The organism is Alistipes sp. HGB5 (assembly GCF_000183485.2).
In the GTDB taxonomy this organism is placed as follows: Bacteria; Bacteroidota; Bacteroidia; order Bacteroidales; family Rikenellaceae; genus Alistipes; species Alistipes finegoldii.
Genome location: NZ_AENZ01000023.1, coordinates 1 through 57,373, shown reverse-complemented (window position 1 = coordinate 57,373; position 57,373 = coordinate 1). Strand labels below are relative to the sequence as shown.

The window sequence follows — 57,373 nt, the reverse complement described above, 5'->3', positions numbered from 1 at the left end:
CCACATCCGCCGCGGCGTCATCGCGGCAGGCGGCGACCCCCGGCGCGAAGTGATGACCGTGGTCCCGACCAGAGAGGGCGCGCTGTACCACATCGACGGCGACGGCGAATATTGGGCCGTCTCGGTTTTCATCGACGACACCGTCGCCTACAACAAGGCCGATTCGCCCGAACTGGCCCGCAAGGGCGGCGAGGGAATCGGCAAATTCCAAGCCCAGCTGGCCGACTTCACCGAGCCGCTGGCCGAAACGATCAAGGGATTCCACAACATCCGCCACCGCTTCGTGCAGTGGGACGAGGCGCTGAAGCGCGACGCCGCAGGCCGCAAAAAGGAGCTTTCGGAGGAGATCGGCTGGATCGAATCGCGGCGCGGGGATATGCTCGGCTTCTGGTCCAAGGTCGAGGAGGGCACGATTCCGACGCGTGTGACGCACAACGACACCAAGATCAACAATATTCTCTTCGACAGGCAGGGCGAGGTGCTTTGCGCCATCGACCTCGACACGGTGATGGCCTCCACGTCGCTCAACGACTTCGGCGACGCCATCCGCTCCTACGCCAACACGGGCGACGAGGACGACCGCGACCTTTCGCGCGTCGGGCTGTCGCTCGAAATGTTCCGGGCCTACACAGAGGGCTACCTCTCGCAGCGGGCCAAACAGCTCACCGACTCCGAAATCGACCATCTGGCTTTCTCGACCCGATACATCACCTTCGAACAGGTCCTGCGTTTCCTGATGGACTACATCGACGGCGACACCTATTACAAAGTCAAATACCCCGGTCACAACCTCGTGCGCACCCACGCCCAGTACCGCCTGCTGCAAAGCATGGAGGAACATTACGGCGAAATGTGCCGCATCGTACGGGAAACCGTGGACAAATACCGCAAGGCATGACGGAAATACGCAAAATCACGGGCATCGTCCCCACGAACAAGGCTGCCGTCGAAGCGGCTTTCGCCGGCATCGAACCGCAGGCCATAGCCTGCTGCAACTGGCCGGAACAATTTCCTTACGCGCCGGAGGTTTCGTTCCGCATGTTCCACACGGGCGACTACCTGATGCTGCGCTTCGACGTCGCGGAACGCTGCACGATGGCCCGCGTCACGGAGGACAACGGCGAAGTTTGGACCGATTCGTGCGTGGAGTTCTTCATCACCCCCGACGACAGCGGCTACTACTACAACTTCGAGTGCAGTTGCATCGGACGCCTGCTGCTAGGCTTCCGCAAGGAACGCGAGCACCCGGCGCACGCCGCGCCCAAAGTTATGGCCGCCATCCTGCGGAATCCGAGCCTCGGACTGCGGCCGTTCCCCGAACACGAAGGAGACAACCGCTGGTCGGTCGTGCTGGCCATTCCCCCGCAGGCGCTGTTCATGCACGAACTGACAGACTGGAGCGGTCTGAAGGCATCGGTGAACCTCTACAAATGCGGAGACAAGCTTTCGCAGCCCCATTTTCTTTCGTGGAAGCCGATCGAGACGCCGAAACCCGACTTCCACCGGCCCGATTTTTTCGAACAAATTAAATTTTCAGAGATATGAACAACAAATATTCACTTCCGAAAGACGGCGGCCTGATCGCAGAATCGACGCCGCGCGACATCATCCATCGTTACGAGAAAATTCACACGACGGTCTATGAAAACGAATATCTGGGCGTTCAGTACGTTGCCGACACCATCGTCAAGGCGATCCGCACCTACAACGAACTCCACTGTTCGAACGAAGTCTACGAAGAGCAGCAGCCCTTCGTGCTGGGCCTTACCACGGGCCGCACGCCGCTGGGGCTCTACCGCGAGCTGGTGAAACGCCACAAGGAGGGCCTCGTCAGCTTCCGCAACGTGGCCGTATTCAGTCTCGACGAGTTCTACCCCATCCGCTCGACCGAGCAGCAGAGCCGCAACTTCCGCATCCACGAGGATTTCCTCAACCACATCGACATCCTGCCCGAAAACATCCACATCCCCGACGGCACCATCTCCGAGGACAAGGTTTCGGAGTACTGCGCCTCATACGACCATTCGGTGCGCAAGATCGACCTGATGATTATCGGCGTGGGCGAAGACGGCCAGATCGGATTCAACGAGCCGGGTTCCTACGCCAAGTCGCGCACCCGGCTGGTGCAGCTGACCCACAACACCCGCAAAATCCAGTCAGGCGCATTCTTCGGACTGGACTACACCCCGAAGCTGGCCATCACGATGGGTATCGACACGATCATGCGGGCCGACAAGATCATCCTGATGGCTTGGGGCGAAGAGAAGGCCCAGATCATCCAGAAGGTCGTCGAAGGCGAGATCACGACCCAAGTGCCGGCATCGAACCTGCAGGCCCACCCCAACATCGAAGTCGTAATCGACGAGAACGCCGCCCAGCTGCTCACCCGCGAGCAGACGCCGTGGCTGGTAGGCCCCTGCAAATGGACGCCCAAATTCACCCGCAAGGCCGTGGTGTGGCTCTGCGGCGTGGTGCAGAAACCGATCCTGAAGCTCACCTACAAGGATTACATCGAAAATTCGCTGGGCGAACTGCTCGAACAGGGCCGCGCCTACGACCAGATCAACATCGACGTATTCAATGACCTCCAGCACACCATCACCGGCTGGCCGGGCGGCAAGCCCAACGCCGACGATTCGACGCGCCCCGTGCCGTCGAATCCGTATCCCAAACGCATCGTGATTTTCTCGCCCCACCCCGACGACGACGTGATTTCGATGGGCGGCACGTTCATCCGTCTGGTGCAGCAGGGACACGACGTGCACGTGGCGTATGAAACTTCGGGCAACGTCGCCGTACACGACGACGTAGTGCTCCAGAACATCGACACGGCCCGCGAACTGGGCTACGGCAACCACTACGCCGAAGTCGAGAAGATCATCGCCGGCAAGAAGAAGGGCGAACCCGAACCCCGTCCGCTGCTCGACCTCAAGGGCGCCATCCGCCGTGCGGAGGCCCGCGCCGCCGTGCGCTCGTTCGGGCTGAACCCCGACACCAACGCCCATTTCCTCAACCTGCCGTTCTACGAGACGGGCGGCATCAAGAAGGGACTGCTCACGGAGAAGGACATCGAAATCATCGTCAAACTGCTCCGCGAGGTGAAGCCCCACCAGATTTACGCCGCCGGCGACCTCGCCGACCCCCACGGCACGCACCGTACGGCCATGGAGGCCGTGCTCGGCGCGCTCGACGTGGTGAAGGACGACGAATGGCTCAAGGAGTGCCACCTCTGGCTCTACCGCGGCGCATGGATGGAATGGGATCTCGGCATGGTCGACATGGCGGTGCCCTTGTCGCCCGACGAGCTGATCATGAAGCGTCACGCCATCTACCGCCACCTCTCGCAGAAGGACATCATGCCCTTCCCCGGCAGCGACCCCCGCGAATTCTGGCAGCGCGCCGAAGAGCGCACGCAGAACACCGCCAAGCTTTACGACAAGCTCGGCATGGCGGAGTATCAGGCAATCGAGGTATTCGTGAAGATGTTCTGACGAGCCCCCGCAAATGAAAAAACAATCAATAACCCAATAATTCAACCATTCAATCTATGCGACTGATTATCGAAGACACGCAGGAAAACGCAGGCCGCTGGGCAGCGCGCTACATCGTAGAGCAAATCAACAAGAAACAGGCGGCCGGAGGCACCTTCGTACTGGGACTGCCTACGGGTTCGACCCCGCTGACGACATACAAAGAGCTGATCGCGCTGAACAAGGCCGGAAAGGTCTCCTTCAAGGATGTCGTTACGTTCAACATGGACGAGTACGTCGGGCTTCCCGAAGAGCACCCCGAAAGCTACCATTCGTTCATGTGGAACACCTTCTTCAACCACGTGGACATCAACCCGGCCAACGTCAATATCCTCAACGGCAACGCCCCCGACCTGCAGAAGGAGTGCGACGAATACGAGGAGAAAATCCGCAAGGCGGGCGGCATCGACCTCTTCATGGGCGGTGTCGGCGAAGACGGACACTTGGCGTTCAACGAGCCTTTTTCGTCGCTCAACTCGCGTACGCGCGTCAAGACGCTGACTTACGACACGCTCGTCGTGAATTCGCGCTTCTTCGACAACGACGTGAACAAGGTTCCCAAGCAGGCCATGTCGGTAGGCGTCGCCACGGTGCTCGATTCGAAGCAGGTGCTGATCCTCGCGCTCGGCCACAAGAAAGCCCGCGCCCTGCAGCAGTGCGTCGAAGGTCCCTACTCGCATGTCTGCACGATTTCGGCCATGCAGGTACACCCGCACGGAATCGTCGTATGCGACGAACCCGCGACCGTCGAACTGAAAGTCGGCACGTACCGCTATTTCAAGGACATCGAGAAAGAGAACCTGATCTGATAATGCCGGAGCGGCCCTTCGGACGGTCGTACGACCGTCCGAAACCGTATCCGCACATTTCGGAGGCCCGGATTTCCGGCTGGATTTCGCCCCGGCATCCGGACGCTCCCATACAAATAAAATTCCCCGTACGGCAAGGCAGTCCGTACGGGGAATTCGTTTGAGCTGTACTAATCTCCAAACAGCGCGGCTCAACTTATTTCGTCTGTTTCACCAAAGCGATCTCGTCGATGCAGAAATAGGAGGGGCAATTCAGAAATCCGCCGCTCACATCGTTCGACATCACACCGAAACGCAGTTCATCGACAGCACCGAGCGACGAGCAATCGACCTTCACCCAATCGGAAACGATGGATTTCCCGCTGATAAGCACCTGCTCGATCGTTTTTCCTTTGACACCTCCGCTATATCCGGTCACCGAAACCTTGAACCAGTAATCGCTCAGGGAGGATTGGGACTGTCCCGTTACGGTCGCGTTGGCCATATACAGATGGGCGACTTCCCGCCTCTCGCTGAATTCGATCTTGGGCGTATTGTAATCATAAGCGCCGTAATCGTTGAAATAAGCGAGGGCGAATGTCGCGGTATTGTTGGCTCCCGACTTGGTCCACGCCGAAAAATGGCTCCCTTTGTAATCTGGCGACCCGTCGGCCGTCGGAGTCTGCGAATAGTTCTTCGAAAGCGCAAAACCGCCCCAAGTGTCATAGGCTCCGAACTGGTTTTTCGACATGTCGCAAAAATAGGAGCCGAAACCGATCTTTCGGTCAGCAGTCGTGAAGAGGAGTCCGTCGAAAAAATTACCGTTGGCATCCTCTTCGTTCATGTATTCCCTGCCGCACAACACATCGTCGAAGGAGCCGCCGGCCCATTCTCCGACGATCGTCACGGTCCGGAGCGCAGCGGCGTTGCCTTTGAAGTCGAGCATCCCCTCCGCGGGTTCGAAAGAGATCACATCGTACTCGACGGGCGGCGTCTTGGGGCCGTCATCGTCCGAGCAGGCGGCAAAAATGCAAGCAGCTATAAAAATTCAAACTAAATTTTTCATCACGATTCTATAAATAAAAATTATTCCGAATAAACAAGATCATCGATACAGAAATACGTCGGAGCCATCTTGTCACTACACTCGACAGAAAAAATTATTTTTGTCACCACTCCCAATTTATCCAGTCCCACGGTATTCCAATCTGCAACGATTTTGTTATTCGCAGCAAGGGGGACATCAACTTTTCCGGTCTGGGTTTCACCGTCGAAGCCAATAATCGACACGCTGTAATCACTATAATCACCCTTAAGGTGGAGATAGGTCCACGTATTATTGGCAACACGAACCGAAACAGGAGAAACAGGCGTCGAAAACTCAACTGCAGGATTAAATGTATATCCGGGGCCCATTCCCTTCATATCGTATGCAACCGCAAATTTATTCTGACCGTCATCGACTGTCGTATAAACACTAAATTGATTATCTGTCCCCTCGGTCACCTTATCATGGCAGCCGGATATGGCAAACTTGCACCAAGTATCCCATACGCCGCCGAAATCTGAAAAATAAGACAGGAAGGAAGCCTTGCCTTCTTTATAAATAACCCCTTCGAACACCAACGAGCCATCCTCATCAGTAGCCAGCTTCTTACCCCACAAGTATCCGTCAGCACCAAGTTCGGCATCACTAAAAGTTATTGTTTCAACATGGGGGGGGGTCGGCGTCTTGTCATCGTCCGAGCAGGCCGCGAACGCAAGCGCCGCAAAAGCGATCAGTAAAAGTTTTTTCATCTTTCGTTTGTTTAAGTTATCTGTATAAAATAAAAAAATCCGGTCCCGAACTCCCGGAATCGAATCCCCGTTTTACACAGCCCGGCGCATACCTATTATATATGCCGCCTTCACAACAAACGTCCGACACCCAGTGCCACCGTCCGAAGCGCTCCGTTCTCCGCAGAGCCTGTCCGAAAATCGAGAATTCTCCCACCGGGAGACGCAAGGCAGGTCTTCTGGCTCGTTCCTGCCGCTACGCCTTCCCGGCCGGAGCCAGTGGCTAAAGAGTGTGCGGCAATTGACGGAACTTACAGCAGCGGGAACTGCTGCCGATTTACACGGCATTCCCATTTAATCACACGGGGCCTTGCCCGGCCCTTTGTGAACCATTGCGGTGCAAAGTTAGGAAATAAATTCGTATCTTTGCCGTCGCTAACAAAAAATTTAAGCAAAGATTATGAAACACGCATACGTATTTCCGGGTCAGGGTGCCCAAGCAGTCGGTATGGGCAAAGACCTTTACGACAACGTACCCGAAGCGAAGGAGCTGTTCGAGAAAGCCAACGAGATTCTCGGTTTCCGCATCACGGACATCATGTTCGCAGGTACGGACGAGGAGCTGAAGCAGACGAAGGTAACGCAGCCTGCCGTATTCCTCCACTCGGTAATCATGGCCAAGGCGCTCGGCGTAAAACCCGATGCGGCTGCAGGACACTCGCTGGGCGAATTCTCGGCGCTGGTCGTCGCCGGAGCGCTCTCGTTCGAAGACGGCCTGAAACTCGTATCGAAACGTGCTCTGGCCATGCAGGCCGCCTGCGAGGCACAGCCCGGCACGATGGCCGCCATCCTCGGTCTGGACGACAAGACCGTCGAGGATATCTGCGCGTCGATCGACGGCGTGGTCGTGGCTGCCAATTACAACTGCCCCGGACAGCTCGTCATCTCAGGCGCCGTAGAGGCTGTTGAAGCCGCCTGCGAGAAAGCCAAAGCCGCAGGCGCCCGCCGCGCACTGCGTCTGCCCGTGGGCGGAGCGTTCCACTCGCCGCTGATGGAGCCCGCCAAGCAGGAGCTGGAGAAGGCGATCAACGAAGCGCCGTTCCAAGCACCCGTCTGCCCCGTATACCAGAACGTGGACGCAAAACCCTATACCGATCCCGCCCAGATCAAAGCGAACCTGATCGCACAGCTGACGGCTCCGGTACGCTGGACCTACATCGTGAAGAACATGCTCGCCGACGGCGTGACGGAGTTCACCGAACTCGGCCCCGGCACTGTACTTCAGGGTCTTATCAAGAAAGTAAACCCCGAAGCAACGGTCGAATCGAAATCGACACTATAAAATAAAAAGGCGCAACGGTAAAAGGAACGGTCTGACAATCAGATCGTTCCTTTTCGTTTAAAAACTTTTGAAACAAAATTTATTAAATTTTATTAAAAACATGTTGCGTTTTTTAAATATACTTATTATATTTGCAAAGGTTTAGTTAAAAATGGGATAGCACGGATGACATCACTCACCGAATTTTTCAACAAACACGAAGACGATACCCTGAAGGGTATTTCACACAAGAACAGTATCATCAAGCGCAACATCATCGCCCACATGGCGGTGAACGGCGAATGCACGCTTTCGGAGCTGACCAAAGAGCTGCATATCAGCGTGCCGACAATCACCAAACTCGTGCAGGAGCTGGTCGATGAGAACATCGTCACGGATCTGGGTAAGGTAGAGACCCCCGGCGGACGCCGTCCCAACATCTTCGGTCTCGCCAACTCGGCTATCTATTTCGCGGGCGTGAACGTCGGACGCGACAACATGACGTTCCTGATCACCGACCTGCAGAACAACATCATCAAGGAGGAGTACGACTACACGTTCGAACTGCTCGACCGTCCGCAGTGCATCGAACGTATCTGCACCAACATCGAAAACTTCATCGCCACCTGCGGCATCGACCGCGGCAAGATTCTGGGACTCGGCGTCTGCATGACGGGCCGCGTGAATCCCGACACGGGCCGCAGCTACAAATACTTCACCACCAGCGAACAGTCGCTGCGCGACCTGCTCGAAGAGCGCGTGGGCATCCGCGTCCTGCTCGAAAACGACACCCGCGCCCGCTGCTACGCGGAGTATACCTGCGGCAAGTCGAAGGACGAGAGCAACGTGCTCTACCTCCACATGGGCCGCGGCGTGGCCATCGGCATCGTCGTGGACGGACAGCTGTACTACGGCAAAAGCGGCTTCGCAGGCGAGTTCGGCCATATTCCGTTCTTCGACAACGAAATCATCTGCTCGTGCGGCAAAAAAGGCTGTCTCGAAACCGAGGTTTCGGGCATCGCCATCGAGGACAAGATGAGCCACCTGATCGAAAGAGGCGTGAACACGATCCTCAAGGAGAAGTACGACAAGCAGAAGAGCATCCATATCGATGACATCATCGCCGCGGCGAAGAACGACGACAACCTTTCGATCGAACTGATCGAAGAGGCGGGCGAAAAGGTCGGCAAGGCCGTCGCCTTCCTCATCAACACGTTCAATCCCGAAACGGTCATCGTCGGCGGCAACATGGCCGCGGCCGGCGACTATATCATGCTGCCCCTCAAATCGGCGACCAACAAATACTCGCTCAACCTCGTCTACAAGGATACCAAATTCCGCGTATCGAAGATGACCGAGAATGCCAACGCTTGGGGCGTGGCGATGCTTATCCGCAACAAGATCATCGGCATCTGATGAACCTCGAAGGCCGGACAACGCGGCTGCGAGCCTTGGAACCGGGCGACATCGACCTGATGTACGCTTGGGAGAACGACACGGCGGTATGGAGCGTCAGCGGCACGCTGGCCCCCTTTTCGCGCCACACGCTCGAACGGTTCATTCAGGAACAGCAGTTCGACATCTTTCAGACCCGCCAGCAGCGGCTCGTCATCGAAACCCTCGGCGGCATCCCCGTCGGGGCGCTCGACTTTTTCGAGCTGGACCCGATCAACCGCCGGGCAGGCATCGGAATCCTGATCCACGACGACGCGCTGCGCGGCAAAGGCTATGCGTCGGATGCCGTGGAGACGGCATGCCGTTACGCCCGCGAGGTGCTGAACCTGCACCAGCTCTGGTGCAACGTCGGTTCCGACAACGCCCCCAGCCGGAGACTCTTCGCCAAAGCGGGATTCGCCGAAGTCGGCATCAAACGCGACTGGCTATGGCGGCCGGGCGGCTACGGCGATGAAATTCTGCTGCAAAAAATCCTCGAATAAACGATCGCAATACAATCCGCCCCATAAACGCTCCACCCATGACAAACACCCGCATCCGGATTTCAGCGCTCCTGCTGGCAATATCGGGCCTGCTGACGCCGCACCCGGCCGCATTCGGCGCAGGCAAAGCACCCAAAATCCATGAACTCACCTTCTCAGGCAAGGCTACTCCCGGACAATACTATGTTCCGGTCTACACCTCGTTCACCGTACCCGAAGGCATCGTAAAGATCAGCGTAACCCAGCATCTCGGTTCGGGCGAAGCGCGTCCGGGCAATCTGGACCTCGGCATCTTCGACGAGCGGGGAGCCGGATTCGAAGGTCCGGGATTCCGCGGCTGGTCGGGAGGCGCACGCCGCAGTTTCGAAATCGGCGAAACGGAGGCCACGCCCGGCTATCTCGCCGGACGGATCAATCGGGGCCGGTGGACCGTCATCCAGATGCCCACGACGGCAGGGCGCACCACCGACTGGACGCTGAAAATCACCCTTACGGAAGGTCCGCGGGCAAAAAAACTCCCCGCGCCGTCGTACGCGGCTCCGCAATTGAACGACAAACCCGGCTGGTACCGCATCGCACCCCATGTACATACGGTCCACTCGGACGGACGGCTGACGCCGGCCGAAGTCATCGCGCTCGGCAAGGCTTCGGGACTCGACGGCATCGTTTCGACCGACCACAACACCACCTCGGCCCTCCTGCACTGGGGCGAAGTTCAGGACCCGGAATTCCTCGTGATCAACGGCATGGAAGTCACCTACGGTCAGGGACACTGGAACATCTTCGGTCTCGACCCGCACGCATGGATCGACTTCCGGATTCACCACAACGACACGCTCCGCTACCGCAAGGCCGTGGCCAAAGCCCGAAAGGCCGGACGGCTGCTGGTCGCCAACCACCCCTACAACCTCGACTTCCTGTACGACGTAACCCCGATGGACGGCATCGAGGTCTGGAACAGCGCATGGAGTCCCGCCAACGAACGGGCCGTAGAATTATGGCATACCCTGCTCGTGGGCGGCAACCGCAAATTCGCCGTCGCTTCGACCGACTTCCATCGCGGCGGCAACATCGCCTCGCCCCACACGGTCGTCCGCGCCGAAGCGCTTTCCGCCGAGGCGGTCATCGACGCGATCGCCGCAGGCCGCAGCTACATGGCGCGGGACACCTCGGTCGAGATCGGCATGCAGGTCCGCAATTCGGCGACGCCCGTACAGCATGCCGACATCGGCGACACCCTGCTCCGCAGCGGCAAGATGCAGGCCGAGTTCCGGAGCAACACCGCCGGCCGGCTGCGGCTTACGGACCAGCAGGGATGGTTCTCCGACACTTCGATCGCGCCGGGCACCGTCGTCGTCTCCATTCCAGAGCGTTCGCTCTGGGTCCGGGCCGAACTCCGCGCCGAGGACGGCAGCATGATCGCCCTGACCAACCCCATTTATATCCAGCATCCGCTGACCACGCAGTCCCTGCTGCCCGAATAAAACGATCGTAACGACATAAAAAGGCCCCATCTTCGGATGGGGCCTTTGCTTGATAGGTTTCGGGGAGTTACTCCAACCGACGCGAGCCGTCGGAGATCACCACCTCATAGACTTTGGGTTCATGGCCGTACTTGGCGTTGAACTTCTCTTTGGCCGTAGCGATGAAGTTGTCGTAAAGCCCGTCTTTCACGAGATTGATCGTGCAGCCGCCGAAGCCGCCGCCCATGATACGCGAACCCGTGACGCCGCACGCCTCGGCGACCTCCGCCAAGAAGTCCAGCTCCTCGCACGATACCTCGTAGTCCTTCGACATGCCCCAGTGGGTTTCGTACATGCGTTTGCCGACAGTTTCGTAATCGCCCTTTTCGAGCGCTTCGCAAACGTCGAGCACGCGCTTCTCCTCGCCGATCACATAGCGGGCGCGCTTGTAATCCTCCTCGGAAATCTTATCCTTAATGGCGTCGAGCTGCTCCATCGTAGCACCGCGCAGGAACTCCAGTCCGAGCATCTTGGCGACGCGCTCGCACGACGCGCGGCGGTCGTTGTAGGGCGACCCCACCAGCTCGTGCTTCACGCGCGAATCGAGCAGGACGAGTTTGTAGCCTTTCGGATCGAACGGGAAATAGGCATATTCCAGCGAGCGGCAGTCCAGACGGATCAGGTTGCCCTTCTTGCCGAACACCGAAGCGAACTGGTCCATGATACCGCAGTTCACGCCGCAGTAATTGTGTTCGGTGGACTGACCGATCTTCGCCAGCTCGAATTTGTCGATTCCGCAGCTGTAGAGATCGTTCAGCGCAAAAGCGTAAGTCGATTCGAGCGCCGCCGACGAAGACATGCCGGCACCCAGCGGAACGTCTCCTGCGAATACCGTGTCGAAGCCGCCGATCTTGCCGCCGCGCTTCTGAATCTCGCGGCAGACGCCGAAGATATAGCAGGCCCAGCTCTGGGCGGGTTTGTCCGCCTCGTTCAGTCCGAACTCCGCACTTTCGCCGAGGTCCAGCGCATAGGCGCGTACCTTGTCCGTGCCGTTGAGCTTGATGGCCGCGACGATACCCTTATCGACGGCGCCGGGGAAAACGAAGCCCCCGTTGTAATCCGTGTGTTCGCCGATCAGGTTGATACGACCCGGCGAAGCGAAGAGAATAGCTCCGGAGCCGTAAAGCTCTCCGAACTTCTTACTGACTTTTTCGTTCATTGGTTATTGAAGTTTTTTAAGTTAATAAATCGTCTCTGCATCATACGAAGATAGAAAAAAATCCTGAATTCCCAGCATTTTCCGGCCGAAAAATCCATCTATTCGTCATTTTCACTTTCGTTTCAAAACGCACCGAAAGAGACCAAAGCGGCCGATCATTGCGAAAAATTACGCTTTGCAGGGCTTTCAGCTTGTTATTCCGGAAATGTTTTCTAACTTTGTAAAAGTTTCGTTTTATAAGCACTCAACCAACATTTCAAACGATATGACAAAAAAACTCATCCTTGCTGCCGCCATGCTCCTCACCGGAAGCATCGCGGTCGCCGCACAACCCAAAGTAATTTCGCACCGCGGCTACTGGACCGCCCCCAATTCGGCCCAGAACTCACTGGCTTCGTTCACGAAGGCCGATTCGGTCGGCGTTTTCGGCTCGGAAATCGACATATGGCTCACGGCCGACGACAAGCTGATCGTCAACCACGACCGCGTCTACAAAGGCACCGACATCAATATGGAGAAATCGACGCTCAAGGAGATCACCTCGATCGTGCTCCCCAACGGCGAGAACATTCCGACGCTCGACGCCTACCTGCGTTTGGTAGCCACCAAGCCCAATACGCGCCTGATCCTCGAAATGAAGTCGCTTTCGGACCTCAAGCGCGAGGATCTCGCAGCCGAAAAGATCGTCAAGGCCCTGCGCAAATACAACCTGCTCGACCGCACGGACATCATCGCCTTCTCAATCAATGCCTGTCTTGCGTTCAAGAAGCTGATGCCCGACGGCCGCATCTTCTACCTCAACGGCGATCTGGCTCCCCGCAGCATCAAAAAACTCGGCCTGACCGGTATCGACTACTCGATGAGCGTGCTCCGCAAAAATCCCAAGTGGGTGGAGCAGGCCCACAAAGAGGGCCTCGAAGTCAATGTCTGGACTGTGGACACGGAGGAGGACATGCGCTACTTCATCGACCTCGGCGTGGACTACATCACCACCGACTATCCCGAACGCCTGCAGGCGCTGCTGAAATAACAATTGTGGCCTTATATATAACAGGAGCGGTCCGGGAAAACCGGACCGCTCCTGTTTTACGAGCCAACTTCCAGCCCGTCCGCCTTATTCGGCATTCCGCTTCAACCATTCCATTCGCCGCATATCGGGCAGATGTTTTACAGAAAAGTTTTCGAACTTCGCTTCGAATCCCTCTCCATCGGGACTGGCAGCCATAAGCCCCACCATAACCGGGGTGTTGTCCTGCAGCCATGCATTTCGCATCATCACATACTCCTTATCGTCGAACGAATAGAATATCTCCACGGCATCGAGCCGCCGTACGGCCTTGATCCACACAAACGGAACCGCTCCATCCTGCGGAATGATGCTCCAATCGCTGGTTCCATGAGTCACGACAGTACTGAGGTTGAATTTTCCGTCAACGAATTCGACGCCCGCCTTAATATAATTCCCGGCATCGATGCGCAGCATCAGTCCCGCTTGATCGAAACGGGTTTTGTAATCACCCGTCACTTTCACTTTCGCTTCGAACTCCCCGCCGTAGGTCGCATAACAGAACGGAGCGTCGTCAACCGTGAAACCGTAATGTGAAACCCGCCAGTAGTCGCAATGCGGCGGAACCTGCATCGTAAGAATTCCGTCCTCGGCCGTCCACCGTTCCGGCTCGTTGAACCATTGAATCTTTTCAAGACTCTGGGCGCATGTGACTTCTGCAACCGCCAAAGCCAAGCAAGCCAAAAGTATTTTCCTCATATGTTCGGATTTTTTGATGATTAAATTACCTTTGCAAAGGTACGGCATCCCAACGACCGGAGCAATACTGATTAGTAACCATTCCCAAACTATGAATATCGTAAGCACACTGAACGAAAAACTGCTACGTCAGAATTTCGACGACGAACACTCCGAAGCCCTCCTATGGGAGGAGTGCAGGCAGACGGCACTTGCATACGTGCGGACGGAAAACGCATTGGCCGTGTTGAGTGACCTGCAATCGAATACGAGCCGTATTTACAACGGCAGAACCGCGGTCCGGCTGGGGCTAGCCGAACACACTACCGAAGAAACGATTGCTTCGATCTGGGAAGAAAAAATCTTCGACCGAATACATCCCGACGACCTGCTGGAAAAACACACGCAGGAACTCCGCTTTTTCGGATTCCTGCAAGAAATCCCGATTGCGGAGCGAGTCAACTACTATGTCTCCGGGCAAATTCGCATGCGTGATGCAACAGACATCTACGTCCCGATCCGCCACCGCATGTTCTACATCGGCAGCACCCCGAACGGCAGCCTGCGCATGGCGCTCTGTCTCTACGACTCGGTCTGCACGGTTCAGCCGGATTACACGTTCGTCAATTCTGCCACGGGCGAAATAATATCACCCGAAACACGCCGGTCCGACAACCTGCTGTCGGACCGGGAGAAGGAGGTCCTGCAATTAATCAGTGCCGGCAAAATGAGCAAAGAGATAGCCATACTGCTCTCCATCAGCATCCATACCGTCAACCGCCACCGCCAGAACATCCTGAGCAAACTGAAGGCCGACACTTCGATCGAAGCATGCCGAATCGCCGAATATATGCACCTTATCTCCTGAAACTCCATCAAGCGTTCTTCAAACACAACAAAAAACAACCGTGAAAATCACGGTTGTTTTTTGTTTTAACGAATCATACGATCATGGAAAAGTTGCCGAAAGGCTCGTCACGCATCGACCACGATCACCTCGATTCCGCGCTCGCGGAGCCGTTCGAGGTAAAGGGGCTGAATGCCGCTGTCGGTGATGATGCGATCTACGGCCTCCAGATCGCAGATCTTGCTGAAGCCGCGACGGCCGAACTTCGAACTGTCGGCCAGCACGATCACTTTCTGGGCGGCGTTCATCATCGCCCCGTTGAGCGTCGCTTCGAGCATGTTGGTCGTCGTAAGGCCGAATTCCAGATCGATGCCGTCCACGCCCACGAACAGCTTGCTGCAATTGAAGTGGCGGAGCATCTGCTCGGCGAAAGGCCCTACGACCGACACCGAACTGCTGCGGGTGATGCCGCCGAGCTGAATCACGTCGATGTTGGCGTCCTGCGAAAGGATCGAAGTGACGGGCACCGCCGCCGTAATGACGGTCAGATGGCCTACGGGCTTTATTTCGCGCGCCAGAAACGCCATGGTGGTTCCCGACGCGATGATGATCGAATCGTCCTGCGCGATCAGGCTGGCGGCCTTGGCGCCGATGGCCCGCTTCTCCGCGACGTTCTTTTTTTCCTTCTCATTGACATGGCGGTCGCTAATATAGGGACTGATCAGAATCGCACTGCCGTGAGTTCGGTACAATTTTTTCTGTTGTTCGAGATAGGAGAGGTCTTTGCGGATGGTGACCTCCGAGACCTTGAACAGTTCGGCCAGTTGGGCCACGGAGATGGAGCCGTTCTGCTGAAGCAGCGCAAGAATCCGGTTATGACGTTCCGGAAGGCTCAAAATAGTCTCTTCGCCGGATTTGTTCATGTGAGTAAAGTTTAATCGTTTCGTAATGCAAGATAAGAAAAATAATTCGAAATCCGCCGGAACGGGCAGAAGAAATAACCATTCTTGCGCAAAGGAAGCATATCGAAACGGAATATTATGAAATAAAACATATTTTATTTTGAAATACAAAAAATCATATGTAATTTTGTTGCGAAACGAAATTCACTAACTATGGAAAGACTTGCACAAATCAAAAAACTATCCGAAAAAGACAAAGTTTGGGATATCGTCGTGGTCGGCGGAGGCGCAACGGGTCTCGGCGTCGCCGTCGATGCCGCGACGCGCGGCATGAGCGTGGCGCTGCTCGAAAAAACCGACTTTGCGAAATGCACTTCGAGCCGCAGTACCAAGCTCGTACACGGCGGCGTCCGCTACCTGCAGAAGGGCGACGTCATGCTGGTGCTCGAAGCGCTGCGCGAACGCGGCCGCATGAAGGCGAACGCCCCCCATCTGGTGAAAGACCAAGCCTTCGTGATCTCGAACTACAGGTATTGGGATAATTTTCTTTATTTCTGCGGTCTGACCTTCTACGACATGCTTTCGTTCGGTTTCGGCTACGGACGTTCGAAATACATTTCGGCGAAAAAGGTAATGAAATACATCCCGACTTCGGTCGAGAAGGGACTGAAAGGCGGCGTGGTGTACCACGACGGACAGTTCGACGACTCGCGTATGGCCGTGAACCTCGCGCAGACCTGCGTCGAAAACGGCGGCACGGTCGTCAATCAGGCTACCGTCACGGGCATCGTGCATGACGCGGCGGGCCGCGCCGCAGGCGTGAAGTTCGTGGACAACCTCACCGGCGAGGAGCACACGCTCAAAGCGCGCAGCGTCGTAAACGCCGCCGGCTGCTTCGTGGACGACATCATGCACATGGACAGCCCGACACACCGCAGAATGGTGACGCCGAGTCAGGGCGTGCATATCGTACTCGACATGAAGTTCCTGCAGAGCGACTACGCAATCATGGTTCCCAAGACCTCGGACGGCCGCGTGCTGTTCGCCGTGCCTTGGCACGACAAAGTCGTCGTCGGCACCACGGACATCGTGCGTCCCAAGGCAGAGGAAGACCCGCGCCCGCTCAAGGAGGAGATCGACTTCATCCTCGGCACGGCGGGACTCTACATGAACCCGGCTCCGACCTACAAGGATATTCTTTCGGTCTTCGCGGGCCAGCGTCCGCTGGCGGCGCCCAAGAAGGAGGGCAAGAACACGAAGGAGATTTCGCGCAGCCACAAGATCATCGTATCGGACAACGGTCTGGTTACGATCACGGGCGGCAAGTGGACCTCGTACCGTCTGATGGCCGAGGACACGGTGGACAAGGCGATCGAAGTCGCGAAACTTCCGGCCCGCAAGTGCGTCACCAAGAAACTGCACATCCACGGTTACCGCAAGAATCCCGATCTGACGGACCACATGTACGTATACGGCAGCGACGAGCCGAAGATTCTGGAGCTTATCAAGCAGCAGCCTGAATTGGGCGAAAAACTCTCGCCGAAGTACGGCTACACCTATGCCGAAGTACTCTGGGCCGTGCGCGAAGAGATGGCCATGACGGTCGAAGACGTGCTTTCGCGCCGCGTACGCCTGCTCTTCGTCGACGCCCGCGAAGCGATGGCCGCGGCTCCGAAGGTGGCTCAGCTCATGGCCAAGGAACTCGGACGCGATCAGGCATGGATCGACGGGCAGGTAAAAGATTTCACGGAATTGGCGAAAACTTATATCTTTGCAGGAGAAGCCGAGGCTTAGACCGAACGAACGAAACAACTTTTATAGGGAACAAATCCGAAGAATCCCGAATTTCTCCTCTCCGCGAGGAGGGATTCGGGAGGATTTGGAAAATGACCGGGCGTAGCCGAACGCCCCGACGCGGGTCCGACGCAGGGACGCACGTCGCCATGAATGAACCAATACCAACTTCAACTCAATCGGGTTCCTGCGTCGAGCCCCACGTCAATTATGTGGAAAATTCTTCAACCCCCTGCCTATAAACCGGAAATGGAGGCCGACAAGGTCGATGCGAAATACAAACGCATGCGTCTGCAGGTGTTTCTCGGCATCTTCATCGGGTACGCCGGATTCTACATCGTCCGGAAAAATTTCTCGATGGCGATCCCGGAGCTCGCCCTGCTCGGCTTTGACCAGAGCGAACTGAGCATCGTGCTGGCAATGAACGCCGTGTCCTACGCCCTGTCCAAATTCCTGATGGGAAGTGTCTCCGACCGCAGCAACGCGCGCGTATTCCTGCCGCTGGGACTGGTGCTGGCCGCCCTGTCGATGATGTTCATGATCGTTCCGGTTACGCTGCTCGGCCCGGAGCACAAGCGGCTGGCCATTTTCATCATGGCGGTCCTGAACTTCCTCGTGGGCTGGTTCAACGGAATGGGCTGGCCTCCGTGCGGCCGCGTCATGACCCACTGGTTCTCGATCAAGGAGCGCGGCACGAAGATGTCGATCTGGAACTGCGCCCACAACGTGGGCGGGGCTTTGGTCGGCCCGATGGCCGTCTACGGCGCCATCTGGTTCGGCTCATGGTTCTGCGGCAGCCACACAGAACTCTATTTCCTGATAGGAACCTATCTTTTCCCGGCGGTCGTCGCGATCTTCATCGCCATCCTCGCCTACGTGCTCATCCGCGACACGCCGCAGTCGTGCAGCCTTCCCTCGGTGGAGAAATGGCGCAACGACTACCCGAAAAATTACAGCGCCAAGCAGGAGGAAGTGCTCACGACCCGCGAAATCTTCTTCAAATACGTCCTGAACAACAAACTGCTGTGGTTCATCGCCATCGCCAACGCTTTCGTCTACATGGTACGCTACGGATGTCTCGACTGGGCCCCGACCTACCTCCGCGACGCGCAGGGTTACGACATCAAGCAGGCCGGCTGGGCCTACTTCGCCTACGAGTTCGCCGCCATTCCCGGCACGCTGATCTGCGGCTGGCTGAGCGACAAGGTATTCCACGGACGGCGCGCCGTTCCCACGATCCTCTTCATGGCGATCGTCGCGGTATTCATCTTCCTCTACTGGCAGTTCTCGTCGAACTATTTCATCGTCACCATGTCGCTGATCGCCATCGGATTTTTCATCTACGGTCCGGTAATGCTCATCGGCGTGCAGGCGCTCGACCTCGCTCCGAAAAACGCGGCGGGAACGGCCGCCGGACTGACCGGATTCTTCGGTTACTTCCTCGGCACGGCCATTCTGGCCAATATCGTGATCGGCTCCGTGGCCGAAGCCGCAGGCTGGGACTGGACGTTTATCCTGCTCATCGCGGCCTGCTTCCTCTCGATCGTATTCATGGCGTTCACCTACAAGGGTGAAAAGGAGATACTCGGCCAGAAATAGGACTGCCGAGGCTCAACGGATTGCGAAAGCCCTTAACTCACGGTTAAGGGCTTTTTCATTGCCCCCGACCATGCGGTCCACGAGCGCATGGAAACGCGGCGAATGGTTGTGGTGGACGGTATGGCAGAGTTCGTGGACGATCACGTAATCGCGCAGGTGTTCGGGCAGGGTCATCAGAAAAAGGCTCAGCGAAATGGTATTACGCCCCGAACAACTCCCCCACTTGGTACGCGAAGCCCGAATCGTGAGTTTGGCGTATTTCAGCCCCGTCAGCTGCGACAGCCGCTCGATACGCGCCGGGAGATCGGCTTTGGCGGCGCGGCGCAGCTCTTCGATGCGGGCTTTGGCCTCGGCGGGCGGAAGCGGGGGTTCCACAGGCATCCGGGCCGCCATACGCACGCGGGCCTGCTCGACCCAGTCGGCCTTCAGGTCGAGGAACTCCATGGCCCTGCGGACCGAAACGCCGTACGGAAAAGAGACCCGCACGGCCCCCGTACCGCGCACGCTGATCGAGATACGGCGTGCGCGCCGCGTCCGGGAAAGAGTCACCTCGCCCAGCCGGGGATGCGTCACGGTCGAAATCATCGCATCAGCACGGCATTGATCGACAGTCCCTGTATTACAACGGCCGAATCCGTACGTTCCAACTTGATATTCTCGAACAGAATCCGGCAACGGTCGTCGCGGTAGTCCAGCAGCCGCAACAGTTGATCGGACGTCGGCTCACACCCTTCGGAGGGTTCGAATCCGCTCTCTTTCAGCTGGCGTTCGAGCAGTTCCCGGCAGGGAATCCGGTGCACGGCACGCTCCTCGCCCAGAAACAGCCGGAGCGTATCACCACCGAAATGATAGCTGCTGTCACTCCAGCCCCGGAGATTCATATAGTAATGCGGATATTCGGCATTTACCTCGAACCGGGCATTGACGGGCGCTTCCAGTTCGATGATATTATTGACGCAATATGAATTGCAGTAATCGCAACCCCACCTCACGTAGCTGCGCATCCGCTCCGGGAATATTGCGGCAAACTCGTCAAGTTCGGTCCCGAACCGGGCAAAGACCGCAGTATCGCGCCTCTCGACGAACTTCAGCGATTCATAAAGTCCGTGATACGCCTCCCGATATACGCTGTCGGCCGGCGGCACGGGGGTCAGGATCAAACGCCCGTCGTTGCCGAGCCGTCCGAGGGATTCGGCGATGCGGACGGCGCGGCCGACCTGCGAGCGCACGGCCAGCCGTTCGGGTTCGAGCGACGGCACGTAAGCGAACGCCGCGAAGACCGCGAAAGCCGTCAGGCAGACATACATATAGCGTCCCGCGCGCCGGGAGAGGAACAGCACCACGCAAAGGGTCATCAGACCGCCGCAGACAAGCAGGTAGATACGCGGCGAGGTAAGCCCGTATTCGCTCGTACGGCGAATCGCACCGACCCAGAACAGAAGCTGCGTCGGCAGCGAGATCAGGCTGAACCGGTCGAAAAACCAGTCGTAAAGCCGCTTCCGCATCAGGAACTGCAGCGCCTTCACGGCCAGCGCGAAAAGCGTGAATCCGAACACGAGATAGGCGACGCCCCCTTCGGGCAGCGACCACGTAACGAGGATTTTGGCCATGTAGAGGTAGAGAATGGCCGTATAGATCAGCAGCGCCGGAGCGACGATGTAGTTGAGCAGGATTTCGAGAATGCGGTTGCTCTCATACCCGGCTTCCCGCCAGCGGTCCGCCATCATCAGGAAGAGTACCGGCACGGCGAAGGTCTCGAAAACGATCAGCGCATAGGTCCACACATGGTCGATCCACGCCCCCTCCAGCCCGAAGATATAGGTCGTGGAGAAGAGAATCGCCCCGAACAGTCCGAGGGCGACATTGGCGAAGAACACCGCCAGCACGCCCGACCGCAGCCACAAAAGCGCGTCGCAGACGAAACGTTCGTTGTGCACGGCGCGGCGGCACATCAGCAGCGCCAGCGGGACCAGTATGCCGAAGGTCAGGAAAGCCGGCTCCGAGACTATCCACGCTTCGAGTCCTCCCCAGAGCGACAGCGGGACGATCGGCGTCCAGCTTACCCAGTAGACGCGCCGCCACGGGCCGCGGCCCGCAAGGTTATTGACGACCAGCGCGACGGCGAAAAACAACGCCGCGAGGGCCAGTTTCGGAAGGGAGTGGTCCCAATCCAACTCATAGGTGAGCAGGCATCCGGCGCAGGCGTATACAGTAAGCGCACTCTCGACGGGATGCAGGCGCAGCATCTGCAGAAACCCCTCGCGGAGCCAGCGCAGGTAACGTTCCAGTTTCGCTTTCATGGTCTTCGGTCAATTATACGGTTCGATGAATTATTCGGCGATTCGCTGGCGCACCGCTTCGAACAGCATCACGGCGGCGGCCGCCGAGACGTTCAGCGACTCGATATGTCCGATCAGCGGAATCGCCAGCTGCTCGTCGCAGAGTTTCAGCACCTCTTTCGAGATGCCCGTATCCTCGGCGCCCATCACCAAAGCCGTCGGCTTGCGGAAATCGGCGTCGTAAAGCAGTTTGCGGCTCTTCTCGGTCGCGGCGACGATCTGGAATCCCTCGGTTTGCAGCAGTTTGACCGTATTGCGGATCGAACCCACGCGACAGACCGGAATCGCCGTCAGCGCCCCCGCCGACGAGCGGATCGCCTCGGCGTTCACCGGCGCCGAATTCTTCAGCGGCGTAATCAGCCCGTGCGCCCCGGCGCACTCGGCCGAGCGGGCGATGGCTCCGAAGTTGCGGACGTCGGTCACCCCGTCGAAAATCACCACCAGCGGCGTTTCGTCTTCGGGCACGCGCTCCAGAATATCGGCCAGCCCGACATATTCGATGGCCGAGATCTGCGCCACGACGCCCTGATGGTTGCCGCGCGTCAGGCGGTTGAGTTTCTCGACCGGCACCTCCTGCACACGCACCTTATGCCGGAAGCAGAGGTCTCTCAACTCCGACATCAACTGCCCCTCGGCGCCCTTGCGGATGTAGAGCTTTTCGATCTGTTTTCCGGCCTCGATCGCTTCGGCCACGGGACGTATCCCGAAAATGATATTGTCCATATCCGTATGATTTACTGTTTTCCAATCGCCTATCCCGCACACCGGAGATGCGGCCGAGCAGGCTATCCCTGCTCTTCGACTATTTCAAGTTCGTACGACGCCTTCTCCCACTCGTGCATCTGGTGGTCGTAGCGGGCTTTCAGGTCGTTGTAAGCCTTGTAGTCGGCTTCGTTGTATTCGGTCGCGGCGGCGAATTTCGCATCATACGCCGCGATCTGCTTCTCGATTTCGGCCAGCTCCGCTTCGACCGTCTCGACCGCCCGGCGCAGTTTGCGGAGCTGCTTCTCCTGCTCCTTGCGCTGCTCGTAGGTCAGTTTCCCCGACGCCGCGGCGTCCCTGTTCGCAGCGGGCTGCGCGGCGGATTTCGCCGCGGGATTCGCCGCGGGATTCGCCGCCGGTTTTGCCGGAGCGTCGCGGCGTTCGATCTCCTGCAGGGATTCCAGCTTGCGCTTTTCAAGGAAGTAATAGATACCGCCGAGGTACTCCTTCACCCCGCCGTCGCGGAACTCGTAGACCTTCTGCACCATGCCATCCAGAAATTCACGGTCGTGCGAAACGACCACGACCGTGCCGTCGTACTTCATGATGGCACTCTTCAGGATGTCCTTCGAACGCATGTCCATATGGTTCGTCGGCTCGTCGAGAATCAGCAGGTTGCGCGGTTCGAGCATCATGCGGGCCATCGCCAGACGCGCCCGCTCGCCGCCCGACAGAACCTTGACCTTCTTGTCGATGTCTTCGCCGCGGAACAGGAACGCACCCAGAATATCGCGCAGGCGGGTGCGGATATCCCCCACCGCCACCCGGTCGAGCGTATCGTACACCGTGAATTCGCCGTCCATCAGGTCGTCCTGATTCTGGGCGTAGTAACCGATATTGACGTTGGCGCCGAGCCGCACCGAACCCTCGGTCGGCGTCAGCTGGCCGATCAGCATGCGCGCCAGCGTGGTCTTGCCCTCGCCGTTGCGCCCTACCAGCGCGATCTTGTCGCCCTTTTCGATGATGAAATTCGCACCGCTGAAGACATGCTTCGTCCCGAACGACATGCCGGCCTCGTTGATCTCGGCCACGATCTGTCCCGAACGGGGCGCAGGCGGGAATTTGATGTTGAGCGTCGAAAGATCCTCCTCCTCGATTTCGAGCCGCTCCAGCCGCTCCAGCTGCTTGATGCGCGACTGCACCTGATTCGATTTGGTGGGTTTATAGCGGAACTTCTCGATGAACTCTTCGGTCTTCTCGATCATCCGCTGCTGGTTTTCGTAAGCGGCCATCTGCTGCGCCCGGCGTTCGGCGCGCAGCACGACGTATTTCGAATAGGAGACCTTGTAATCGGTCACCTTGCCCAGCGACAGCTCGACCGTGCGGTTGGTCACGTTGTCCAGAAAAGCGCGGTCGTGCGAGATGAGCAGCACCGCCCCGTTGTAGTTTTTCAGGTACTCCTCCAGCCATTGGATCGACTCGATGTCAAGGTGGTTGGTCGGCTCGTCCAGCAGAAAGATCGAAGGACGGCGCAGCAGCAGTTTCGCCAGCTCGATACGCATGCGCCAGCCGCCCGAAAACTCGCTCGTGGCGCGGCCGAAATCCGTGCGCTTGAATCCGAGGCCCAGCAGCGTCTTTTCGATGTCGGCTTCGCGGGTGTCGCCTCCGAGGATATGGTAGTGGTCCTGCGCGTCGTTCAGACGATGCAGAAGCTGTTCGTATCCGGCGCTTTCGTAATCGGTGCGTTCGGCGATCTCGCGCGTCAGAGAGGCGATTTCCGCCTCCAGCCGCAGCACCTCATCGAAGGCTTTGGCCGTCTCTTCGGCCAGCGTCGTGGTGTCGGCCACGCGCATCGTCTGCGGCAGATAGCCGATCGTACATTCGCCGTTCAGGGTCACATGGCCCGACGTGGGCTGCTGTTCGCCCGTGATGATGCGCAGCAGCGTGGTTTTTCCCGCACCGTTGCGGCCCACCAGACCGATGCGGTCCTTCGGGTTGATCAGAAATGAGATATTGTCGAAGAGGGTCCAGCCCCCGTAGCTTACAGTAAGGTTGTCTAACGAAATCATGGCATCTGTAAAATCACCGCAAAGTTAATGATTTAATCCGACATATCGCTATCTTTGCAAGTCCTAAGATAGGATACTCCCCGGAGAAGCCCGAAATAAATTCCGCCTTGTCTCCCGGTTTTCGCTATCTTTGAAATCCGAAACGAAGTCTGTCATGGAAAAATTGATCCGATACCTGCGCTTCATCCGCGAAGCCGAGCGGCTGAAAAACGTACTGCGCACCGCCTACACCTCGGAAGGACGGCACGAAAGCACCGCCGAACACTCGTGGCGGCTGGCGCTGCTGGCCGCCGTGCTGACCGGCGAGCGGCCCGAACTGGACATGCAACGGGTGGTGCTGATGTGTCTGATTCACGATCTGGGCGAAGCCTTCGACGGCGACGTTCCGGCCATTGCGCAGACCGCGCCCGGAGTCAAAGCCGCCTCGGAGCTGGCGGCCATGGAGCGGCTGACACGACTGCTCCCGCCGGAAGCGGGAGCCACGATACGGGAAATATGGGAAGAGTACGAAGCCTGCCAGACGCCGGAGGCACGCTGGGTGAAGGCCCTCGACAAGGCCGAAACGATCATCCAGCACAATCAGGGCGCCAATCCCGCCGGATTCGATTACGCATTCAACCTCACCTACGGAAGCGAATACTTCGACGACGGAGCGCTGCTAAGCGATCTGCGGCTGCTACTCGACGAAGAGACCGGACGGCACGTCAGGCGTTGAGCATCTTCACGATCTCGGCCTGCGGGTCCTCGGCCCCGAACACGGCGTTGCCGGCCACCAGCACGTCGGCGCCCGCTCCGAAAACCTCGTGCGCGTTGTGCGACGAAATGCCGCCGTCCACCTCGATGATCGTCTCCGTCCCCAGCTCGTCGGCCAATGCGCGCAGCTGCGCGATCTTTTCGAGCGACGCGGGAATGAACGCCTGCCCGCCGAAACCGGGTTCGACGCTCATGATCAGCACCAGATCGATCTGCGGCAGAATGTCGCGCAACACCTCGACCGAAGTGGCCGGCTTGATCGACACCCCCACCTTTGCACCCGCGTTGCGGATCATTTCGATACATCCCTTGGGGTTGTAGGTGGCTTCGTAATGGAACGTCACCACGTCGGCGCCCGCCTCGGCGAAGCGCGCCACGTAACGTTCCGGCTCGACGATCATCAGATGCACGTCGAGACACTTCGCCGTCGCCTTGCGAATGGCTTTCAGCACGGGAAATCCGAAAGAGATATTCGGCACGAAAACACCGTCCATCACGTCTATATGGACCCATTCGGCCGCACTGCGGTCGATCATCTGCGTATCGCGCTCCAAATGGCCGAAATCGGCCGACAGCATCGAAGGTGCTACTATTCTGTTCATTGCTCGGTTAATATCGTGTTCTACAGACAAAGATAGTCATTTTTCGCGGATTCCCGCACTCCGGAGCGGGATTGCGCCGCGGAATATACAATTCGGCAGGCTCTGCGGCCATGCGTTTCCGGACAAACCGCCCGGACTGCCGCGCCTCAGCGCCTCACCCGATTCAGGCCGTCGATTTTCCGGCGGATCGCCGCCCCGTTGAACAACGAAAGCAACAGCGCAAGCGCAACGCCGCACAAAACCGTAAGCCCCAATCCCGCAGGCCGGTAATCCTCCTGCAGGGCGGCCAGCGAGGGCAAATAGCAGAGACGCACCAGCCACACCGCCAGCAGAGCCACGCACAGCACGCCCAGATTCAATCCGAGCGTCAGCAGCTGATAGGGCCGCGCCACACGGGAGGGGGCATATCCCAGCAGGAGCAGGTTCTCCATTTTGCCGCTGTTCTTCTGCAACAGCAGGAAGATACTCAGCATCAGGATATAGAACGACATCGCACTGAACACCAGTCCCACGCCGGCCACGCCGCCCGCGGCGATCCGCAGGAAGCGGGCCGCCCTGCCGTCGTCCCGGCGGTCCCCCTCGGCTTCATAGCCCTTGCGGGCGAGGTAATCCGTCACGGCCGCATCGACCGGACGGTCGGTCTCGACGATAATCCGCGCCGGCTGTTTCGCGGCTCCGCTCCCGAAGCGCCCGTTCGACCAGCGGATGAACGCATCGGGCACCAGAATCGTATTCAAACGGTTGGACAACCCGACGATCCGCCCGCGGAACTGCTCCCGATGTCCGTTACCCGCAATCTCGATGCCGAGTGAGACCCGGCGGAAGATGCCTTCCGATATCTGCGGCAGTCCCTGCGACCGGGCGAATCCGTAATTATAGAGGTTCAGGTAGTTGCGCGGAATGATGATGGGGATGTCCCTGTCCCCGGCCTTGTAATCCCAATTTTCGGCCCCGACGTCGAGGAAGCGGTCGGGCACCGACTCGAAAAACAGGTAGGTCGAAAGCTCCACGCCGCCCATGCCGACCGTTCCCTTTATCCGGTAATCGGCAGGCGTGAAGGCCCCGGCTTCGCGCACGAAGGGCTGCGCCCGCAGGTCGGCCAGCTCTTCGGCCGTAAAGTCGCTGCTGCCCAGTCCGATCGCCTGAAGCGCCCCGACCTGCTTCGACAGCACCAGATAATCGCCCCGCATGAACGAATCGGGCCGGTCGAAAACCGGCAGGACGTCGCGGTATGCCTGCAAAGCCGTCAGCACGATCGCCATGCCGACCAATCCGGCGAGAGTGAATCCGACGGTCTGGGCCATGCTCAGATGACAGCGCAGCAATTTCCAAAGCAACCTCATAACGTAAAGATTTTATGGTACGGCAGCCGGAGCCGACTGCCGACCGAGGTGACGATCACTCCCGCTCCCTGCGCCTGCGCGCCCTCCAGCAGCAACGCCGAGAGCACCTCCCCGTTGGCGGCGTCGAGATGGCTCACCGGCTCGTCGAGCAGGATGAAATCGAAGGGCTGGCACAAACAGCGGATGAATGCGACGCGCTGCTGCTGCCCGAACGAGAGCTTCCCGGCCGGAGTATCCCGCTTGCCGGCGATCCCCGCAGCTTCGAGCAGGCGCTCGATCCGGTCCGGTGTCAAAAAGTGGGTAAGTTCGTTCTTCAGCGCGAGATTCTCCGCCACGGTCAGCTCCCCGAACAGACGCAGGTCCTGAAAGAGCATGCTCAGCGACCGGCGGCGCAGTTCGCCCCACTGCGCCACGGAAAGCGTCCGGCAGTCCGCAGCGTCGAACAGGATGCGGCCCGCATAGTCGGTTCTGGCCCCGTACAGAAAACTGCACAACGAAGACTTTCCGGTTCCCGAAGCGGCTTCGACCAGATAATACTCCCCCTTGCGGAATGTCACGTCATGCAGCCACAAGTCCGATTTCGGCGGCTCCGGATTGCCCGCAAAGGCGTCAGGCAGCACCTGCTGCAAAGTAATCGACTCCATACATCATCTGTTTCAGGAAAAGCGGCCGTTCTTCGAGGACGGCCGCTTTTCTCTGTTTCCACGGATATTACAAATTCGCTTCCGGCACGTACTGACGAATCAGCTCGCCGGTCTTGCCGCAAATGGTCTTGAACGAGTTCTGCTCCTTGTCCACCATGTTTACGATCATCGTGCCGCCCTTCATCGTACCATAGGCTTCCATGTCGTCGAACATGCCGAGCACGGAGAGCGCCGCTTCCGCCTGCGGAGTGACATTGCCGCCGAGCAGTTGGGCGATCATCGCGTTCAGCCCCTCGAAATCGAGGTAGAAGGTCGAGGACTGACCTTTGAAAATCTTATCCATCGACTCCATCGACGCGATTTCGCCGCCGTCGAGCGCCATCTTCACGACCGCGTCGGTCGTGCAGTAGAGCACGTCGCCCTTCACGCCGAACAGGATCGTCACGCCGCCCATGTTCAACGTGTATTCACCCTCGGCGGTCTGCTGAACCGGCATGCCGGCCAAGTTGGTGACGATCGTCTGCAGCACGGCAGGATCTTTCACCTGCGCCAGCATCGACGCCACGGGATATTTGCCGTCGATGCCCATTCCTGAGAAGGAAAGCAGGAAGTCGCCGTCGAAGGGTTCCATCACCTGCTTGACCATCGGATTTGCCATCAGCATGCCGTAACCGGGCATCGCCGAAAGCATCGAATAGAGCTTTTCGCCGTTGAGTCCCAGCGACATCGCGCCGATCGAAGCGGCCGGCACATAGCGCAGCAGCGCTCCGGTCTGGGGCTTGACATAGGCATAGAAATCCATCATCTTGGCTTCGCTCTCCTTGTCCTTGTACGACACGGCGGCCTCCGTAACGATCCGGCCCTTCTCGAAATTGACCGAACCGACCATCGTCGCCCCCTTCAGCGCATCCATCATGGGCATCGAGCTGAGCATCGGATTGTTCATCATGGGGAGTATCTCACCGTACGAAAGCACCATGTTGACGTCGTTCTTCCGGGCGAGCTGCTCCGCAACGGCCTTGTCGCCCATCAGGCTCTCGCCGCTCTTCTGGGCGAACAGCTTGCGCACGTCGCCGGCCAGATCGTCAACGCCGTTCTGCACGAAATAGACCATGAACGCGATGTCGTTGTAGGCGCACAAAACGCCGGCATCGCCCTCTTTACCCAGATCGACGACCGAAACGCCGCCCTTGGTTTCGGGCGTGACACCGCTCTTTTCGTTGATCCGCGCAAGCAGAGCGTCGAATTTGGCCTTGTCGCCGATCGGCAGCAGCAGACCGCCCCGCATAACGGGAGCATCGACAGTGCCTTCCATCGCCGCAAAGAAGAAAAAATCCTTTTTCACGTCGATACCCGATTCGCCCGGATTCTTCAGCAAGGCGAGCAGGTACTCCTTCTCCTCGGCGGAGAGGTTCTGGTCTTTATCCAGTTCGGCCTTGATCCGGACATAAAGCGGATGCTGGTCCAAATCGCCGGCTTCGCACTTCTGCATCAGCGATGCGGGATTGACCGACACGGTCATAAACGAGTCTGCGGGCAGGATGCTGCGGTAATCCGCGCTGCCGCCGCAGGAAACAATCAGCATGGACGCCGCCGCAAGGCAGGCCAGCTTCAAAGGTCGTAAGAAATTCTTCATATGCTTCAAATTTAAAATGAATCCGATTAAGGAACAAAACTATAAAAAATCGGCAAACCGCACGCTGTTTCAGGCAAATAAATTCGCATTCGGCGCCAAAATATTCCGCATGCGCCCCGAACGGCTCGTTTTCCGGGAATAAATTGCTATTTTTGCATGGAATAGATTACCGCACAAGCCATGACCCCGACCTCGCTTTTCATACTGACAACCTGCTGCCTGACAGCCATCCTCGCCATCGTCCTGCTGCTCTGGCATCGGGAATCCCGCCGTCTCGGCGCGTCGAACGCCGACGCCGAAGCGCGCGAACGCGACGCCGCCGCCCGTCTTTCGGCCGCCGAAGCCCGGCTGGCCGCAGCCGAGCAGGCCGTGTCGGCCGAAAGGGAGCTTCGCCAGCGGTACGAAGCGCAGGCACAAGCACTGACCGAACAGCGGACCCGCACCGAAGCGGAGCTGGCGGCGCTCCGGGCCTCGTCCGAGACGGAACTCGCGTCGCTGCGGGCGAAAAACGCCGAGGAGCGTGCGGCCGAGAAGGCCGAGCGCGAAAAGCTGGAGGAGACCTTCCGGGCGCAGTTCAAAAACCTCGCGACCGAAATTCTGGGCGAACACTCGGTGCGCTTCCGCCAAACCAGTCAGGAGCAGATCGACAGTCTGCTGAAACCCTTCCGCGACAACATCACCGACTTCCGCAAGCGGGTCGAAGAGATCTACACCACGCAGACCTCGCAGCGGGGCGAGCTGAAAGCCGAGCTGAAAAACCTCATGGAGCTGAACCGCCGCATCACGGCCGAGACGACCAACCTCACCAACGCGCTGAAAGGCAACTCGAAGGTGCAGGGCGACTGGGGCGAGATGCTGCTCGAAACCATCCTCGACAGCTCGGCACTCATCAAAGGCATACATTACCAGACCCAATACAACATCAAGGACGAGGAGGGCCGCAACCTGCGCCCCGACGTAGTGCTGCACCTGCCCGAAAAGAAGGACATCGTCATCGACTCGAAGGTTTCGCTCACAGCGTTCGTCGGCTACACCTCGGCCGAAAGCGAGGAGGAGCGCCGCCGTCACCTCGCGGCGCACGTGGCCTCGGTGCGCCAGCACGTCGCCGAGCTGGGCCGCAAGGAGTACCAGCGGCGGCTCAACTCGCCCGACTTCGTCATCATGTTCGTACCCAACGAACCGGCATTCCTCGCCGCCCTGCAGAACGATCCGGCGATCTGGGCGGACGCCTACGACCGGAAAGTCATCGTCTCCTCGCCGACGAACCTGTTCGCCCTGCTCAAGCTGGTGGCCGACCTCTGGAAATACAACGATCAGGACAAGAACACCAAGGAGATCGCCGCCTGCGGACTGAAACTCTACGAACAGCTGGTAGCCTTCACCTCTTCGCTCGAAGGGGTCGGCACCGCGCTCGACAAGGCCCGCGACGCATACGAAGACGCCCACAAGCGGCTTTGCACGGGCAACGACAACATCGTCCGCGTCGGGGAACGGCTGCGCAAAACGGCGAGCCTGCAAACCAAGAAACGCCATTCGGCCCGCACGCTCGAAATCGCCGGAGCCGACGAAGACCCGGCAGCCCTCTCCGCAACGGAATCCGCGGCGGAAACTGCTGCAAAATCCGCGGCGAAAGCCGCTGCGACCGATACGACGGCGCAATAGCCCTCCGGCAAAACTTGCTTTCCGAAACCAATAATTTTCGTTTCGAAAGAAAAATATTTGCGGATTCGTTCCGAATTGCGTATCTTTACCCGGTAACCAAGCTAATCAAATTAAGATGAAACGATTTCTTGCCCTCTTGACAGCGCTCGCCTGCACGCTGTCGCCTGCAATCGCAGACAACCCGAAGGCCGACGCCAAAGCCGTCGTAACTTCGGGAAACGCCCGGTTTACGGTGCTCACACCGCAGTTGATCCGTATGGAGTGGAGTGCCGACGGACAATTCGAAGACCGTGCGACGCTGACGTTCGTCAATCGCGAGACTCCGGTTCCCGAATTCAAGGTCCGCGAAAGCAGATCGAAACTCACGATCACGACCCCGGCGCTGACGCTTACGTATCTTAAGAACGGCAAGTTCAGCGACAAAAACCTGAAAGCCGTATTCACGCTCAACGGCAAGGAGGTGGTCTGGACTCCCGGCATGGAAAATCCGCAGAACCTGCTGGGCACGACCCGCACGCTCGACGGCGCCGACGGTTCGAAACTCAAGGAGCCGATGGAGCAGGGCATCCTCTCCCGCGCGGGCTGGTCCCTGATCGACGATTCGCAGCGTCATGTGCTGACGCCCGACGGTTCCGAATGGGAAGAGTGGATCGAAGCGCGTCCCGAAGGCGACCGTCAGGACCTCTACCTCTTCGCCTACGGACACGACTACAAACAGGCGCTGGCCGACTACGCGCTCGTCGCCGGCCGCGCGCCGATGCCTCCGAAATATACGCTGGGCTACTGGTGGAGCCGCTACTGGCAGTATTCGGACAACGAATTCGTCGATCTGGTGAACAAACTCAAGTCGATGGACGTGCCGATCGACGTGCTGATCGTCGATATGGACTGGCACGAGACATGGGGCCTGCGCAAGAGCAATTCGCCGAAGGACGAATACGGACAGCGCATCGGCTGGACGGGCTACACGTGGCAGAAGGAGCTGTTCCCCTCGCCCGCGAACTTCCTCAAGTGGACCGAGAACGAAGAGCTGAAGGTGGCGCTCAACCTCCATCCCGCTTCAGGTATCCAACCTTACGAAGCTGTATACGATGACTTTACCAAGGAATACGGATGGTCTGAGAAAGGCAAGAGCGTACCGTTCAAAATCGACGAACGGAAATGGGCCGAGGCCTATTTCAAAACCGTACTCGAACCGATGGAACGCGACGGCGTGGACTTCTGGTGGCTCGACTGGCAGCAGTGGAAAGAGTCGAAATACACCCCCGGACTGTCGAACACCTTCTGGCTCAACCACACCTTCTTCAACCATGCGGAGCGTCAGAACCCCGGACTGCGCCCCTTCATCTACCACCGCTGGGGCGGGCTGGGCAGCCACCGCTATCCGCTGGCATTTTCGGGCGACACCTACGCCACATGGCCCATGCTCGCCTACCTGCCCTACTTCACGGCTACGGCTTCGAACGTCAACTACGGCTGGTGGGGCCACGACATCGGCGGCCACATGTTCCACAAGACGCAGAAGGCGACCGACCCGGAACTTTACACGCGCTGGCTGCAATACGGCGTGTTCACTCCGATCTTCAAAACCCATTCGACCAAAGACCCGCGCATCGAACGCTGCATCTGGTGCTTCCCCGACCATATGTTCCTCATGCGCGACGCCATCCGCCTGCGCTACACGCTGGCACCCTATATTTATAATGCGGCCCGCGAGAATTACGACACGGGCGTCGGCATGTGCCGCCCGATGTACTACGACTATCCCGAATCGGACAAGGCGTACGAGACGTCCGAACAGTTCATGTTCGGCAACGACATTCTCGCCACGACCATCACCCAGCCGGTGGACAGCATAACGGGTCTGGCCCCCCGCACGATCTGGTTCCCCGAAGGGGCGTGGTTCGACTGCGCGACCGGCTCGATGTACGAAGGCGGCCGCACCGAAGAGTTGCACTACACGCTGGCGGAGAATCCCCATTACGCAAAAGCAGGTTCGATCATTCCGATGAACCCGGCTACGGTGAAGAACCTCCAGCAGCCGTGCGATACGCTGGTGCTGACCTTCATTCCGGGCGGCGACGGGCAGCTGCGCCACTACGAGGACGACGGCATGAGCCAGCAGTACAAGACGAACTACGCGGTGACAACAGTCAGCAAAAAGCAGGAGGGCAACACGGTGCGCGTACGCATTTCGCCCCGCGAGGGTTCGTTTGCGGGCGCGTCCGACAGCCGCAGCTACGAGCTGCGCTTCCCGGCCGTCTTCCCGCCCAAGTCTGTAAAGGTCAACGGCAAAGAACTGGCCTACTCGCGCTTTCCGAAGGCCGGGGAGTGGACCTACGACGGCTACACGCTCGCACCGGTGATCTACACGGGCACGACGGCCTGCGACGCTCCGGTGGAGATCGAACTCGCGTTCGACGACTATGCGACGGCGCATCAGGCCGACCTGTACGGCATGAGCGGCGTCTTCAAACGCTGTCTCGACCTGACCGTCGAATTCAAGACCGAGCAGGGCGCCCACAGCGAACCCTACCTGATGCTGCCCGAAGAGTACCTGCGCGTTTCGCAGTGCCCCAACTTCATCCTCGAAGAGCCGTTCCGCATCGCCGAATTCATCGGAGCCTATGCGAAGAACAAGGCCGCACTGTTCGAAAAGACCGATTCCATGACCATTATCGGCGACAACTTCAAGCAGCGCTTGAAGGCCGTGATCGGCAGCGTGAAATAACCGGACGACATACCGCAACAAAAATCCCCGCGAAGCAAGTTCACGGGGATTTTTGTTTTCCGAGGTATTACATGCTCCGGACTCATCCCGGGTCCGAATTAATCCCGGATTATTTTTTCAGGCTTTGTCGCTCCGGCCCGGCTTCCAGCTCTTGCGCATCCGGCATTCGATGCCCGGCGTCGCGCCGTGCGCCATCGTCTCGACAAGATCGTCCCACGCCTCCGCTACCCAGCCGACCCGCTCACGGCAGTGTTTCAGCACCTCGACGGCCCAGATCCGCACCGCGACCTTCGTGCCGGGATCGGCGGCCCACTGCGCCGCCGTCTCGGCGATCCGCTCCAGCGAAGAGGAATCGGGCGTATAACGTCCCAGCAGGTCGGCCATGATCTTTGCGAAATGGCGCTGCGCGCTCCGGTCCGTACAAGCGGGGAAGTCCCTGTCGCAGAACGCTCCGGCGAAGGGCATGAACGCATCGGGAGCGGCGAAATAGATCTTTTCGAGCACATAGGCGCTCCGGAAAGCCGCTTTGTGTCTCGCAGGCTTCGGCAGGTTAGCATACGGCGAGGTCGCCACCCGATAAAGCAGCTCCACCGCCCCCGCATCGCGCACCCGCCGGGCCACCGTATCTGCGAAGTCCGAATAGAACCGCTCCGAAAGACTCTTTACCAGTTCCGCTTCGGTCATATGTCGGCAACGGAACTAAAACAGACTTTTCTTCGAGGTCGTGACGACGAAATCCTTCAGGTAAAAAGGTTCGAAGTAAGCGATATCCTCCGTACGGCCTTCGTCGAGCGCCTGCTGGGCCAGCCGCGCAAGACCGCGGGCCGAAGGGGCCACCTCGACGAACTCGGCGCCGGCAAGCACCTCGGCGCATTTGCGGGCGCCGCTGCCGAAAATCACGAACGGACGGCCCTGCTCCCGGAATTCCCGGAAGCTGCCGGCATCGATCACCTCGGCCGTAACCTCGTTCTGCGGACGGCCCTCCGCATCGAAGACCTGCGCATAAACCTCCATGCGGCGGGCATCGACCATCGGGCAGAGCAGCGCACGGTCCCAGTCGGAAACAGAAAGAATACCCGCTTCGTAATCTTCGCGGGCAACCTCCGTCAGCGCGTCGAGCGATCCCACGGCGATCAGCGGCTTCTGCAATCCGTAACACAATCCCTTGGCGAACGACACGCCGATGCGCAGTCCCGTATAGGAGCCGGGACCTTTGCCGACCGCCACGGCGTCCAGCTCGTCGGGCGCAATACCCGTCTCGCGCAGAAGCTCATCGACAAATACGCCGACCTTGCGGGCATGATCGCGCCCCTCGTCGCTCTCGCGCAGCGAAAGCAACTCCCCGTCTTTCGCAATACCGACCGAACAGATGTCCGTGCCGGTCTCGATACAAAGAATAAGACTCATATGATTTTGTAATTTACCTCACCAACTTCCGTTCCCGCCGGCGCATGCGCCGCCCCGTCAAATCACCCCCAGATGCGCCAACGCCTTTGCGATACCGTCGTCATCGACCGAAGCGGTCACGTAGTCGGCGGCGTTCAGCGCCTCGTCGCAGGCGTTGCCCATCGCCACGCCTACTCCTGCGGCACGCAGCATCGCCACGTCGTTGCCGCCGTCGCCGAACGCCGCGACCTCGGCCGCCGAGAAGCCGTAACTGCGCATAAACTCCTCCATTCCGGTCGCCTTGTCGATGCCGGCGACATTGACATCGGCGAAAATCGGGCACCAGCGGCTCGCCACGAGTGTCGGCAGCTCGGCCATGACCCGCCGCTGGGTCTCCGCGTCGAAATAGAAGCAGAGCTGACAGCATTCGACCCGGCCGAAAAGCTCGCGCAGGTCGGTCTGTTCGGGCACCGGATGCGCCACCATATGCGCGACCCGCTTGACGTCGGGCGTCACGCGATTGACGAAAACGCCCTCCTCCAGTTCCAGCCCCATTGCAAAGTCCTGCTCCTCGGAGAGCGCCAAAGCGCGTTCGAAATCGGCCCGCGGAATCGGATGCAGGCTGACGACACGCCCGTCGTTGGCCACACAACGGGCGCCGTTGAGCGACACCACGCCGTCGTAAGGAATTCCTTCGAGCGGTCCGAGATCGTTCGCGGCGCGCCCCGTGGCGATAAAGAGCCGTACGCCGCGCTCATGCGCCTGCGTCAATGCCCGGCGCGCCGAAGCGGGAATTTCATGCGTACTGAAACTGATCAGCGTCCCGTCCACATCCAGAAAAATCGCCCGTATCATCGTCTGTAGTTTTTCATCGCCTTGTCGATCTCCCGCTTGGCGTCGTTTTCCTTCAGGTATTCGCGTTTGTCGTAGGTTTTGCGGCCGCGGGCAAGTCCTATGACGATCTTCACCAGCCCGCGCTCGTTGAGAAACATGCGCAGGCCCACGATCGTAAGGCCCTTGTCCTGTCCGGCGCGCTGGAGTTTGTCCAGTTCGCGGCGGTTGAGCAGCAGCTTGCGGTCGCGGCGCGGCGTGTGGTTGTTGCAGGTGCCCCACGCGTACTCGGCGATATTGACGCCGCGGATCCAAAGCTCGCCGCGGTCGAAATAGCAGAACGAATCGGTCAGCGAAGCCCGGCCCGCACGGATCGACTTGATCTCGGTGCCGACCAATACGACGCCCGCAACGTACTCTTCCAGAATCTCATAGTCGAACGTCGCGCGCTTGTTGCGGATATTTATATTTTTCTGTTCACTCATATACTCGGAAACGGCACAATAATTGCCCATTTATTCGCAGGGGTGGGAATCGGTCAAGGTAACTAATTCTTTTATCTTTGATATGTTTTACACATCTTTCTGTTTATTTTCTGTTTGCACACGGTATGCGTAGTGATACGTGTACGACCCGATACCCGCCCCTTTTTTCGTTAAAAATTCAAAACACCACATATATTATTCCGGCGGCTACAAGATCAGCCGCTGCAATTTCCTTGCAATAGTCACCTTCACCTTGTTGAAGCCGGCCAGCCGCTGGATCACCTCGTTCTGCTGCTCCTCGGTCAGGCTCTCGTCGGCAAGTTTGGCCTGCCACTCCTTGATATAGCCCTCGATCACCTTCGACTTGTAGAGCGTCACGGCCTTCGGCACACCCACGGCCAGCATCTCGGCATCGGTGTCGATATGAATCTCCTTGCGCCGCCACAACTCGCTGGGAACGTAATTGTCGTCCGACGTAAGGATGTCCACCGACACGTTGCACACCTCCGGATCGGGGTGGTTCAGAAAAAAGTGCGCCGGCACCTCCGCTCCGGTGCCGAGCAGCTTCCACTGCTCCCGGTAGGTCGCCAGAATCTTGTCGTACAGCGGGTTGCTGAACGACAGTCCGTCGCTGTCAAGTTCCATGAAGATCACCTCGGCGACGTTGCACGCCACCATCGTACGCCCCTCTTTGAAGTCGAACGAGCAGTGGCCGTACTTCAGCAGGTATTTCACCAGTTCGCGTTCGAGCGCCTCGACGCTGCTGCCGGCCTGCACCTGCTTCACAAACTCGACCTCCGGCTCCCGCACTTCGGCGCGCCGCTGGGCCGTCTGACGGCGGACGAATTCGTCCGTCTCGCGGTCCCCTGTGGTGGACATGCGCTTGCGGGCCACCTCCGAGATGAGGATGTTCTCGTCGATGTCCATGATGCGGGCGCACTCCTTGATATAAACCGACCGCTGGATCGGATCGGGAATCTGCGCGATCGACTGCACCATGTCGCCGATAAGGGCCGCCTTCTTGATCGGGTCGCCCTCGGCGTCCTGCAGCAGCAGTCTGGCCTTGAAGGCAAGGAAATCCTGCTCGTTGGCACGGATATACTCCTGCAGCTCGGCGGCCGTATGCGTCCGGGCGAAGGAGTCGGGGTCTTCGGGTTCGGGCAGCAGCACCACACGCACGTTCATGCCCTCCTTGAGGATCATGTCGATACCGCGCAGCGAAGCGTGGATACCCGCCGAGTCGCCGTCGTAAATGACGGTGATATTCTTCGTAAAGCGGTTCAGCAGGCGTATCTGCTCGGTCGTAAGCGAAGTGCCGGACGAAGCGACGACGTTTTCGACACCGGCCTGATGCATCGAAATCACGTCGGTATATCCTTCGACCATGATGGCGAAGTCGAGCTGCTGGATTGCCTTTTTGGCGAAATAAAGTCCGTAAAGCTCCCGCTTTTTGCTGTATATCTCGCTTTCGGGGGAATTCTGGTACTTAGCGACCGTCTTGTCGGTACGCAGCGTACGGCCGCCGAAAGCGACGATGCGGCCCGAAATATTGTGGACCGGAAAGATCACGCGGTCGCGGAAACGGTCGTAGAGCGATCCGTCACTCTCGCGCTGGAGCGAAAGTCCCGTCGCAACCAGAAACTCCTTCTTATACCCCGCCGCCAGTGCGTCTTTCGACATCCGGTCGCCTTTGGCCGGACAGAAACCGAGACCGAACTTCTTGATCGTGGCGTCGGCCATGCCGCGCTTCTGGCGGAAATAGGTCATGCCCACGCTCATGCCTTCGGTCTCGTGGTGGAGGTAATCGGCGAAGTAGTCGGCAGCCCAGCCGTTGAGCGCAAACATGCTTTCGCGGTCGTCGTTGCGGCGCACCTCCTCGTCGGTCATCTCCTTCTCCTTGACCTCGATGCCGTAGCGCTTGGCCACCATCTTCAGGGCTTCGGGATAGGTGATGTTCTCGTGCTCCATCAGGAAAGTGACGGCGTTGCCGCCTTTGCCGCAGCCGAAGCACTTGTAGACGCCCTTCGAGGGCGAGACGACGAACGAAGGGGTCTTCTCGTTATGGAACGGACAGCAGGCCTGATAGTTCACGCCCTTGCGTTTGAGCGTGACGTATTCGCCGATAATATCCACGATATTGGCGGCGGCGTAAATGCGGTCTACTGTTTCCCTGTCAATCATACCTGCAAAGATAGGAATAATTCGGGAAAAGGAGCGGAAGAGCGGGCCCCTCGGCGCAAAATTCCCGTAAAAAGGCGACGGCGCCGCACCCGGCCCGAATACGGGTATTTTAAACGAGTATTCGCTCAGGCCGCAATTTATTTCGGATTTTATCGTTATTTTTGTCCTATGGATTTCAAACTCGTATCGGATTACGCCCCGATGGGCGACCAGCCGGAAGCGATCGAACAGCTCGTCGGCTCGATCCGCCACGGCTCCAAACACAACACCCTGCTGGGCGTCACCGGTTCGGGAAAGACCTTCACCGTGGCCAACGTCGTCGCGCAGCTGAACCGGCCGACGCTGGTCCTGAGCCACAACAAGACCCTCGCGGCGCAGCTTTACGGCGAATTCAGGAACTTCTTTCCCGAAAACGCCGTGGAGTATTTCGTCTCCTACTACGATTACTACCAGCCGGAGGCCTACCTGCCTTCGACGGACACCTATATCGAAAAAGACCTTTCGATCAATGCCGAGATCGAGAAACTGCGTCTGCGCACCGTCGCCACGCTGTTGTCGGGGCGCCGCGACGTGATCGTCGTGTCGAGCGTGTCGTGTCTCTACGGCGCGGGCAATCCCGCGGATTTCCACGCCACGGCGATCGACATCAAGGTCGGACAGATCGTCAGCTACAAGCACTTCCTCTACAAGCTGGTAGAAGCGCTCTACACCCGCACCGAGCGGGAGCTGGAGCCTGCGACGTTCCGCGTGAACGGCGACACGGTGGACATCATGGCGGCGTTCGGAGAGTTCGGCAGCCAGTGTTTCCGCGTGATGTTCTACGACAACGAGATCGAAGCCATCCAGACCATCGACCCCGTGACGGGACAACGCATCCATTCGCTCGACAACCTGACGCTCTACCCCACGAGTCTCTTCGTAACCACGAAGGAGCGCATCAACGGCGCCGTACAGCAGATATACCTCGACCTCGGCCGGCAGATCGAATTCTTCGAGCGGGCCGGGCGGCCGATGGAGGCCCAGCGCATCAAACAGCGCGTGGAATACGACATCGAAATGATCAAGGAGCTGGGCTACTGCCCCGGCATCGAGAATTACTCGCGCTACTTCGACGGCCGCAGCGAGGGCACGCGTCCGTTCTGCCTGATCGACTACTTCCCGAAAGACTACCTGCTGGTCGTGGACGAGAGCCACGTGACCATCCCGCAGGTGCACGCCATGTTCGGCGGCGACCGCGCGCGCAAGGAGAACCTCGTGGAGTACGGGTTCCGGCTCCCGGCGGCCAAGGACAACCGTCCGGTGACCTTCGCCGAGTTCGAACAGCTGCAGGGCACGTCGATCTACGTCAGCGCGACGCCCGCGGATTACGAGCTGATGAAGAGCGAAGGCGTGATCGTCGAGCAGCTGATCCGCCCCACGGGGCTGGTCGATCCGCCGCTCGAAGTGCGCGTAACGATGAACCAGATCGACGACCTGCTGGAAGAGATCGACAAGCGGGTGAAGAACGACGACAAGGTGCTCGTGACGACCATCACCAAGCGGATGGCCGAGGAGCTGTCCAAATATTTCGACCGCGTGGGGGTGCGCAACCGCTACATCCACTCGGACGTGGATACGCTGGAGCGCATACAGATTCTGGAGGACCTGCGGGCCGGCATGTTCGACGTGCTGGTGGGCGTGAACCTGCTGCGCGAAGGTCTGGACCTGCCCGAAGTGGCATTGGTGGCGATCCTCGACGCCGACAAGGAGGGATTCCTGCGCAACGTGCGTTCGCTGACGCAGATAGCGGGCCGTGCCGCGCGCCATTCGCAGGGCAACGTGATCCTCTATGCCGACACCTGCACCGATTCGATGCGCTACGCCATCGAGCAGAGCAACCGCCGCCGCGAGAAGCAGGTGCGCTACAACATGGAGCACGGCATGCTGCCGCGCCGCGCACAGCGAAGCGGTTCGGGACAGAGCACGCTGCTGACCACGCGGACCGACGTACCGGAAATCGCGGCGGTCTACCCCATCGCCGAGGATCATTACATGGCTGCGGCGGACGTGCAGAAAACTTATGCCGCGAGCGAAAACCTCGATGCGCTGATCGTCAAGGCGCGCGAAGACATGGAGCGTGCGGCCAAGTCGCTCGACTTCCTCGCCGCGGCGAAATTCCGCGACCGGATGTACGAACTGCAAAAACTCAGGGAAGAGACCGGAAACGGGAGCTCCCGCAAAACAGCACGGCACGAAACGCTGTAAAATCACCATTCTCAAAACGACGATTCACGAAGACCTTGCCCGCGAATATGCCGCGCCGGGATTTACGAAGCGACCGAGCCGTCGGAGACTCTACACGGCAGGAGACCGTCAGACCTCCGCATGACGGAAGGTAAAGTATTTGGCGGCCAGATAGCTGTAGATCATCGTGACGAAAGTCGCCAGCATCTGCGACGGCGTGGCCCACAATCCGCAGAACTCCACGAAAAATTTCAACCCGGCATAATTCACGACCACCGAGCCGCCGATCGACAGCAGGTAACGGAACAACTGCGTCCCGGTCGGCAGCGGCGAGTGGCGGAATGTCACATAGCGGTTCAGCCAGAACCCGGTGAAGAACGTAAAGGGAAAGATCAGCAGCATCGTCGCGACATACGCAGAGACAACCACGAAACCGAGGTCCAGCTGCTCCTTGTCGAGGACGAAATTATAAACCAGAAAGTAGCACACCCAGCTGAACACCACGTTCGCACCGCCGCAGACGATATAACGGAACGTCTGCCGCGGCAGGATCGCCGCGACGGGCTTGCGGTAGAACCAGTCGATGAAACGGATTATCAGCTCGGAAATGCGCATCAACGGGCGGTATAGGTCCAAAGGCCCGGAAACCGGTCGCTGTAATTGCGGACGAAGAGCGCACATGCCTCCGTATCGGCCGATTCGAACGGCGAAACCATGAATTTCGTCCCGAAACGGTAGATTCCGCAGCGCACCGAAGGATCCTTTTCCGCCGCCGCATCGACGGCGCGGGCCGCATTTTCGGGCGTACTGAACACTCCCAGCACGACATAACGGCGGCCCGAAACAAGCGATGCGGGCGCATCAGCCGTCCCTGCGGAACGGGTTTCGGGGCGTTTCGCCGGGGCAATATCCTTCTGCCCGGCAGGAGCGTTCCCCTGACCGCCGACCGACGAGGCGGCAGTACCGGCATTCGCACCGGACGCAGCGGGTTCCGATCGCATTTCGGCGTTCGTCCCCGATGCAGTGTCGGCCGTCGTGCCCGCGGCCTTTGCGGCGTCCGCACTGGACGCAGATGCCGCCGATCCGGTCGTCGCACCGGAATCCGAAGCAGCCGGAATCGCGGCCGGACTGTCAGCCGTCGCCGCGCCGGCGTTTGTATCCGGTCCCGGAATACCGGTTGTCTGCGCGATCTCCTCCGGGCCTTCGTCATAGAGCTTCAGGAACTCATATCCCCCGAAACTGAGGGCGACCAGAATCGCCGCAATGCCGATCCACAAGGCCCAGTCGAACTTGCGGGCGGGTTTGATCCGCACCGGCTCACGCCCCTGCGGATTGAGTCGCCTGTCGAACGCCGCATCGGGCGTAAAATGTTTGAGTTTGAGCACGCCGACGCCCTCGATCGTCAGCACGCCGTTTTCGAGCGTGCGGGCCAGCCAGCGGTCGTATACATCCTGCGCTTCGGCGGCGTCGCACTGCACGGCGCCGGAGATTTCAGCGACCAGCGACACGCCCCGCTCCTGCGAGGTAAACGACACGGCCCGGCTCGGCGGCAACACGCTCCGCCGCGAAATGCGCCGCGCGCCGCGGCGTTCCGTATAGAGCGATCCCACACCCGGCAGGAACACCTCTCCGCCCCCGGCGAGCAGGTCGCCTACGAGACGGTTGATCTCGTTTACCATCGGATAATTACTCATTTTTTCTTCTTTTTGGCAGTTGCAGCCGGGGATTTCGGCACAACCGGAACCACATCCGGCTGCGTCGCGCCCCGGTAAATCATATAGATACCCAGCAAAATGAACGGAATGCTCAGCCACTGTCCCATGTCGAGCAGCCATCCCTGTTCGAACGCCTCCTGTTCGGTCTTGATGAACTCGATGAAGAAGCGCGTCAGGAAGATGCCGATCAGTCCGATGCCGAACAGAATGCCCGGACGGCGGCGGGCCATGTCTTTCGCATAATAGAGCCAGCAGAGCAAACCGAACGTCGCCAGATAGCAGAGCGCTTCGTAAATCTGGGTCGGATGCACCGCCGCAGGAGCGAACTCGTTCACCCATTTGGCCGAGCGGACGAACTCGAAACCCCACGGCAGGGTCGTCGCCATGCCGAAGATCTCCGAATTGAAAAGATTGCCCAGACGCACGACTGCGCCGCCGATACCCACCGCGATCATAATGCGGTCCAGCGACCAGATGTAAGGCAGCTTGTTCTTACGCGAGAAGAGCCAGAGACCGATCAACAGGCCGATGGCGGCGCCGTGGCTGGCCATGCCGCCGTCGCGAAAGCCCGTGATGATGGTCCACGGCTTGCTCAGGTACTCCATCGGATCGTAGAACAGGCAGTGCCCCAGACGTGCGCCGATGATCGTCGCCAGCGTACCATATATAAATATAGACTCGGAGACTTTCGACGGAAGTCCCTCGCGTTTGCAGAAATTATCGAAGAATTTGGCGCCGATCAGGATTGCCAGCGCCCACATCAGGCCGTAATAACGGATGTCGAGCGACCCGATGGAAAAAAACACCGGATTGAAATCCCAGACGATGCTTAGCGGTTGTATCATATTACTTGGAATGGGTTCTATGGATTTCTGCCGTTATTTGATGTCCTGCAGATTTACTTTCTTGAGCGTGAACGAGAAAGTGCTTCCCACGCCCAGTTCGCTGCGGACGGTGATACGCTCGCCGTGCGCCTCGACGATATGTTTCACGATGGCCAGACCGAGTCCCGTGCCGCCCTGCTCGCGCGAACGGCCCTTGTCCGTGCGGTAGAAACGTTCGAAAACGCGCGGCAGGTCCTCCTTGCCGATGCCCGAACCGTTGTCCTCGACTTCGATCAGGATTTTGTCGAGCATGTCGCGGAAATGGACGCGCGTCTGTCCGCCCTCCTTGCCGTAACGGATCGAATTGATGATCAGGTTTACCATCACCTGACCGATATAGTGCTTGTCGGCCAGCACCCAGAAAGGCGACGGCAGGTTTTCGGCCCCTTTGACCGAAATCTTGATCCCCTTTTTGTCGGCCTCCATCTCGGCCTGCTCGGCGATCTCCTTAGTCAGCGCAACGATGTCGAACCGCTCCATCTTCAGGCGGTTCATGTTGCTTTCGAGTTTGGAGATCGTATCGAGGTCGTTCACGATGTTGATCAAACGGTCGATGCTCTTTTCGGCCCGTTCGAGGTATTTGCGGTTGATCAGCTCGTCCTCCAGTCCGCCGTCCAGCAGCGTCGAGATATATCCCTGAATATTGAAGATCGGGGTTTTCAGCTCATGCGCCACATTGCCGAGGTACTGTTTGCGGAACTGCTCGGTCTCCTTCAGGCGGGCGATCTCCTTGTCGTTGGTATCGGCCCACGCCGTAAGCTCCTCGCCGATATTCTCGACGTGCTTGTCCTTCAGTTCGGAGAAAATCTCGTTGGTGTGCACGTCGCGCGAAAGGACGATCGAATAAATCGGCTTGAGCTTGTAGGCCACGTACTTGCGGATGATGAACAGCGCCACGAGAGCCATGACGACGAAAACGCCGGCGGCGGCGCAGAGCGTCATCCACCAGACCACATCGAGCAGGGTCGTCGTCACGGCGACGATGACCGCAGCGAGGAGTGCGACCAGAAGCGACGCCCCCTCCTTTGTTTTAATATACACCATAGCTACTTCGTATATTGTTGCATGAGACGGGCGATGTATTTGCCCACGATATCGAATTCGAGGTTTACGACCGAGCCGACTTCGATGCGGCAGAAGTTCGTATGCTCGAACGTATAGGGAATGATCGCCACGCGGAAGCTGGATTCCTTCGAATCGCAGACCGTCAGGCTCACGCCGTTCACCGTCACCGAGCCTTTCTCCACGGTGCAGAGACCGCCGCCCTGCGGTTGGTATTCGAAAGTGAAATACCAGCTGCCGTCGGCGTCTTCCTTCGCGGTGCAGACGGCCGTCTGATCGACGTGCCCCTGCACGATGTGGCCGTCGAGCAGCGCATCGGGTTTCATCGAGCGTTCGAGGTTCACCAGATCGCCCGTCTTCAGCAGGCCGAGGTTGCTTTTGTCGAGCGTCTCCTTCATCGCGGTAACGGTATAGGTGTCGTCGCGGATGTCCACAACTGTCAAACATACGCCGTTATGTGCTATGCTCTGATCGATTTTCAGCTCTTTGCAGAAGTCCGCGCGAAGCGTAAAATCCTTGTTCTGACGGTCGGTGCGGATCTCCACGACCTCCCCCATGCGTTCCACGATACCTGAAAACATACTTCTCAACTGTTAATTATCAACTTGCCTTTTACCTTGTAGACCGACTTTATGTCGCTGACATTCAGAATTATGTCGTCATAATTCTCTTTGTCTCCGGCCACCAGACGGAGTTTATCGTCCCCGTCGGAGAGCCGAACTATCCGCAAAGTTACAATTTTTCGGCTGACAATCACATATTCGCCCCCCGGAATAATCGCATCCGGGTCCACGGCTTTCAGCAGGACCACCGCACCGGGCGGCAGCGCGGGTCCCATGGCGCGTCCCATGTAGCACATCGCCAGATCGCACTGCCCGGCCTGCGGCACCATCAGGCTGCTCTCGGCTTCGAGGTGCGCGACATGGGCGACGGCCTGTTCGACATCCACATTATAAAAAGGTATCTGCACGCCGCGCAGCTTTTCGTCGGAGAACATCTGTCCTTCGCCCGTCAGCAGCCACAACTTGTCCACCTGAGGAAATTTAGAGACGATTCGGTCGGCGACATCGAGTGATATGCCGTTGTTGCCACGTTTGATCTGATAAAGGTTTTCCCCGCGGGCCAACCCGATATAACGCGCAAAATAGTTGGTCGACATGTTCGCCCACTTGATTACGGCCTCGATTCTTTGCCAATTATTCTGCTTTTCTCGCATTTTTTTAGCAATAATTAAAAAAAAATTTGCATCTTTGCACTCCCGGTCCCGTAGTTCAATGGATAGAATATAAGATTCCGGTTCTTACGATATGGGTTCGATTCCCGTCGGGACTACAAAGCACAAGTGCAGAGATTCAAGCACTTGTGTTTTTTTGTTCAACTCCAGTCACAATCTATTATTCAACAAAAATAATAACAAATTTCCATTAGACAATAGAAAATAGCACAATTAAGCTTTTTAATAACATATTCGGACACGACCGAAAAAAGTCCGCGCAACAGAAGATACGGACTTTTCCGGTCGTATTTCGTGCCTGAAAGGCACTGCAAAAGCCTGTTTCAGAGGGATTGTCAGAAGGAAAGACGCACGCCCAGCCGCAAGGTAAGCGACAGCGGCGAGTCGGTACGCGAGGTCCGCAGATCGGTTTCCGTGAAATAATAGGAGACTTCAGGCTCGAAATAAAGCCCGACAAGCCCGCCCAGATCGTACTGCGCGCCCGCGGCGCCCAGCACGGACCATTGCACGCCCGGCTCGTCCATCGCCCTCGAACCGAATTTCGCGGAGACGCACTTCTCGATCATACCGCCGGCGCCTGCATACAGCGAGAAGCGCCCCGTATCCAGAAACTGCCAGTTCATACGCAGCGGCACGCCGATAAAATGGAGTTTCTGACTGATGTCCTGCCGGCTGGACTTCATGCGGACATCGGCCCAGAGCAACGTGTAATTGACGCCGCTTTCGAGCGACAGACCGTGCGCGAATTCCTTGCGCACCGAGAGTCCGAAACTGAGCGGCTGGTGATGTTTGAAGGAATAATCGTCGTAATTGTATTTCAGCTGGGCCATCGTGCCGGCGCCGCCGCCTACCGGAGCGTCGGACATCATCATGCCGGGGCCGGGCCCCGCCGACACGGTTCCCCCGCCCGTCACGCTGCCTGCCGCAAAGAGCGACACGGAAGTCCGCCTGCGGGATTTCGGCTGCTCGAAGGCGATCTGGTCGCCGTAATAAGAAGTGGTGCTCGGATAGGTCCTCGCCGATGCAGCGTTTTCTTTTGGAGCCGTCCGTTCCTGCACGCCGGAAGTCTCTGCGGCGGCCTGTTTCTGCGCGATCGTTTCTTCCGACCGCAAAGTTGCGGCAGCTTCATTCTCCGGAACGGGTTGCGGCCGGGAGTCCGTCACATCAACCGCCACGACCGCCGGCGCAGCGTTCCGCGCAACGGCAGTCGCAGGATACGCCGCCCGCACCGCCTGCCGGGCTTGGGCCTCTCGGCCCGGAAGCGACTCGGCCCGCACCGCCTCCTGCGACGGCACGACGGCCCGAAGCGACTCTTCGAGCGTTCCGATCCCCCCGGCCGGATATGTCCGATTGTCCGCGGCGGAACTGCCGCCGTCTGTTGCCGATGCGATAACAAACCCTTTATCCCCCAAACTACGATTTTCATGCAGCAGCAGTTCCCCGCCTCCGACAAAAATCAGCACGGCAGCAGCAGCGGCAGCAATCCGCGGCCAATATCTGCGCAATACGGAAATCCGGGGCGCCGGAGTTTTCAGCTCCCGCTCCAGACGCGCCCATCCGTCGGCCGGGGGTGTTACCTCGGCGTCCCGGAGCGCGCTCCGCATTACATCTGTCCAGTCTTTATTTTGTTTCATAATCTAATGTGTCTCCATATACGCCGCAATCCTGCGGGCCAGCAGCGTCCGCGCCCGGAACAACTGCGACGAGGAACTTTTTTCGTTGATCCCCAGCATCTGCGCGATATCGCGGTGCGAATACCCCTCGATGCAGTAAAGGTTGAACACCGTACGGTAACCGTCGGGCAGCTCGCCCACGAACTCCATCAGCACGTCGCGCGGAATACGCGCCACCTCCGACGGATCGGGTTCGGGAACGTCGGGAAGCGCCCGGCCTTCGTCGAGCGTCCTGAAGTTGAGCTTATTCCGATTCCGGAGCCATTCGAGCGCCACATTCACCGCTATACGCTCTATCCATGCGCGCAGCGAACCGGGTCCGCGGTAGGAGAATCGGTCGAAAGCCCCGTATATCTTCAGGAACGCATCGTGCATGAGGTCCTCGGCGGTAGCCCGGTCGCCCGAATAACGGAGACAGACGGCCAGCAAACGGGCTGCATAGCGGTCGTACAGCTCACGCCGGGCCGTATCTTCCCCCTCTCTGCACCCCTCGGCCAGTATCTGTTCCTCCATTTCCATATTTGCGTTCACTCTTATAAATGGTATAAAGACCAAAAGACTGCACGGGATCAAAAAAAATTTTAATCCACATGCAGTATTATCCTCCAGAATACGTTTACTGACATGAAAGATAATACAAAAATAGTATAAAAATATGAAAAGATTCGGATTTATCACGCTTGCGGTCCTGACCGCAGTATTCTTCTCCTCCTGCAACGATTCGGACGGAGATTACGCGAGCAGCTGGGCATTCGCCTCGGCAGAGACGCTCAGCAACGACTACTACTTCGTGCTGGACGACGACAAAACCGTCTATCCGAGCGACAAATCGCGCGTAGCCGGCTACAAGCCCGAAGACGACCAGCGCGTCATCATCTTCTTCAACCTGCTGAAAACGGGAGTCGAAGGGTACGATTACAACATCGCGCTTTACGACGTGAGGAACATCTACACGGGAGAGACCAGAATCGTGACCACGCAGGAAGAGGTGGAGGAACTGCCCGACGCGCAAACCAGCTATTTCGGCAGCAGCATGAACGCCAACTGGCTCAACGTGGGAATCGGATTCAACGCTTCGGACCTCTCGAAGCATAAATTCCTGCTCGTGCGCAACGACTTCACGCAGATCGACCCCGACAACAAGAAAGAGGGATACCTCAACCTCGAACTGCGTCACGACGCCGGAACCGACACCAGCGGAGGATACAACTACGACGACCGTTACGTCTCGTTCAAACTGGATCAGTTCAAGGAGGACCTCGAAGGCATGAGCGGTGTCATCCTGCGCATGAACACCCGTCAGAACGGCGTAATATATCTTCAGATCAACATGTCGAAGGAGAAGTAGCCACTCCCGAAACATGATCGCTCCGGCCCGCAGAATCTGCGGGCCGGATTTTTTTGTCTTGCCGCGAAAACCCCGCAACACTCCATCCTTTCAGGCCAAAACCGGGCCTTCCGGCGCGCCGCAAATAAATTTGTTTTTAGCCGCGGCATATGCTATCTTTGCATCATGTCTATCGTACGCAACACCGAGAGCGATCTCGAATTCGAAAACAAGATCCGCCCGCAGGAGTTGGAAACCTTCTCCGGGCAGGATAAAATCGTCGATAATCTCCGCATCTTCATCAAGGCGGCGCTCATGCGCGGCGACTCGCTCGACCACGTACTGCTGCACGGCCCTCCGGGACTGGGAAAAACGACCCTCGCCAACATCATCTCCAACGAGATGAACGCGCAGCTGCGCGTCACGTCGGGTCCCGTATTGGACAAGCCGGGCGATCTGGCGGGGCTGCTCACGAGTCTCAATCCGGGCGACGTGCTCTTCATCGACGAAATCCACCGGCTCAGTCCGATCGTCGAGGAGTATCTCTACTCGGCCATGGAGGATTACAAAATCGACATCGTACTCGACAAAGGCCCTTCGGCGCGTTCGATCCAAATCGAGCTGGCGCCCTTCACGCTCATAGGCGCCACCACGCGCAGCGGCCTGCTGACCTCGCCCCTGCGGGCGCGCTTCGGCATCCAATGTCATCTGGAATATTACGACGCTCCGGTGCTGGCCGGCATCGTCAAACGTTCGGCGCGCATTCTGGACGTCTCGATCGACGACGACGCGGCGCACGAGGTGGCGCTCCGCTCGCGCGGCACGCCCCGAATCGCCAACGCGCTACTGCGCCGGGTGCGCGACTTCGCCATGGTCAAGGGCGAAGGGCACATCGACCTCGAAATCACGCAGATCGGACTCGCGGCGCTCAACATAGACTCGCGCGGACTCGATCAGATGGACAACAAGATTCTCGGAACGATCATCGAAAAGTTCGGCGGCGGTCCCGTAGGACTGAACACCATCGCCACCGCCGTCGGCGAGGACGCCGGAACGATCGAGGAGGTTTACGAGCCGTTCCTGATCAAGGAAGGCTTCCTCAAACGCACGCCCCGCGGCCGCGAAGCCACCGAACTGGCGTACCGCCACATGGGATTCACTCCGCCCGGCGGAAGCGACACCCTGCTGTTCTGACCCGTCCGCCCGCCTAACCCTCAAAAATCCCATAGCATGCGCCATTTCTCCGCTTCACTGCAGGCCTTCGCCGCCGGAGCACTGTTTCTCACGACAGGCTGCGCCCCCTCGGTTTACACGAGCATTCAAAAGAGCTATCCGGCCCGCATCGAAGGTTCGACTGTGCTGGTTTACGACATGGCGGACTCGCTGCCGGAACCGGCCGAAGTCTTGGGCAGCGTCACGGTCAAGGACAGCGGATTTTCGGTCAACTGCAATTATGCGAAGGTCATGCAGCGGGCCAAGGACGAAACGAACAAAATCGGCGGCAACGGGCTTCATTTGTTCTGGCACAAGGAGCCGTCGGTGCTGGGCAGCTCGTGCCACCGCATCGCGGCCCATATGCTTCTCCTTCCCGACTCGGTCTACACGGCTTCCTATTTCGACAACGTAGCGGCCCAGAACGCCCGGCTGGCGGCATACGGTCTCATACCGGCAGACGGAACAGTTGCGCCGGGGAGGGAGACGCCCAAGGCGGCAAACAACAACACGCTGACATTCAATGCAGGATACGCCTTTATCACCAGTGACTTCTACCTTCCGGCAGGAGTCTCAGGCAATCCCAAGCAGGGACTCGACATCAACGCCGCCTATCAATGGACATCGCGTATCGGAATCGGTTTCGGACTGCGCTATTCGGGGTATTTCACATCGGTCATGAGCGAAGGGGCGAAATTAAAGGTCCGCCTGCACTACTTCGCCCCGGAATTCGTACTGCGGCAGGAGGCAGGCCGCAACCGCAGATGGGCCTTCCACGAGTCGGTCGGCTTGGGATACGCGCGTTATACGGAGCAAATGGGAAGTCTGTCAGGCGGTATCGGCGGACTGGGCTTCCATGTCGAGGTCGGCTTTGAATACAAATTGGCGCAAAACGTCGGAATCGGAGCCAGCGTCGGAACTTACGGCACACGGTTCAGTTCGATGGACGACGCGGTGTCGCAATACAACGACGACCAGAAAGGCGGCATTTCGCGCATCAGCCTCAACGGCGGCCTGCGTTTTTATTTTTAGCGGCAAGTCCCATTAGGGGACGTAGCATAAAACAGATGCGACTATGAATCAACGATCATCTCTGTCTTCACGAATCTGCGGCACGGCGGCGCTCGTCCTGCTGACCTGCGGCGCCGCGCGGCTCCATGCGGCCGCCCCCGCAACGGCCGCATCCCGCACGGACATATCTGCGGCGGCTTGCACGCCGGCGGAAGAGCGGGGCCGGACAACGGAAGAGCAGGTGCGAACGGCGGAAACCCCGGCCCGAACTACAGAAGAGCAGGTGCGAACAACGGAAGACCCAGCCCGGACGGCGGAAGAGCCGCTCAGAACGGCGCCGTCGGACGACCGGAGCAAACGCGCCCGGCATCTCGCCCCGCGGGGCCGTTCGCAGCACACGTTCTTCGCCAACGCCGGGTACACGGCGATCCTCTCCACGATCTACCTCCGCGAAAGTTCTTCCGGTTCGCTGAACGAAGGACTGGAGATCACCGCGGGATACAACTGGACATCGCGCCGGGGTTTGGGCGTCGGCGTCGTCTATTCGGGCGGGTTCATCTCGGCCCGGCGCGGAGGTTTCGAACGCACCAGCCGCATTCATTACATCGCCCCCGAATTCGTCGCACGGCAGCGCGTCGGACGCAGGTGGCTCTTCCGCGAAAACGCGGGTATCGGCTACGGCCGTTACATCCGCAGCTACGCCGGCCTGACTGGCAGCAGGGGCGGCGTAGGAATTCACGAGTCGGTATCGGCCGAATTCATGCTGACGCGCTTCCTCGGACTGGGGGTCACCGTCGGCGGGCAGTGGCTGATCGTCGATTCGCCCGACGTGGACGACGGGGCCGAGCTGAACTTGGCCGGCATCTTCCGGGTTCAGCTGGGCGGAGGCATCCGGTTCTATTTTTAATGCCGGCCGGGCGCAATAATTGCAGGTTATTTAACGTTTTGTCTTTTAGACGCAAACAAAACAGTTAGGATAATGAGCAAAGGTAACAAAATGGATCAGGCGGCGCTTCGCTATCATAGTGAGGGCCGTCCGGGGAAGATAGCGGTCGTACCGACGAAGCCCTATCACACGCAGCATGACTTGTCACTGGCCTATTCGCCCGGCGTCGCAGCCCCGTGCCGCGCCATCGAGGCCAATCCCGACGACGTGTATCGCTACACCAACAAAGGCAATCTGATAGCAGTCATTTCGAACGGCACCGCCGTCCTCGGACTGGGTAATATCGGCGCTCTGGCAGGCAAGCCCGTGATGGAAGGCAAAAGCATGTTGTTCAAGACATTCGCAGACATCGACGCTTTCGACATCGAAGTCGATGAGACCGACCCCGAAGCGTTCATCCGCACGGTCAAGGCCATCGCCCCGACCTTCGGCGGCATCAACCTCGAAGACATCAAGGCTCCGGAGTGCTTCGAAATCGACCGCAGGCTGAGTGAAGAGCTGGACATCCCCGTGATGCACGACGACCAGCACGGCACGGCCGTGATTTCGACGGCCGCGCTGCTCAATGCGGCGAAAATCGCCGGCAAAGCGCTCGACAAACTCCGCGTCGTAGTGAACGGCGCCGGTGCGGCGGCCATCGCCTGCGCGCGGCTCTTCATCGCCGTGGGCGTCCGCCGCGAAAACATGATTTTCTGCGACAGTCAGGGCGTGGTCACCACCTACCGCACGGACATCAACGAGATAAAACGCGAATTCGCCACCACCCGCCGCATCACCACCCTCGCCGAAGCCATACACGACGCCGACGTATTCCTCGGCGTATCCAAGGCCGACGTGCTGACCCCCGAAATGCTGCGCACGATGGCGACCAATCCGATCGTCATGGCGCTGGCCAATCCCGATCCGGAGATCGCCTACGACAAAGCCGTCGTTTCGCGTCCCGACATCATCTTTGCGACGGGCCGCTCGGACTACCCCAATCAGGTAAACAACGTGCTGGGCTTCCCCTACATTTTCCGCGGGGCGCTCGACGTACGGGCCACGAAGATCAACGAAGCGATGAAGCTCGCCGCGGCACGCGCCTTGGCCGAACTGGCGCAGGAGCCTGTACCGAGCATGGTACTGCGCGCCTATGCGCTGGGCAAACTGGAATTCGGCCGCGGCTACCTCATTCCCAAACCGCTCGACCCGCGTCTGCTCTGCACCGTGACACCCGCCGTGGCACGCGCCGCGATCGAATCGGGCGTAGCCCGGCAGCCCATCACGGACTGGGACGCCTACATCGAAAAGCTGAGGACCATGACCGAGATTTAACGATAAGTCGTATATAGAAAAGCCCCCGCCGTCGAGCGGGGTCTTTCTGTTTATGGATATGCGTCGTATGCCCTACGCAAAGAGCGCGGCGAAATCGGCAATCGGCATCGGGCGCACTTCGCAGTCGCCGATTCCCACGGGCAGCACGATGCGCAGCATGCCGTCCTCGCTCTTCTTGTCCTTGCCCACCTCTTTGAGCAGGCGTTTCACATCGACAGGCGGCGTGAGGTCGAAACCCAGCTTCTCCAGCACGTTCACGATCCGGTCGCGGTCGGCAGGCAGCAGAACGCCCAGCTTCACCGCGGCGTCGGCGATCAGGGCCGTGCCGACGGCCACCGCTTCGCCATGATTCATCCGGTTCGAGCACTTCTCGATGGCGTGGGCCAGCGTATGCCCCAAGTTGAGCTTGCGGCGGTCGCCCGTCTCGTGCTCGTCGCGTTCGACAATATCGGCCTTGACGCGGACCGCGGCGGAAATAGCGTCCGTAAGCAGGTCGGTATCGGCGCGCAGGGCCTCGAAAGAGACGTTTTCGATCCGGGTGAAAAGATCGGCGTCGGCGATGACGGCCGCCTTGACGACCTCGGCAAGCCCCGTGCGGAACTCCCGGTCGGAGAGCGTGCGCAGCATTTCGGGATCGCAGATCACGAAGCGCGGCTGTTTGAAGGTTCCGGCCATATTCTTGTACCCGTCCACATTCACGCCGTTCTTGCCGCCCACACTGGCGTCCACCTGCCCCAGCAAGGTGGTCGAGACGAATCCGAACGACAGTCCGCGCATGTAAGTCGCCGCGGCGAAACCCGCCACGTCGGTCACGATGCCGCCTCCGACGGCGAGCACGAACGTGGAGCGGTCCGCGCCCAGCTCGATAAAACGCCGGTAGATGGATTCCACGGTCTGCAGGGTCTTTATGCTTTCGCCCGCACCGATGAGCACCGTGTCGTACGGCGCCAGCAGCGGATGGTAAAGGCGGTCGATCGTAGCGTCGGAAACGACGATCACGCGCCCCTCAGGCAGCACCCCGGAGAGGATGTCGGCCGTGGGACCGATGTAAATCTCGCTTTGTTCCCGAACGTTGAAGGTGGGTTTCATGATCTTTAACTTTTTTAAGAAGCCAACAAATTTAGTACATTTTCCGGAGAAATTGTTACCTTTGCACCACAAAATCTATTCACATGCAAAAACTACGCAATATCGCAATTATTGCACACGTGGACCACGGCAAGACCACGCTCGTCGATAAAATGATCCTCGCCGGCAACATTCTGCGCGACAACGCCAAACAATCCGGAGAGCTGATCCTCGACAACAACGACCTTGAGCGTGAACGCGGAATCACGATTCTCTCGAAAAACGTCTCGGTAATTTACAAGGATTATAAGATCAACATCATCGACACTCCGGGCCACGCCGACTTCGGCGGCGAGGTGGAGCGCGTCCTGAACATGTGCGACGGCGTGCTGCTGCTGGTCGATGCGTTCGAAGGCACCATGCCCCAGACGCGCTTCGTATTGCAGAAAGCGCTGGCGCTGGGCAAGAAACCCATCGTCGTCGTGAACAAGGTCGATAAGCCCAACTGCCGCCCCGAAGTGGTGAACGAACAGGTTTTCGACCTTATGTTTTCGCTCGACGCCACCGAGGAGCAGCTCGACTACAAGACCATCTACGGCTCGGCCAAGCAGGGCTGGATGTCGCACAGGTGGAACGAGCCGACCGACTCGATCGTTCCGCTGCTCGACGCCATCATCGACGAGATTCCCGAACCGAAGATCGTCGAGGGAACGCCCCAGATGCTCATCACGTCGCTCGAATACTCCTCCTACACGGGCCGTATCGCCGTGGGCAAGGTGACGCGCGGCTCGCTCAAGGCGGGCCAGAACGTCACGCTGGCCAAGCGCGACGGCGTGACGATGCAGAAGACCAAGATCAAGGACCTGATGGTCTTCGAAGGTCTCGGCAAGAAGAAGGCGGACGAAGTTCCCTGCGGCGAAATCTGCGCCCTGATGGGCATCGAGGGATTCGAGATCGGCGACACTATCTGCGACTACGAGAATCCCGAACCGCTGCCCCCCATCGCCATCGACGAACCGACGATGTCGATGCTCTTCACGATCAACAACTCTCCCTTCTTCGGCAAGGACGGCAAATACGTCACCTCGCGCCACATCAAGGATCGTCTCGACCGCGAACTGGAGAAGAACCTCGCCCTGCGCGTGACTCCCGGCCCCTCGGCCGACAGTTTCAACGTCTTCGGCCGCGGCGTGCTGCACCTATCGGTGCTGATCGAAACCATGCGCCGCGAGGGTTACGAACTGCAGGTGGGCCAGCCCCGCGTAATCGTCAAGGAGATCGACGGCAAAAAATGCGAACCGATCGAGGAGCTGACCGTGGACTGCCCCGAAGAGTATTCGGGAACGGTCATCGAACTGGCGACCAAACGCAAAGGCACGCTGACGAACATGGCGTCGAACGGCGACCGCACGCGGCTGGAATTCAGCATCCCCTCGCGCGGCATCATCGGCCTGCGGTCGAACATGCTGACGGCGACGGCCGGCGAAGCCATCATGACCCACCGGCTGAAAGGCTTCGAACCGTGGGTCGGCGATATCGAGATGCGCGTCAACGGCTCGATCATTTCGGGCGAGACCGGCACGGCCTACGCCTACTCGATCGACAAGCTGCAGGACCGCGGACGCTTCTTCATCAGCCCGATGGAGCAGGTGTACGAAGGTCAGGTGATCGGCGAACACACGCGCCAGAACGACATCACGGTAAACGTCACCAAAGCCAAGCAGCTGACCAACATGCGCGCGTCGGGTTCGGACGAGAAGACCTCGATCGCCCCGCCCAAGATCTTCTCGCTCGAAGAGGCGCTCGAATACATTCAGGCCGACGAATACGTCGAAGTAACGCCCCATTCGATGCGTCTGCGCAAGATTCTGCTGCACGAGGTGGACCGCAAACGGGCATCGAAATAAACTCCGGGATATGGACCACTTCACCCTTTCGCTGGCGGTAGGCGCCGTGGCCGGAGCGCTCGACGTGATTCCGATGATTTTCCAGAATTTGTCGGCACGGTCGTGTTTCTCGGCGTTCTTCATCTACTTCTTCGCCGCGGTCATCGTCTTCTACAGCGACCTGCCCTACCTGCCGTGGTGGGCCGACGGCATGGCCGTCACGCTGATGCTGATGATTCCGGTGCTGTTCACCTTTTCGGGCAAGGACCGCAAGGCGATCCCGGTCGTGGTGTTCAACGGCCTGCTGTTCGGGTTCCTGATCGGCGTGGCGGAACGCTATTTGGGGTAAAAGATGCAAAAAACGGACATATGTCCGTTTTTTTTCGTAATTCTGGAAGATTTTTATAACCACTTTATTAGCAAGCAGTTCTGAGGATAAGGTAAAAATGAGGTAATGATTTGGCAACCCTGTCTATTTCTACGTTCTGCTGTGAGTTGCTGTCAATGTCTCTCGTCTTGGTACAAAAGTAGCAATAAAAATCGGATACACATCAAAATGTCCCATGATTTTTATCACAGGACGTTTTTTATCTTCGCTGAATAATCCGGTTTAACCGTTACTTCTATTTTCGGCAAGTTGCGGGCTATGATTGCTGAAATTTATACTTTAATCCATACTCTTCCAACTTGCTATACAGCGTTGTACGTCCGATTCCGAGCAATTCGGCGGCAACCTTGCGGTTTCCGTTTGCCTGCTTCAACGCGCGTAAGATGCGTTCCTTGTCCTCCGCATCGTTTCGCAAGGCGAAGCTGACAGGTGAGGTCGGTTTCGTTACGGCAAGTTCCAGATGCTCTTTCATGACAACTCCCGTCTGTGCCTGCAACACCGCGCCCATTATCTTCTGCCGAAGCTCACGGACATTACCCGGCCACGGATGGGTCAGCAATGTCTTACGGGCTTCCGCATCGAACCCAGTCACGCTACATTCCAATTCATTGTTGGCAATCTCACGGAAGAACTCCGCCAACGGCATGATGTCCTCCTGACAGTCACGCAAGGGCGGAACAGTTATCTCGAAGTCGTGCAAACGGTACAGCAAATCCTGTCGGAAACGTTTTTCAATGACCGCTTTCTCCAGATCCTCGTTGGTGGCGGCGATGATGCGGACATTGAAGCTCTTGTCCGTCTTGTCACCTATAGGGCGGTATCTCCGTTCCTGTATGGCACGGAGTAACATCTGCTGGGTTTCCAATGCGAGATTGCCTACCTCATCCAAGAACAATGTGCCACCCTCTGCCTCATTGAAGTATCCTTTCTTTGTGCTGTCCGCACCCGTAAACGCGCCTTTGACATGTCCGAAGAATGCCGAGGGCGCAAGGTCTTTGGAGAGTGAACCGCAGTCCACAGGCACAAACGGTTTCCCTGCCCTTTTGCTCTTATCATGCAGATGGTGGGCGATATGCTCCTTGCCCGTGCCGTTCTCTCCGAATATCAGCACGCTCATATCAGTAGGGGCAACTAATCTTATCTGTT

51 protein-coding genes, 1 tRNA gene and 1 riboswitch (1 of these 53 cut by a window edge) are annotated in these 57,373 nt (G+C 58.5%); of the genes, 24 read left to right on the top strand and 28 right to left on the bottom strand.

Going from position 1 to position 57,373, the window contains the following annotated elements:
- The 4 genes in view from HMPREF9720_RS04240 to nagB are tightly spaced (at most 56 nt apart) and all read left to right on the top strand, a layout consistent with a single transcriptional unit that may run on beyond the window.
- Positions 1–898: the 3' portion of a phosphotransferase enzyme family protein gene (locus HMPREF9720_RS04240; RefSeq protein WP_039939800.1), read on the top strand. It extends 206 nt beyond the left edge of the window; 898 of the gene's 1,104 nt are visible here — the last part of the coding sequence; its start codon lies beyond the left edge, outside the window; the stop codon is at positions 896–898.
- Positions 895–1,545, top strand: coding sequence for a carbohydrate-binding family 9-like protein (locus HMPREF9720_RS04235; protein WP_009596979.1), 651 nt, complete (start codon positions 895–897; stop codon positions 1,543–1,545). The genes HMPREF9720_RS04240 and HMPREF9720_RS04235 overlap by 4 nt, the downstream gene beginning before the upstream one ends.
- Positions 1,542–3,491, top strand: coding sequence for a 6-phosphogluconolactonase (locus tag HMPREF9720_RS04230; protein ID WP_009596991.1), 1,950 nt, complete (start codon positions 1,542–1,544; stop codon positions 3,489–3,491). The genes HMPREF9720_RS04235 and HMPREF9720_RS04230 overlap by 4 nt, the downstream gene beginning before the upstream one ends.
- A 56-nt stretch (positions 3,492–3,547) precedes the next feature.
- The gene (nagB, locus tag HMPREF9720_RS04225) at positions 3,548–4,339 is read left to right on the top strand and encodes a glucosamine-6-phosphate deaminase (RefSeq protein ID WP_009596972.1); all 792 of its coding nucleotides are present in this window, start codon (positions 3,548–3,550) and stop codon (positions 4,337–4,339) included.
- 196 nt (positions 4,340–4,535) lie between these two features.
- Here the strand turns inward: nagB and HMPREF9720_RS04220 are convergent, their stop codons facing one another.
- Positions 4,536–5,264, bottom strand: a complete 729-nt coding sequence (locus HMPREF9720_RS04220) for a DUF4465 domain-containing protein (RefSeq protein WP_009596974.1) — start codon at positions 5,262–5,264, stop codon at positions 4,536–4,538.
- 140 nt (positions 5,265–5,404) lie between these two features.
- Positions 5,405–6,115 (bottom strand): DUF4465 domain-containing protein, encoded by a 711-nt coding sequence (locus tag HMPREF9720_RS04215; RefSeq protein ID WP_009596984.1) that lies wholly within the window; start codon positions 6,113–6,115, stop codon positions 5,405–5,407.
- 191 nt (positions 6,116–6,306) lie between these two features.
- Positions 6,307–6,504: riboswitch (cobalamin riboswitch) on the bottom strand.
- A gap of 50 nt (positions 6,505–6,554) precedes the next feature.
- Between HMPREF9720_RS04215 and fabD the strand changes: the two genes are divergently transcribed.
- From fabD to HMPREF9720_RS14780, 4 genes are all read left to right on the top strand, one after another.
- Positions 6,555–7,436: an ACP S-malonyltransferase gene (fabD, locus tag HMPREF9720_RS04210; RefSeq protein WP_009596955.1), complete on the top strand. Its 882-nt coding sequence runs from the start codon at positions 6,555–6,557 to the stop codon at positions 7,434–7,436.
- A gap of 165 nt (positions 7,437–7,601) precedes the next feature.
- Complete coding sequence (locus HMPREF9720_RS04205) at positions 7,602–8,831, top strand: ROK family transcriptional regulator (RefSeq protein ID WP_009596990.1); 1,230 nt, start codon at positions 7,602–7,604, stop codon at positions 8,829–8,831.
- The gene (locus tag HMPREF9720_RS04200; protein WP_009596967.1) at positions 8,831–9,352 is read left to right on the top strand and encodes a GNAT family N-acetyltransferase; all 522 of its coding nucleotides are present in this window, start codon (positions 8,831–8,833) and stop codon (positions 9,350–9,352) included. Before HMPREF9720_RS04205 ends, HMPREF9720_RS04200 begins: the two co-directional genes overlap by 1 nt.
- 38 nt (positions 9,353–9,390) lie before the next feature.
- A complete protein-coding gene (locus HMPREF9720_RS14780) occupies positions 9,391–10,836 on the top strand; it encodes a CehA/McbA family metallohydrolase (protein ID WP_009596969.1) in 1,446 nt (481 codons plus the stop codon).
- Between the two features lie 67 nt (positions 10,837–10,903).
- Here the strand turns inward: HMPREF9720_RS14780 and galK are convergent, their stop codons facing one another.
- Positions 10,904–12,034 carry a galactokinase gene (gene galK / locus HMPREF9720_RS04190; RefSeq protein ID WP_009596961.1) on the bottom strand — a complete coding sequence of 377 codons (1,131 nt, stop codon included), beginning with the start codon at positions 12,032–12,034 and terminating at the stop codon, positions 10,904–10,906.
- 265 nt (positions 12,035–12,299) lie between these two features.
- Between galK and HMPREF9720_RS04185 the strand changes: the two genes are divergently transcribed.
- The gene (locus tag HMPREF9720_RS04185; protein ID WP_009596957.1) at positions 12,300–13,064 is read left to right on the top strand and encodes a glycerophosphodiester phosphodiesterase family protein; all 765 of its coding nucleotides are present in this window, start codon (positions 12,300–12,302) and stop codon (positions 13,062–13,064) included.
- An 84-nt stretch (positions 13,065–13,148) separates the two neighbouring features.
- Here the strand turns inward: HMPREF9720_RS04185 and HMPREF9720_RS04180 are convergent, their stop codons facing one another.
- Positions 13,149–13,799, bottom strand: a complete 651-nt coding sequence (locus HMPREF9720_RS04180) for a DUF1349 domain-containing protein (RefSeq protein ID WP_009596988.1) — start codon at positions 13,797–13,799, stop codon at positions 13,149–13,151.
- A gap of 91 nt (positions 13,800–13,890) precedes the next feature.
- Here HMPREF9720_RS04180 and HMPREF9720_RS04175 point away from each other — a divergent pair, with 91 nt between their 5' ends.
- Entirely contained in the window at positions 13,891–14,646 is a 756-nt protein-coding gene (locus HMPREF9720_RS04175) for a response regulator transcription factor (protein WP_009596947.1), read from the top strand.
- A gap of 107 nt (positions 14,647–14,753) precedes the next feature.
- Here HMPREF9720_RS04175 and HMPREF9720_RS04170 read toward each other — a convergent pair whose 3' ends face one another.
- Complete coding sequence (locus HMPREF9720_RS04170) at positions 14,754–15,548, bottom strand: DeoR/GlpR family DNA-binding transcription regulator (RefSeq protein ID WP_009596954.1); 795 nt, start codon at positions 15,546–15,548, stop codon at positions 14,754–14,756.
- Positions 15,549–15,740: 192 nt separating this feature from the next.
- On the opposite strand from HMPREF9720_RS04170, the gene HMPREF9720_RS04165 reads away from it, so the two are divergent.
- Both HMPREF9720_RS04165 and pgtP read left to right on the top strand, forming a co-directional pair.
- The gene (locus tag HMPREF9720_RS04165; protein WP_009596940.1) at positions 15,741–17,321 is read left to right on the top strand and encodes a glycerol-3-phosphate dehydrogenase/oxidase; all 1,581 of its coding nucleotides are present in this window, start codon (positions 15,741–15,743) and stop codon (positions 17,319–17,321) included.
- A 210-nt stretch (positions 17,322–17,531) separates the two neighbouring features.
- On the top strand, positions 17,532–18,920 hold the full coding sequence (pgtP, locus tag HMPREF9720_RS04160; protein WP_039939796.1) for a phosphoglycerate transporter protein PgtP: 1,389 nt from the start codon (positions 17,532–17,534) through the stop codon (positions 18,918–18,920).
- Positions 18,921–18,932: 12 nt separating this feature from the next.
- Here pgtP and HMPREF9720_RS04155 read toward each other — a convergent pair whose 3' ends face one another.
- The 4 genes from HMPREF9720_RS04155 to abc-f all read right to left on the bottom strand — a co-directional run bounded on the left by HMPREF9720_RS04155 (position 18,933) and on the right by abc-f (position 24,030).
- Positions 18,933–19,505, bottom strand: coding sequence for a M48 family metallopeptidase (locus HMPREF9720_RS04155; protein ID WP_009596985.1), 573 nt, complete (start codon positions 19,503–19,505; stop codon positions 18,933–18,935).
- Complete coding sequence (locus HMPREF9720_RS04150) at positions 19,502–21,220, bottom strand: DUF4153 domain-containing protein (RefSeq protein ID WP_009596986.1); 1,719 nt, start codon at positions 21,218–21,220, stop codon at positions 19,502–19,504. Before HMPREF9720_RS04150 ends, HMPREF9720_RS04155 begins: the two co-directional genes overlap by 4 nt.
- 30 nt (positions 21,221–21,250) lie before the next feature.
- Entirely contained in the window at positions 21,251–21,982 is a 732-nt protein-coding gene (rlmB, locus tag HMPREF9720_RS04145) for a 23S rRNA (guanosine(2251)-2'-O)-methyltransferase RlmB (RefSeq protein ID WP_009596975.1), read from the bottom strand.
- Between the two features lie 62 nt (positions 21,983–22,044).
- Complete coding sequence (gene abc-f / locus HMPREF9720_RS04140; protein WP_009596936.1) at positions 22,045–24,030, bottom strand: ribosomal protection-like ABC-F family protein; 1,986 nt, start codon at positions 24,028–24,030, stop codon at positions 22,045–22,047.
- Between the two features lie 154 nt (positions 24,031–24,184).
- Here abc-f and HMPREF9720_RS04135 point away from each other — a divergent pair, with 154 nt between their 5' ends.
- A complete protein-coding gene (locus HMPREF9720_RS04135; RefSeq protein ID WP_009596952.1) occupies positions 24,185–24,745 on the top strand; it encodes an HD domain-containing protein in 561 nt (186 codons plus the stop codon).
- On the opposite strand, the gene rpe is transcribed toward HMPREF9720_RS04135, so the two are convergent.
- From rpe to HMPREF9720_RS04115, 4 genes are all read right to left on the bottom strand, one after another.
- Positions 24,735–25,385 (bottom strand): ribulose-phosphate 3-epimerase, encoded by a 651-nt coding sequence (rpe, locus tag HMPREF9720_RS04130; protein WP_009596956.1) that lies wholly within the window; start codon positions 25,383–25,385, stop codon positions 24,735–24,737. The genes HMPREF9720_RS04135 and rpe overlap by 11 nt on opposite strands.
- Positions 25,386–25,531: 146 nt before the next feature.
- On the bottom strand, positions 25,532–26,728 hold the full coding sequence (locus HMPREF9720_RS04125) for a hypothetical protein (protein WP_009596962.1): 1,197 nt from the start codon (positions 26,726–26,728) through the stop codon (positions 25,532–25,534).
- Positions 26,725–27,372, bottom strand: coding sequence for an ATP-binding cassette domain-containing protein (locus HMPREF9720_RS04120; RefSeq protein WP_009596981.1), 648 nt, complete (start codon positions 27,370–27,372; stop codon positions 26,725–26,727). Before HMPREF9720_RS04120 ends, HMPREF9720_RS04125 begins: the two co-directional genes overlap by 4 nt.
- 67 nt (positions 27,373–27,439) lie before the next feature.
- Complete coding sequence (locus HMPREF9720_RS04115; RefSeq protein ID WP_009596966.1) at positions 27,440–29,008, bottom strand: DUF4836 family protein; 1,569 nt, start codon at positions 29,006–29,008, stop codon at positions 27,440–27,442.
- A gap of 180 nt (positions 29,009–29,188) precedes the next feature.
- Here HMPREF9720_RS04115 and HMPREF9720_RS04110 point away from each other — a divergent pair, with 180 nt between their 5' ends.
- Both HMPREF9720_RS04110 and HMPREF9720_RS04105 read left to right on the top strand, forming a co-directional pair.
- Entirely contained in the window at positions 29,189–30,670 is a 1,482-nt protein-coding gene (locus HMPREF9720_RS04110) for a DNA recombination protein RmuC (RefSeq protein WP_009596980.1), read from the top strand.
- A gap of 115 nt (positions 30,671–30,785) precedes the next feature.
- Positions 30,786–33,401, top strand: coding sequence for a glycoside hydrolase family 31 protein (locus HMPREF9720_RS04105; RefSeq protein ID WP_009596959.1), 2,616 nt, complete (start codon positions 30,786–30,788; stop codon positions 33,399–33,401).
- Positions 33,402–33,518: 117 nt separating this feature from the next.
- Here HMPREF9720_RS04105 and HMPREF9720_RS04100 read toward each other — a convergent pair whose 3' ends face one another.
- The 5 genes from HMPREF9720_RS04100 to dnaG all read right to left on the bottom strand — a co-directional run bounded on the left by HMPREF9720_RS04100 (position 33,519) and on the right by dnaG (position 38,284).
- Positions 33,519–34,085 carry a hypothetical protein gene (locus tag HMPREF9720_RS04100; protein ID WP_009596965.1) on the bottom strand — a complete coding sequence of 189 codons (567 nt, stop codon included), beginning with the start codon at positions 34,083–34,085 and terminating at the stop codon, positions 33,519–33,521.
- A 15-nt stretch (positions 34,086–34,100) separates the two neighbouring features.
- Positions 34,101–34,808, bottom strand: coding sequence for a tRNA (adenosine(37)-N6)-threonylcarbamoyltransferase complex dimerization subunit type 1 TsaB (gene tsaB, locus HMPREF9720_RS04095; RefSeq protein WP_009596978.1), 708 nt, complete (start codon positions 34,806–34,808; stop codon positions 34,101–34,103).
- A gap of 57 nt (positions 34,809–34,865) precedes the next feature.
- Positions 34,866–35,642 carry a Cof-type HAD-IIB family hydrolase gene (locus HMPREF9720_RS04090; protein WP_009596973.1) on the bottom strand — a complete coding sequence of 259 codons (777 nt, stop codon included), beginning with the start codon at positions 35,640–35,642 and terminating at the stop codon, positions 34,866–34,868.
- Positions 35,639–36,103, bottom strand: coding sequence for an SsrA-binding protein SmpB (gene smpB / locus HMPREF9720_RS04085; RefSeq protein WP_039939792.1), 465 nt, complete (start codon positions 36,101–36,103; stop codon positions 35,639–35,641). The genes HMPREF9720_RS04090 and smpB overlap by 4 nt, the downstream gene beginning before the upstream one ends.
- Before the next feature lie 207 nt (positions 36,104–36,310).
- Positions 36,311–38,284, bottom strand: a complete 1,974-nt coding sequence (dnaG, locus tag HMPREF9720_RS04080; RefSeq protein WP_009596976.1) for a DNA primase — start codon at positions 38,282–38,284, stop codon at positions 36,311–36,313.
- A gap of 168 nt (positions 38,285–38,452) precedes the next feature.
- Between dnaG and uvrB the strand changes: the two genes are divergently transcribed.
- On the top strand, positions 38,453–40,528 hold the full coding sequence (gene uvrB, locus HMPREF9720_RS04075) for an excinuclease ABC subunit UvrB (protein WP_009596948.1): 2,076 nt from the start codon (positions 38,453–38,455) through the stop codon (positions 40,526–40,528).
- Positions 40,529–40,636: 108 nt separating this feature from the next.
- Here uvrB and HMPREF9720_RS04070 read toward each other — a convergent pair whose 3' ends face one another.
- The 6 genes from HMPREF9720_RS04070 to HMPREF9720_RS04045 are packed head-to-tail and all read right to left on the bottom strand — an operon-like array spanning position 40,637 to position 45,384.
- Entirely contained in the window at positions 40,637–41,122 is a 486-nt protein-coding gene (locus tag HMPREF9720_RS04070) for a GtrA family protein (RefSeq protein WP_009596946.1), read from the bottom strand.
- Entirely contained in the window at positions 41,122–42,201 is a 1,080-nt protein-coding gene (locus tag HMPREF9720_RS04065; RefSeq protein ID WP_009596953.1) for a hypothetical protein, read from the bottom strand. The genes HMPREF9720_RS04070 and HMPREF9720_RS04065 overlap by 1 nt, the downstream gene beginning before the upstream one ends.
- Positions 42,198–43,067, bottom strand: a complete 870-nt coding sequence (lgt, locus tag HMPREF9720_RS04060) for a prolipoprotein diacylglyceryl transferase (protein ID WP_009596964.1) — start codon at positions 43,065–43,067, stop codon at positions 42,198–42,200. The genes HMPREF9720_RS04065 and lgt overlap by 4 nt, the downstream gene beginning before the upstream one ends.
- 33 nt (positions 43,068–43,100) lie before the next feature.
- Entirely contained in the window at positions 43,101–44,150 is a 1,050-nt protein-coding gene (locus HMPREF9720_RS04055; protein ID WP_009596968.1) for a sensor histidine kinase, read from the bottom strand.
- A gap of 2 nt (positions 44,151–44,152) precedes the next feature.
- Complete coding sequence (locus tag HMPREF9720_RS04050) at positions 44,153–44,749, bottom strand: riboflavin synthase (protein ID WP_009596983.1); 597 nt, start codon at positions 44,747–44,749, stop codon at positions 44,153–44,155.
- 5 nt (positions 44,750–44,754) lie between these two features.
- Positions 44,755–45,384 (bottom strand): hypothetical protein, encoded by a 630-nt coding sequence (locus HMPREF9720_RS04045; RefSeq protein WP_014776048.1) that lies wholly within the window; start codon positions 45,382–45,384, stop codon positions 44,755–44,757.
- Positions 45,385–45,428: 44 nt separating this feature from the next.
- Here HMPREF9720_RS04045 and HMPREF9720_RS04040 point away from each other — a divergent pair.
- Positions 45,429–45,500, top strand: a tRNA-Arg gene (locus tag HMPREF9720_RS04040).
- 237 nt (positions 45,501–45,737) lie between these two features.
- Here HMPREF9720_RS04040 and HMPREF9720_RS04035 read toward each other — a convergent pair.
- Positions 45,738–47,036, bottom strand: a complete 1,299-nt coding sequence (locus HMPREF9720_RS04035) for an outer membrane beta-barrel protein (protein ID WP_009596987.1) — start codon at positions 47,034–47,036, stop codon at positions 45,738–45,740.
- Between the two features lie 3 nt (positions 47,037–47,039).
- Complete coding sequence (locus HMPREF9720_RS04030; RefSeq protein ID WP_009596971.1) at positions 47,040–47,588, bottom strand: RNA polymerase sigma factor; 549 nt, start codon at positions 47,586–47,588, stop codon at positions 47,040–47,042.
- A 142-nt stretch (positions 47,589–47,730) separates the two neighbouring features.
- Between HMPREF9720_RS04030 and HMPREF9720_RS04025 the strand changes: the two genes are divergently transcribed.
- The 5 genes from HMPREF9720_RS04025 (at position 47,731) to HMPREF9720_RS04005 (ending at position 52,885) form a co-directional block, all read left to right on the top strand.
- Positions 47,731–48,423 carry a NigD1/NigD2 family lipoprotein gene (locus HMPREF9720_RS04025; protein ID WP_009596970.1) on the top strand — a complete coding sequence of 231 codons (693 nt, stop codon included), beginning with the start codon at positions 47,731–47,733 and terminating at the stop codon, positions 48,421–48,423.
- 165 nt (positions 48,424–48,588) lie between these two features.
- The gene (gene ruvB, locus HMPREF9720_RS04020) at positions 48,589–49,596 is read left to right on the top strand and encodes a Holliday junction branch migration DNA helicase RuvB (RefSeq protein ID WP_009596942.1); all 1,008 of its coding nucleotides are present in this window, start codon (positions 48,589–48,591) and stop codon (positions 49,594–49,596) included.
- 36 nt (positions 49,597–49,632) lie between these two features.
- Entirely contained in the window at positions 49,633–50,646 is a 1,014-nt protein-coding gene (locus HMPREF9720_RS04015) for an outer membrane beta-barrel protein (protein ID WP_009596945.1), read from the top strand.
- 43 nt (positions 50,647–50,689) lie between these two features.
- A complete protein-coding gene (locus HMPREF9720_RS04010) occupies positions 50,690–51,532 on the top strand; it encodes a hypothetical protein (RefSeq protein WP_009596963.1) in 843 nt (280 codons plus the stop codon).
- A 72-nt stretch (positions 51,533–51,604) separates the two neighbouring features.
- Positions 51,605–52,885: a malic enzyme-like NAD(P)-binding protein gene (locus HMPREF9720_RS04005; protein WP_009596951.1), complete on the top strand. Its 1,281-nt coding sequence runs from the start codon at positions 51,605–51,607 to the stop codon at positions 52,883–52,885.
- Between the two features lie 72 nt (positions 52,886–52,957).
- Here HMPREF9720_RS04005 and aroB read toward each other — a convergent pair whose 3' ends face one another.
- Positions 52,958–53,974, bottom strand: a complete 1,017-nt coding sequence (aroB, locus tag HMPREF9720_RS04000; RefSeq protein WP_009596939.1) for a 3-dehydroquinate synthase — start codon at positions 53,972–53,974, stop codon at positions 52,958–52,960.
- 83 nt (positions 53,975–54,057) lie between these two features.
- Here aroB and typA point away from each other — a divergent pair, with 83 nt between their 5' ends.
- Both typA and HMPREF9720_RS03990 read left to right on the top strand, forming a co-directional pair.
- Positions 54,058–55,860: a translational GTPase TypA gene (gene typA, locus HMPREF9720_RS03995; RefSeq protein ID WP_009596982.1), complete on the top strand. Its 1,803-nt coding sequence runs from the start codon at positions 54,058–54,060 to the stop codon at positions 55,858–55,860.
- 10 nt (positions 55,861–55,870) lie between these two features.
- On the top strand, positions 55,871–56,188 hold the full coding sequence (locus tag HMPREF9720_RS03990; protein ID WP_009596943.1) for a hypothetical protein: 318 nt from the start codon (positions 55,871–55,873) through the stop codon (positions 56,186–56,188).
- Between the two features lie 295 nt (positions 56,189–56,483).
- Here the strand turns inward: HMPREF9720_RS03990 and HMPREF9720_RS03985 are convergent.
- Positions 56,484–57,373: sigma 54-interacting transcriptional regulator (locus HMPREF9720_RS03985; protein WP_009596950.1), on the bottom strand; the 890-nt coding region annotated here is incomplete at its 5' end.

Coding starts and splice junctions, on each gene's coding strand:
- HMPREF9720_RS04235 (WP_009596979.1), top strand. CDS start 895: ATGACGGAAATACGCAAAATCACGGGCATCGTCCCCACGAACAAGGCT.
- HMPREF9720_RS04230 (WP_009596991.1), top strand. CDS start 1,542: ATGAACAACAAATATTCACTTCCGAAAGACGGCGGCCTGATCGCAGAA.
- nagB (WP_009596972.1), top strand. CDS start 3,548: ATGCGACTGATTATCGAAGACACGCAGGAAAACGCAGGCCGCTGGGCA.
- HMPREF9720_RS04220 (WP_009596974.1), bottom strand. CDS start 5,264: ATGCTCGACTTCAAAGGCAACGCCGCTGCGCTCCGGACCGTGACGATC.
- HMPREF9720_RS04215 (WP_009596984.1), bottom strand. CDS start 6,115: ATGAAAAAACTTTTACTGATCGCTTTTGCGGCGCTTGCGTTCGCGGCC.
- fabD (WP_009596955.1), top strand. CDS start 6,555: ATGAAACACGCATACGTATTTCCGGGTCAGGGTGCCCAAGCAGTCGGT.
- HMPREF9720_RS04205 (WP_009596990.1), top strand. CDS start 7,602: ATGACATCACTCACCGAATTTTTCAACAAACACGAAGACGATACCCTG.
- HMPREF9720_RS04200 (WP_009596967.1), top strand. CDS start 8,831: ATGAACCTCGAAGGCCGGACAACGCGGCTGCGAGCCTTGGAACCGGGC.
- HMPREF9720_RS14780 (WP_009596969.1), top strand. CDS start 9,391: ATGACAAACACCCGCATCCGGATTTCAGCGCTCCTGCTGGCAATATCG.
- galK (WP_009596961.1), bottom strand. CDS start 12,034: ATGAACGAAAAAGTCAGTAAGAAGTTCGGAGAGCTTTACGGCTCCGGA.
- HMPREF9720_RS04185 (WP_009596957.1), top strand. CDS start 12,300: ATGACAAAAAAACTCATCCTTGCTGCCGCCATGCTCCTCACCGGAAGC.
- HMPREF9720_RS04180 (WP_009596988.1), bottom strand. CDS start 13,799: ATGAGGAAAATACTTTTGGCTTGCTTGGCTTTGGCGGTTGCAGAAGTC.
- HMPREF9720_RS04175 (WP_009596947.1), top strand. CDS start 13,891: ATGAATATCGTAAGCACACTGAACGAAAAACTGCTACGTCAGAATTTC.
- HMPREF9720_RS04170 (WP_009596954.1), bottom strand. CDS start 15,548: ATGAACAAATCCGGCGAAGAGACTATTTTGAGCCTTCCGGAACGTCAT.
- HMPREF9720_RS04165 (WP_009596940.1), top strand. CDS start 15,741: ATGGAAAGACTTGCACAAATCAAAAAACTATCCGAAAAAGACAAAGTT.
- pgtP (WP_039939796.1), top strand. CDS start 17,532: ATGTGGAAAATTCTTCAACCCCCTGCCTATAAACCGGAAATGGAGGCC.
- HMPREF9720_RS04155 (WP_009596985.1), bottom strand. CDS start 19,505: ATGATTTCGACCGTGACGCATCCCCGGCTGGGCGAGGTGACTCTTTCC.
- HMPREF9720_RS04150 (WP_009596986.1), bottom strand. CDS start 21,220: ATGAAAGCGAAACTGGAACGTTACCTGCGCTGGCTCCGCGAGGGGTTT.
- rlmB (WP_009596975.1), bottom strand. CDS start 21,982: ATGGACAATATCATTTTCGGGATACGTCCCGTGGCCGAAGCGATCGAG.
- abc-f (WP_009596936.1), bottom strand. CDS start 24,030: ATGATTTCGTTAGACAACCTTACTGTAAGCTACGGGGGCTGGACCCTC.
- HMPREF9720_RS04135 (WP_009596952.1), top strand. CDS start 24,185: ATGGAAAAATTGATCCGATACCTGCGCTTCATCCGCGAAGCCGAGCGG.
- rpe (WP_009596956.1), bottom strand. CDS start 25,385: ATGAACAGAATAGTAGCACCTTCGATGCTGTCGGCCGATTTCGGCCAT.
- HMPREF9720_RS04125 (WP_009596962.1), bottom strand. CDS start 26,728: ATGAGGTTGCTTTGGAAATTGCTGCGCTGTCATCTGAGCATGGCCCAG.
- HMPREF9720_RS04120 (WP_009596981.1), bottom strand. CDS start 27,372: ATGGAGTCGATTACTTTGCAGCAGGTGCTGCCTGACGCCTTTGCGGGC.
- HMPREF9720_RS04115 (WP_009596966.1), bottom strand. CDS start 29,008: ATGAAGAATTTCTTACGACCTTTGAAGCTGGCCTGCCTTGCGGCGGCG.
- HMPREF9720_RS04110 (WP_009596980.1), top strand. CDS start 29,189: ATGACCCCGACCTCGCTTTTCATACTGACAACCTGCTGCCTGACAGCC.
- HMPREF9720_RS04105 (WP_009596959.1), top strand. CDS start 30,786: ATGAAACGATTTCTTGCCCTCTTGACAGCGCTCGCCTGCACGCTGTCG.
- HMPREF9720_RS04100 (WP_009596965.1), bottom strand. CDS start 34,085: ATGACCGAAGCGGAACTGGTAAAGAGTCTTTCGGAGCGGTTCTATTCG.
- tsaB (WP_009596978.1), bottom strand. CDS start 34,808: ATGAGTCTTATTCTTTGTATCGAGACCGGCACGGACATCTGTTCGGTC.
- HMPREF9720_RS04090 (WP_009596973.1), bottom strand. CDS start 35,642: ATGATACGGGCGATTTTTCTGGATGTGGACGGGACGCTGATCAGTTTC.
- smpB (WP_039939792.1), bottom strand. CDS start 36,103: ATGAGTGAACAGAAAAATATAAATATCCGCAACAAGCGCGCGACGTTC.
- dnaG (WP_009596976.1), bottom strand. CDS start 38,284: ATGATTGACAGGGAAACAGTAGACCGCATTTACGCCGCCGCCAATATC.
- uvrB (WP_009596948.1), top strand. CDS start 38,453: ATGGATTTCAAACTCGTATCGGATTACGCCCCGATGGGCGACCAGCCG.
- HMPREF9720_RS04070 (WP_009596946.1), bottom strand. CDS start 41,122: ATGCGCATTTCCGAGCTGATAATCCGTTTCATCGACTGGTTCTACCGC.
- HMPREF9720_RS04065 (WP_009596953.1), bottom strand. CDS start 42,201: ATGAGTAATTATCCGATGGTAAACGAGATCAACCGTCTCGTAGGCGAC.
- lgt (WP_009596964.1), bottom strand. CDS start 43,067: ATGATACAACCGCTAAGCATCGTCTGGGATTTCAATCCGGTGTTTTTT.
- HMPREF9720_RS04055 (WP_009596968.1), bottom strand. CDS start 44,150: ATGGTGTATATTAAAACAAAGGAGGGGGCGTCGCTTCTGGTCGCACTC.
- HMPREF9720_RS04050 (WP_009596983.1), bottom strand. CDS start 44,749: ATGTTTTCAGGTATCGTGGAACGCATGGGGGAGGTCGTGGAGATCCGC.
- HMPREF9720_RS04045 (WP_014776048.1), bottom strand. CDS start 45,384: ATGCGAGAAAAGCAGAATAATTGGCAAAGAATCGAGGCCGTAATCAAG.
- HMPREF9720_RS04035 (WP_009596987.1), bottom strand. CDS start 47,036: ATGAAACAAAATAAAGACTGGACAGATGTAATGCGGAGCGCGCTCCGG.
- HMPREF9720_RS04030 (WP_009596971.1), bottom strand. CDS start 47,588: ATGGAGGAACAGATACTGGCCGAGGGGTGCAGAGAGGGGGAAGATACG.
- HMPREF9720_RS04025 (WP_009596970.1), top strand. CDS start 47,731: ATGAAAAGATTCGGATTTATCACGCTTGCGGTCCTGACCGCAGTATTC.
- ruvB (WP_009596942.1), top strand. CDS start 48,589: ATGTCTATCGTACGCAACACCGAGAGCGATCTCGAATTCGAAAACAAG.
- HMPREF9720_RS04015 (WP_009596945.1), top strand. CDS start 49,633: ATGCGCCATTTCTCCGCTTCACTGCAGGCCTTCGCCGCCGGAGCACTG.
- HMPREF9720_RS04010 (WP_009596963.1), top strand. CDS start 50,690: ATGAATCAACGATCATCTCTGTCTTCACGAATCTGCGGCACGGCGGCG.
- HMPREF9720_RS04005 (WP_009596951.1), top strand. CDS start 51,605: ATGAGCAAAGGTAACAAAATGGATCAGGCGGCGCTTCGCTATCATAGT.
- aroB (WP_009596939.1), bottom strand. CDS start 53,974: ATGAAACCCACCTTCAACGTTCGGGAACAAAGCGAGATTTACATCGGT.
- typA (WP_009596982.1), top strand. CDS start 54,058: ATGCAAAAACTACGCAATATCGCAATTATTGCACACGTGGACCACGGC.
- HMPREF9720_RS03990 (WP_009596943.1), top strand. CDS start 55,871: ATGGACCACTTCACCCTTTCGCTGGCGGTAGGCGCCGTGGCCGGAGCG.